The organism is Streptomyces sp. NPDC030838 (assembly GCF_055572035.1).
This window is the reverse complement of sequence record NZ_JBVIED010000015.1, coordinates 171,810-227,975: the sequence shown is the minus strand read 5'-3', so window position 1 is coordinate 227,975 and position 56,166 is coordinate 171,810. Positions and strand designations below refer to the sequence as shown.

Annotated in this window: 51 protein-coding genes (2 of these 51 running past the window's edge); 25 read left to right on the top strand and 26 right to left on the bottom strand. The window is 72.6% G+C overall.

Annotation, left to right across the window (positions count from 1 at the left end; translation table 11 throughout):
• A protein-coding gene (locus ACZ42A_RS31935; protein WP_468530783.1) for a mannosyltransferase family protein crosses the window boundary here: on the bottom strand, positions 1–83 show its 5' portion. Its footprint begins 1,219 nt before the window's first position; the window shows 83 of its 1,302 coding nt (coding positions 1–83); its start codon is at positions 81–83; its stop codon lies off the left edge, out of view.
• 261 nt (positions 84–344) lie between these two features.
• On the opposite strand from ACZ42A_RS31935, the gene ACZ42A_RS31930 reads away from it, so the two are divergent.
• Both ACZ42A_RS31930 and ACZ42A_RS31925 read left to right on the top strand, forming a co-directional pair.
• Entirely contained in the window at positions 345–1,952 is a 1,608-nt protein-coding gene (locus ACZ42A_RS31930; protein WP_468530782.1) for an MFS transporter, read from the top strand.
• A gap of 112 nt (positions 1,953–2,064) precedes the next feature.
• A complete protein-coding gene (locus ACZ42A_RS31925) occupies positions 2,065–3,255 on the top strand; it encodes an acyl-CoA dehydrogenase family protein (RefSeq protein ID WP_468530781.1) in 1,191 nt (396 codons plus the stop codon).
• A 43-nt stretch (positions 3,256–3,298) separates the two neighbouring features.
• On the opposite strand, the gene ACZ42A_RS31920 is transcribed toward ACZ42A_RS31925, so the two are convergent.
• Positions 3,299–3,736, bottom strand: coding sequence for a cell division protein SepF (locus tag ACZ42A_RS31920; RefSeq protein WP_468530780.1), 438 nt, complete (start codon positions 3,734–3,736; stop codon positions 3,299–3,301).
• A 294-nt stretch (positions 3,737–4,030) separates the two neighbouring features.
• Here ACZ42A_RS31920 and ACZ42A_RS31915 point away from each other — a divergent pair, with 294 nt between their 5' ends.
• The 7 genes from ACZ42A_RS31915 (at position 4,031) to ACZ42A_RS31885 (ending at position 12,451) form a co-directional block, all read left to right on the top strand.
• On the top strand, positions 4,031–5,239 hold the full coding sequence (locus tag ACZ42A_RS31915; RefSeq protein WP_468530779.1) for a DUF5685 family protein: 1,209 nt from the start codon (positions 4,031–4,033) through the stop codon (positions 5,237–5,239).
• 342 nt (positions 5,240–5,581) lie between these two features.
• The gene (locus ACZ42A_RS31910) at positions 5,582–6,430 is read left to right on the top strand and encodes an amino acid ABC transporter permease (RefSeq protein ID WP_468530778.1); all 849 of its coding nucleotides are present in this window, start codon (positions 5,582–5,584) and stop codon (positions 6,428–6,430) included.
• Positions 6,427–8,184 (top strand): FAD/NAD(P)-binding protein, encoded by a 1,758-nt coding sequence (locus ACZ42A_RS31905; RefSeq protein WP_468530777.1) that lies wholly within the window; start codon positions 6,427–6,429, stop codon positions 8,182–8,184. Before ACZ42A_RS31910 ends, ACZ42A_RS31905 begins: the two co-directional genes overlap by 4 nt.
• A gap of 196 nt (positions 8,185–8,380) precedes the next feature.
• The gene (locus tag ACZ42A_RS31900) at positions 8,381–9,163 is read left to right on the top strand and encodes a DUF1684 domain-containing protein (protein ID WP_468530776.1); all 783 of its coding nucleotides are present in this window, start codon (positions 8,381–8,383) and stop codon (positions 9,161–9,163) included.
• Between the two features lie 220 nt (positions 9,164–9,383).
• On the top strand, positions 9,384–10,286 hold the full coding sequence (locus tag ACZ42A_RS31895; protein ID WP_468530775.1) for a S1 family peptidase: 903 nt from the start codon (positions 9,384–9,386) through the stop codon (positions 10,284–10,286).
• A 381-nt stretch (positions 10,287–10,667) separates the two neighbouring features.
• Positions 10,668–11,750 carry a S1 family peptidase gene (locus ACZ42A_RS31890; RefSeq protein ID WP_468530774.1) on the top strand — a complete coding sequence of 361 codons (1,083 nt, stop codon included), beginning with the start codon at positions 10,668–10,670 and terminating at the stop codon, positions 11,748–11,750.
• Positions 11,751–11,836: 86 nt separating this feature from the next.
• Positions 11,837–12,451, top strand: coding sequence for a 2'-5' RNA ligase family protein (locus ACZ42A_RS31885; RefSeq protein WP_468530773.1), 615 nt, complete (start codon positions 11,837–11,839; stop codon positions 12,449–12,451).
• Positions 12,452–12,464: 13 nt separating this feature from the next.
• Here ACZ42A_RS31885 and ACZ42A_RS31880 read toward each other — a convergent pair whose 3' ends face one another.
• The gene (locus ACZ42A_RS31880) at positions 12,465–12,890 is read right to left on the bottom strand and encodes an ATP-binding protein (RefSeq protein WP_468530772.1); all 426 of its coding nucleotides are present in this window, start codon (positions 12,888–12,890) and stop codon (positions 12,465–12,467) included.
• A 250-nt stretch (positions 12,891–13,140) separates the two neighbouring features.
• On the opposite strand from ACZ42A_RS31880, the gene ACZ42A_RS31875 reads away from it, so the two are divergent.
• From ACZ42A_RS31875 to ACZ42A_RS31855, 5 genes are all read left to right on the top strand, one after another.
• Positions 13,141–13,908, top strand: coding sequence for an IclR family transcriptional regulator (locus ACZ42A_RS31875; RefSeq protein WP_468530771.1), 768 nt, complete (start codon positions 13,141–13,143; stop codon positions 13,906–13,908).
• Positions 13,909–13,952: 44 nt separating this feature from the next.
• On the top strand, positions 13,953–15,467 hold the full coding sequence (gene glpK, locus ACZ42A_RS31870; RefSeq protein ID WP_468530770.1) for a glycerol kinase GlpK: 1,515 nt from the start codon (positions 13,953–13,955) through the stop codon (positions 15,465–15,467).
• Positions 15,468–15,661: 194 nt separating this feature from the next.
• Positions 15,662–19,120 carry a DNA polymerase III subunit alpha gene (locus ACZ42A_RS31865; RefSeq protein WP_468530769.1) on the top strand — a complete coding sequence of 1,153 codons (3,459 nt, stop codon included), beginning with the start codon at positions 15,662–15,664 and terminating at the stop codon, positions 19,118–19,120.
• Entirely contained in the window at positions 19,117–20,085 is a 969-nt protein-coding gene (locus tag ACZ42A_RS31860; protein ID WP_468530768.1) for a DNA polymerase Y family protein, read from the top strand. The genes ACZ42A_RS31865 and ACZ42A_RS31860 overlap by 4 nt, the downstream gene beginning before the upstream one ends.
• A gap of 174 nt (positions 20,086–20,259) precedes the next feature.
• Positions 20,260–21,120, top strand: a complete 861-nt coding sequence (locus ACZ42A_RS31855) for an esterase/lipase family protein (RefSeq protein ID WP_468530767.1) — start codon at positions 20,260–20,262, stop codon at positions 21,118–21,120.
• Positions 21,121–21,178: 58 nt separating this feature from the next.
• Here the strand turns inward: ACZ42A_RS31855 and ACZ42A_RS31850 are convergent, their stop codons facing one another.
• The gene (locus ACZ42A_RS31850) at positions 21,179–22,177 is read right to left on the bottom strand and encodes a lytic polysaccharide monooxygenase auxiliary activity family 9 protein (RefSeq protein ID WP_468530766.1); all 999 of its coding nucleotides are present in this window, start codon (positions 22,175–22,177) and stop codon (positions 21,179–21,181) included.
• A gap of 151 nt (positions 22,178–22,328) precedes the next feature.
• On the opposite strand from ACZ42A_RS31850, the gene ACZ42A_RS31845 reads away from it, so the two are divergent.
• The gene (locus ACZ42A_RS31845) at positions 22,329–22,778 is read left to right on the top strand and encodes a GNAT family N-acetyltransferase (protein WP_468530765.1); all 450 of its coding nucleotides are present in this window, start codon (positions 22,329–22,331) and stop codon (positions 22,776–22,778) included.
• Here the strand turns inward: ACZ42A_RS31845 and ACZ42A_RS31840 are convergent.
• On the bottom strand, positions 22,775–22,909 hold the full coding sequence (locus ACZ42A_RS31840; RefSeq protein WP_468530764.1) for a hypothetical protein: 135 nt from the start codon (positions 22,907–22,909) through the stop codon (positions 22,775–22,777). The genes ACZ42A_RS31845 and ACZ42A_RS31840 overlap by 4 nt on opposite strands.
• A gap of 160 nt (positions 22,910–23,069) precedes the next feature.
• Here ACZ42A_RS31840 and ACZ42A_RS31835 point away from each other — a divergent pair, with 160 nt between their 5' ends.
• On the top strand, positions 23,070–23,663 hold the full coding sequence (locus ACZ42A_RS31835) for a class I SAM-dependent methyltransferase (RefSeq protein WP_468530763.1): 594 nt from the start codon (positions 23,070–23,072) through the stop codon (positions 23,661–23,663).
• Positions 23,664–23,674: 11 nt separating this feature from the next.
• Here ACZ42A_RS31835 and ACZ42A_RS31830 read toward each other — a convergent pair whose 3' ends face one another.
• Positions 23,675–24,178 (bottom strand): ribonuclease FAU-1 family protein, encoded by a 504-nt coding sequence (locus tag ACZ42A_RS31830; protein ID WP_468530762.1) that lies wholly within the window; start codon positions 24,176–24,178, stop codon positions 23,675–23,677.
• On the bottom strand, positions 24,159–25,088 hold the full coding sequence (locus ACZ42A_RS31825; RefSeq protein ID WP_468530761.1) for a GNAT family N-acetyltransferase: 930 nt from the start codon (positions 25,086–25,088) through the stop codon (positions 24,159–24,161). Before ACZ42A_RS31825 ends, ACZ42A_RS31830 begins: the two co-directional genes overlap by 20 nt.
• Positions 25,089–25,159: 71 nt before the next feature.
• On the opposite strand from ACZ42A_RS31825, the gene ACZ42A_RS31820 reads away from it, so the two are divergent.
• Positions 25,160–25,543, top strand: coding sequence for a GntR family transcriptional regulator (locus ACZ42A_RS31820; RefSeq protein WP_468530760.1), 384 nt, complete (start codon positions 25,160–25,162; stop codon positions 25,541–25,543).
• A 24-nt stretch (positions 25,544–25,567) separates the two neighbouring features.
• Here ACZ42A_RS31820 and ACZ42A_RS31815 read toward each other — a convergent pair whose 3' ends face one another.
• Positions 25,568–26,347, bottom strand: a complete 780-nt coding sequence (locus ACZ42A_RS31815; RefSeq protein ID WP_468530759.1) for a DUF72 domain-containing protein — start codon at positions 26,345–26,347, stop codon at positions 25,568–25,570.
• A 26-nt stretch (positions 26,348–26,373) separates the two neighbouring features.
• A complete protein-coding gene (locus ACZ42A_RS31810) occupies positions 26,374–27,468 on the bottom strand; it encodes a DUF5925 domain-containing protein (RefSeq protein ID WP_468530758.1) in 1,095 nt (364 codons plus the stop codon).
• A gap of 184 nt (positions 27,469–27,652) precedes the next feature.
• On the opposite strand from ACZ42A_RS31810, the gene ACZ42A_RS31805 reads away from it, so the two are divergent.
• The gene (locus tag ACZ42A_RS31805) at positions 27,653–29,062 is read left to right on the top strand and encodes a GH39 family glycosyl hydrolase (RefSeq protein ID WP_468530757.1); all 1,410 of its coding nucleotides are present in this window, start codon (positions 27,653–27,655) and stop codon (positions 29,060–29,062) included.
• Positions 29,063–29,298: 236 nt separating this feature from the next.
• Here ACZ42A_RS31805 and ACZ42A_RS31800 read toward each other — a convergent pair whose 3' ends face one another.
• The 7 genes from ACZ42A_RS31800 to ACZ42A_RS31770 all read right to left on the bottom strand — a co-directional run bounded on the left by ACZ42A_RS31800 (position 29,299) and on the right by ACZ42A_RS31770 (position 38,883).
• Positions 29,299–32,985, bottom strand: a complete 3,687-nt coding sequence (locus tag ACZ42A_RS31800; RefSeq protein WP_468530756.1) for a lipopolysaccharide biosynthesis protein — start codon at positions 32,983–32,985, stop codon at positions 29,299–29,301.
• Positions 32,978–33,781, bottom strand: a complete 804-nt coding sequence (locus ACZ42A_RS31795) for a polysaccharide deacetylase family protein (protein ID WP_468530755.1) — start codon at positions 33,779–33,781, stop codon at positions 32,978–32,980. Before ACZ42A_RS31795 ends, ACZ42A_RS31800 begins: the two co-directional genes overlap by 8 nt.
• The gene (locus ACZ42A_RS31790; protein ID WP_468530754.1) at positions 33,778–34,824 is read right to left on the bottom strand and encodes a glycosyltransferase family 2 protein; all 1,047 of its coding nucleotides are present in this window, start codon (positions 34,822–34,824) and stop codon (positions 33,778–33,780) included. Before ACZ42A_RS31790 ends, ACZ42A_RS31795 begins: the two co-directional genes overlap by 4 nt.
• On the bottom strand, positions 34,821–35,642 hold the full coding sequence (locus ACZ42A_RS31785) for a glycosyltransferase family 2 protein (RefSeq protein ID WP_468530753.1): 822 nt from the start codon (positions 35,640–35,642) through the stop codon (positions 34,821–34,823). The genes ACZ42A_RS31790 and ACZ42A_RS31785 overlap by 4 nt, the downstream gene beginning before the upstream one ends.
• Before the next feature lie 345 nt (positions 35,643–35,987).
• The gene (locus tag ACZ42A_RS31780; protein ID WP_468530752.1) at positions 35,988–37,085 is read right to left on the bottom strand and encodes a GNAT family N-acetyltransferase; all 1,098 of its coding nucleotides are present in this window, start codon (positions 37,083–37,085) and stop codon (positions 35,988–35,990) included.
• A gap of 4 nt (positions 37,086–37,089) precedes the next feature.
• Positions 37,090–37,536: a hypothetical protein gene (locus ACZ42A_RS31775; RefSeq protein ID WP_468530751.1), complete on the bottom strand. Its 447-nt coding sequence runs from the start codon at positions 37,534–37,536 to the stop codon at positions 37,090–37,092.
• Positions 37,537–37,677: 141 nt separating this feature from the next.
• The gene (locus ACZ42A_RS31770; RefSeq protein ID WP_468530750.1) at positions 37,678–38,883 is read right to left on the bottom strand and encodes a S8 family peptidase; all 1,206 of its coding nucleotides are present in this window, start codon (positions 38,881–38,883) and stop codon (positions 37,678–37,680) included.
• Positions 38,884–39,257: 374 nt separating this feature from the next.
• Here ACZ42A_RS31770 and ACZ42A_RS31765 point away from each other — a divergent pair, with 374 nt between their 5' ends.
• Positions 39,258–40,061, top strand: coding sequence for an SGNH/GDSL hydrolase family protein (locus tag ACZ42A_RS31765; protein ID WP_468530749.1), 804 nt, complete (start codon positions 39,258–39,260; stop codon positions 40,059–40,061).
• A gap of 3 nt (positions 40,062–40,064) precedes the next feature.
• Here ACZ42A_RS31765 and ACZ42A_RS31760 read toward each other — a convergent pair whose 3' ends face one another.
• The 4 genes from ACZ42A_RS31760 to ACZ42A_RS31745 all read right to left on the bottom strand — a co-directional run bounded on the left by ACZ42A_RS31760 (position 40,065) and on the right by ACZ42A_RS31745 (position 46,167).
• A complete protein-coding gene (locus ACZ42A_RS31760) occupies positions 40,065–41,666 on the bottom strand; it encodes a serine/threonine-protein kinase (RefSeq protein ID WP_468530748.1) in 1,602 nt (533 codons plus the stop codon).
• A gap of 54 nt (positions 41,667–41,720) precedes the next feature.
• Entirely contained in the window at positions 41,721–43,178 is a 1,458-nt protein-coding gene (locus ACZ42A_RS31755) for a nickel transporter (RefSeq protein ID WP_468530747.1), read from the bottom strand.
• Positions 43,175–44,539 (bottom strand): tetratricopeptide repeat protein, encoded by a 1,365-nt coding sequence (locus tag ACZ42A_RS31750; RefSeq protein ID WP_468530746.1) that lies wholly within the window; start codon positions 44,537–44,539, stop codon positions 43,175–43,177. The genes ACZ42A_RS31755 and ACZ42A_RS31750 overlap by 4 nt, the downstream gene beginning before the upstream one ends.
• A 101-nt stretch (positions 44,540–44,640) precedes the next feature.
• On the bottom strand, positions 44,641–46,167 hold the full coding sequence (locus ACZ42A_RS31745) for a DUF4331 domain-containing protein (protein ID WP_468530745.1): 1,527 nt from the start codon (positions 46,165–46,167) through the stop codon (positions 44,641–44,643).
• Between the two features lie 153 nt (positions 46,168–46,320).
• On the opposite strand from ACZ42A_RS31745, the gene ACZ42A_RS31740 reads away from it, so the two are divergent.
• From ACZ42A_RS31740 to ACZ42A_RS31730, 3 genes are all read left to right on the top strand, one after another.
• A complete protein-coding gene (locus ACZ42A_RS31740; protein ID WP_468530744.1) occupies positions 46,321–46,884 on the top strand; it encodes a sigma-70 family RNA polymerase sigma factor in 564 nt (187 codons plus the stop codon).
• A complete protein-coding gene (locus ACZ42A_RS31735; RefSeq protein WP_468530743.1) occupies positions 46,881–47,693 on the top strand; it encodes an anti-sigma factor in 813 nt (270 codons plus the stop codon). The genes ACZ42A_RS31740 and ACZ42A_RS31735 overlap by 4 nt, the downstream gene beginning before the upstream one ends.
• 126 nt (positions 47,694–47,819) lie before the next feature.
• Positions 47,820–48,089, top strand: a complete 270-nt coding sequence (locus ACZ42A_RS31730) for a hypothetical protein (protein WP_468530742.1) — start codon at positions 47,820–47,822, stop codon at positions 48,087–48,089.
• 42 nt (positions 48,090–48,131) lie between these two features.
• Here ACZ42A_RS31730 and ACZ42A_RS31725 read toward each other — a convergent pair whose 3' ends face one another.
• Genes ACZ42A_RS31725 through ACZ42A_RS31715 form a run of 3 tightly spaced genes read right to left on the bottom strand, consistent with a single transcriptional unit; the run spans position 48,132 to position 51,092 of the window.
• Complete coding sequence (locus tag ACZ42A_RS31725; RefSeq protein WP_468530741.1) at positions 48,132–49,328, bottom strand: CaiB/BaiF CoA transferase family protein; 1,197 nt, start codon at positions 49,326–49,328, stop codon at positions 48,132–48,134.
• 43 nt (positions 49,329–49,371) lie between these two features.
• Positions 49,372–50,154: an ABC transporter permease gene (locus ACZ42A_RS31720; RefSeq protein ID WP_468530740.1), complete on the bottom strand. Its 783-nt coding sequence runs from the start codon at positions 50,152–50,154 to the stop codon at positions 49,372–49,374.
• Positions 50,151–51,092 (bottom strand): ATP-binding cassette domain-containing protein, encoded by a 942-nt coding sequence (locus ACZ42A_RS31715; protein ID WP_468530739.1) that lies wholly within the window; start codon positions 51,090–51,092, stop codon positions 50,151–50,153. The genes ACZ42A_RS31720 and ACZ42A_RS31715 overlap by 4 nt, the downstream gene beginning before the upstream one ends.
• Positions 51,093–51,155: 63 nt before the next feature.
• Here ACZ42A_RS31715 and ACZ42A_RS31710 point away from each other — a divergent pair, with 63 nt between their 5' ends.
• Positions 51,156–51,869, top strand: coding sequence for a TetR/AcrR family transcriptional regulator (locus ACZ42A_RS31710; RefSeq protein WP_468530738.1), 714 nt, complete (start codon positions 51,156–51,158; stop codon positions 51,867–51,869).
• On the opposite strand, the gene ACZ42A_RS31705 is transcribed toward ACZ42A_RS31710, so the two are convergent.
• From ACZ42A_RS31705 to hmgA, 3 genes are read right to left on the bottom strand one after another with little or no spacing between them, the layout of a single operon-like run.
• Positions 51,866–53,023 carry a type ISP restriction/modification enzyme gene (locus ACZ42A_RS31705; RefSeq protein ID WP_468530737.1) on the bottom strand — a complete coding sequence of 386 codons (1,158 nt, stop codon included), beginning with the start codon at positions 53,021–53,023 and terminating at the stop codon, positions 51,866–51,868. The two genes, ACZ42A_RS31710 and ACZ42A_RS31705, sit on opposite strands and share 4 nt — an antisense overlap.
• 11 nt (positions 53,024–53,034) lie before the next feature.
• Entirely contained in the window at positions 53,035–53,784 is a 750-nt protein-coding gene (locus ACZ42A_RS31700; protein WP_468530736.1) for a GntR family transcriptional regulator, read from the bottom strand.
• A gap of 29 nt (positions 53,785–53,813) precedes the next feature.
• Complete coding sequence (gene hmgA, locus ACZ42A_RS31695) at positions 53,814–55,175, bottom strand: homogentisate 1,2-dioxygenase (protein ID WP_468530735.1); 1,362 nt, start codon at positions 55,173–55,175, stop codon at positions 53,814–53,816.
• Positions 55,176–55,370: 195 nt separating this feature from the next.
• Here hmgA and ACZ42A_RS31690 point away from each other — a divergent pair, with 195 nt between their 5' ends.
• Together ACZ42A_RS31690 and ACZ42A_RS31685 are read left to right on the top strand one after the other, a co-directional pair.
• Complete coding sequence (locus ACZ42A_RS31690) at positions 55,371–55,925, top strand: hypothetical protein (RefSeq protein ID WP_468530734.1); 555 nt, start codon at positions 55,371–55,373, stop codon at positions 55,923–55,925.
• A 108-nt stretch (positions 55,926–56,033) separates the two neighbouring features.
• Positions 56,034–56,166 carry the beginning of a TetR/AcrR family transcriptional regulator gene (locus ACZ42A_RS31685; RefSeq protein WP_468530733.1) on the top strand. Its footprint extends 485 nt past the window's final position, so 133 of the gene's 618 nt are visible here — the first part of the coding sequence; the start codon lies at positions 56,034–56,036; the stop codon falls past the right edge of the window.

Below are 56,166 nucleotides of genomic sequence, written 5' to 3'. Positions count from 1 at the left end.
CCGAGCAGGGCGGGGGCCGCTCTGGGCAGCGTCGGGCGCAGGGTGCCCTCGGTGCTTCCGGGGCGCGCGTCAAGATCGGTCACGGGCTCGATTATCGGCGGGCGGGTGAACCCGGAGGTCGGTGCGGGCGTGCTCACCATGGGCCGGAGTGGTGTACGCCACACCGGATCCGCCGGAAGTGTGAGAGCTGGGCCACGCGACCGCGCCACGAACTCGCGTACGCTGACGTGTCACTCGCCATTCGTTGCGCGGGCCGGAGACCACCGCTCCTCCGGCCGAGTCACGGGGGAGTCCCCACCTCCGTGAGCCCGCCGAACGCGAGGGAACATCTGGGAGGTACGTACATGTCCGGGACGACCACGGCTGCCGTCGGGCTGCGCCGTCGGGCGGCCGGGGCCGGTGCCAACCGCTGGGTCGTGCTCGTCGTCCTCTGTGTCAGCCTGCTGCTGGTCGCCGTCGACGCGACCGTGCTGCACGTGGCGGTGCCCGCCGTCACCGAGGACATCAAGCCCGGCGCGATAGAGCTGCTCTGGATCGTCGACACCTACCCGCTGGTCTGTGCCTCGCTGCTGATCCTCTTCGGCACGCTCGGCGACCGGGTGGGCCGCAGACGGGTCCTGCTCCTCGGATACGCCCTCTTCGGTGTGGCCTCCGCCATGGCCGCCTTCGCCCCGGACGCCCAGGTGCTGATCGTCGCCCGGGCGCTGCTCGGCGTCGGCGGCGCGATGATCATGCCCGCGACGCTGTCCATCCTGCGCCAGGTCTTCCCGGACCGGCGCGAGCGGGCGCTCGCCATCGGCATCTGGAGCGCGGTCGCCGCGGTCGGCGCGGCCGTCGGCCCGCTGCTCGGCGGCTTCCTCCTCGAGCACTTCTGGTGGGGCTCGGTCTTCCTCGTCAACATCCCGCTGATGCTGGTCAGCCTGCCGGTGGGACGGCTGCTGCTGCCCGAGTCCAAGGGCGACGGCAAGGGTCCCTGGGACGTGGTCGGCGCGCTGATGGCGGCGGCCGGTCTGTTCGGCGTCGTCCTCGGCGTGAAGCGGCTCGGCAGTGGCGAGGACGTGACCGGCCCGTTCACCCTGCTCCCGCTCCTGGTCGGCGCCGCCCTGCTGGTGCTGTTCGTGCGGCGGCAGCGGCGGCGGGCGTATCCGCTGGTGGACCTGAAGATGTTCGCCCGGGCGGCGTTCAGCACCTCCGTCGGCTGCATCGTGCTGGCCATGCTCGCCCTGGTCGGGCTCGAGCTGATCGCGGCGCAGTACCTCCAGCTGGTGCTGGGGCTGTCGCCCCTGGAGACCGGGCTGCGGCTGCTGCCGCTGACCATAGCGGCGATGGCGGCGGGCCTGTTCGGGGCGCGGATGCTGCGCCGGTTCGGGCCGCGCCGGATGGTGGTGTTCGGGTTCTGTCTGACGGCGGGCGCGGTGGTGCTGCTGACCGCGATGGGCCGGGAGGACAACGCCGCGCTGATGCTGTCCGGGTTCGTGCTGCTCGGCTTCGGTCTGGAGACCACGCTCTTCGGGGCGTACGAGTCGATGCTGAGCGAGGCCCCGCAGGAGCAGGCCGGCGGGGCGGCGGCGATCGGCGAGACCTCGTACCAGCTGGGCGCGGGCATCGGTATCGCGCTGCTCGGCAGCGTGATGAACGCGGCCTACGCGCCCGGCCTCAGCTCGGTGCCCGGCGTCCCCGCCTCCGCCTCGGCCGCCGCGGGTCACTCGCTGGGCGAGGCCTACGACGTGGCGGGCCGGCTCGGCGGTGACGCGGGCGAGGCCCTGCGCAGCGCCGCCCGCGACTGCTTTGTGCACGGCCTCCATGTCACCCTGCTGGTCAGCGCGGGCCTGCTGCTGCTCGGCGCGGTGATGGCGCTCCGGCTGCCGCGGGTGATGCACTGTGAGCCGGAGGGCGCCACGGTGGAGGTGCCCGCGCCGCGCGAGGTGGCCGAGTCCCGGGTGTCCGCCTGAGCGCCTGACGCTGGACGTACGGGAGACCGCGTCGTAGCGTCGCCCTGAATCTGCGACTAGCGGTGCTAGTTAACAGCTGGTGCCGCCGCTCCCGAGCCGCCGGAGGGTGCCCGTGTCCACGTCCGCGAAGTTGCCGCCGTTCGATCCCGCCGACCCGCTGGGCCTCGACGACCTCCTCGAACCGGAGGATCGGGCCGTCCGTGACACCGTGCGCGGCTGGGCGGCGGACCGGGTGCTGCCGTACGTCGCCGAGTGGTACGAGAAGGGCGAGCTGCCGCAGATCCGCGAGCTGGCCCGGGAGCTGGGCGCCATCGGGGCGCTCGGGATGTCCCTCGACGGATACGGCTGCGCGGGCGCGAGCGCGGTGCAGTACGGGCTCGCCTGTCTGGAGCTGGAGGCCGCCGACTCCGGCATCCGCTCCCTGGTCTCGGTGCAGGGCTCCCTCGCCATGTACGCGATCCACCGGTTCGGCAGCGAGGAGCAGAAGCAGACCTGGCTGCCGCGGATGGCGGCCGGCGAGGTCATCGGCTGCTTCGGCCTCACCGAGCCCGACCACGGCTCCGACCCCGCCTCGATGCGGACGTACGCCAAGAAGGACGGCTCCGACTGGGTCCTCAACGGTCGCAAGATGTGGATCACCAACGGCTCCGTCGCCGGGGTCGCCGTGGTCTGGGCGCAGACCGACGAGGGCATCCGCGGGTTCGCCGTTCCCACCGACGCACCGGGCTTCTCGGCCCCCGAGATCAAGCACAAGTGGTCCCTGCGGGCCAGCGTCACCAGCGAACTCGTCCTGGACGACGTACGGCTGCCCGCCGACGCGGTGCTGCCCGGGGTCACCGGTCTGCGCGGCCCGCTCAGCTGCCTCTCGCACGCCCGCTACGGCATCGTGTGGGGCGCGATGGGCGCGGCCCGGACCTGTTTCGAGACCGCCGTCGACTACGCGAAGTCCAGGGAGCAGTTCGGGCGGCCCCTCGGCGGCTTCCAGCTCACCCAGGCCAAGCTCGCCGACATGGCGGTCGAACTGCACAAGGGGATCCTGCTCGCCCACCATCTGGGGCGGCGGATGGACGCCGGCCGCCTGCGTCCGGAGCAGGTCAGCTTCGGCAAGCTCAACAACGTCCGCGAGGCCATCGACATCTGCCGTACGGCCCGGACGATCCTCGGTGCCAACGGGATCTCCCTCGAATATCCCGTGATGCGGCACGCGACCAACCTCGAGTCGGTGCTCACCTACGAGGGCACCGTCGAGATGCACCAGCTCGTGCTGGGCAAGGCGCTCACCGGACTGGACGCCTTCCGGTAGAGCGGGGGAGGCGGAGCAGGCAGGGCCGGTGGTCGGCCCTGCCTCAGCTCTGGTTGAAGAAGCCGTCCGTGCGGTGTGCCGCCGGGTCGCCGTTCACGATCTCCGTGTGGGCGGGGGTCAGCAGGAACACCCGGGTGGACACCCGCTCGATCGAACCGCGCAGCCCGAAGATGAGCCCCGCGGCGAAGTCGACGACGCGCTTGGCGTCGGCCGGATCCATGGCCGTCAGGTTCATGATCACCGGGACTCCGTCCCGGAACAGCTCGCCGATGGCCCGTGCGTCCCGGAAGCTGTCCGGGGTCACCGTGCCGATCCGGCGGCCCTTCTCCTCGGCGGTGTCCGAGGCCACCTTCACCCGCGGGTCCGTGACCCAGGCGTCCCCGGACTCGTTCCCCTCGGAGTACTCGTCGTCGTAATAGCGCTCGTCATCGTTGTCGTCGACGAGGCCGAGCCACGCACTCGCCTTGCGCACCGATCCCATGGACGCCTCCTCTCACAGCGGTCTTTCGTGCTTTCCGCATCCCCATGGTCGTCCATGATGCGGATGTCGCGCCAAGTGGATAGACGCCGCGCGGGGGGTTTGTGACGGTACTGGTGCACAGCCCGATCCGTCGAGAGCCCGGATACCCCAAGGGTCTTGCACTATGCGGCTGCTGACTGTGAGTGAAATATGATTCTTCCCGGCGTACGGGTGACGGGCAGTGCGTACGGGTGAACGAAGTGGCCGATACGATGCGGCCGAAATTCGCGTCGTACGAACCACGGGGGACGTGCTGTGTTCGGAATAGTCAGGCCCTGCGCCCATCGTCTCGGCGAACGGCTCAAGACCGAGTGGATGGCCCATTTGTGCGGCCTGTGCCTGGCGCTGCGCTCGGATCACGGCCAGTTCGCCCGGGTCGTCACCAACTACGACGGGCTGCTCATCTCCGTGTTGACGGAGGCTCAGGGAGAGCGCGAGGGCGGCCGGTGGCGGCGTACGGCCGGACCGTGTCCGCTGCGCGGGATGCGCACCGCGTCGGTGGCGCAGGGCGAGGGCGCCCGGCTCGCCGCCGCCGTGTCCCTGGTGCTCGCCTCCGCCAAGGTGCGCGACCACGTCGCCGACGGCGACGGACTGCTGGCCCGCCGGCCGGTGGCGCTCGCCGCCCGTCGGGTCGCCGAGAGCTGGGGACGCGCCGGCGCCCGCACCGGCTCGGCCGTCGGGTTCGACACCGCCGTGCTGGTCGACGCCGTGGACCGGCAGCTCGGCGTCGAGGCGCTGGCCGGGCCCGGCACCTCGATCCTGACCGTCACCGAACCCACCGAGACCGCGACCGCCGCCGCCTTCGCGCACACCGCGGTGCTCGCCGGACGCCCGGGCAACGCCGAGCCGCTCGCCGAGGCCGGACGGCTCTTCGGACGGCTCGCGCACCTCCTGGACGCCGTGGAGGACCAGAAGACTGACGCCGCGTCGGGCGCCTGGAACCCGCTCACCGCCACGGGTACGTCTCGTGCGGAGGCCCGGCGGCTCGCCGACGACGCCGTGCACGGGATCCGGCTCGCGCTGCGCGAGGTCGCCTGGGGGTCTGGGGTCTCCCCAGAAAAGCGCAGCAGCGAGGGCAAGCTCGCGCACCGGCTGCTGGTGCACGAACTGCCCGCCTCCGTCGACCGGGCCTTCGGCACGACGTCGTGCGCGCACCGGCCGGAACCGGCCGGGCCCTACGCCCCGCCCGGTATGCCCGGCGGCCCCGGCGCGCCGCTGCCCCCGGAGCCGCCGCACCGGAACCGGCGGGGACTGCTCGCGGGGTGCGCGGTGTGGCTCGGGCTGGCCTGTACGTGCCAGTTGTGCTGCGGCGAGTACGAGGACCCGTGGAGCCGGGAACACAAGCAGGGGCCCTGCGCCAACTGCGACTGCAGCGGGTGCGGGGACTGCGCGAGTTGCTGCGACTGCTGCAGCTGCTGCGGTGAGGACGGCTGCTGCGACTGCGACTGCGGGTGTGACTGCTGACGCACTGAGGGGAGGGGAGCGCGTGTGAAGGCGAGGAAAAGGAAGGGAGAAAAGGAAAAGCGCGCAGGGAGTCGGCTCAACAGGAAGAGGACCACACTCGACCGAAGTCGATGTGGGAGCGCGTGACCAGCCACTGCTGCGGATGCATGGGCCAAGTGGAACAGGCGTCCGGACGGTCCGTCAACCAGCCGCGGGTGAAGACGAGACGCGTGGCTCACCATCCGGACAGCCTTGACAGCCCGGCCGACCGGGCCCGTACTCTCGACCGACGGCCGTGCTGAGGGGCTTGGCCGCTTCGTGTGAAGGCATCACCGTGTTCGACTGACGTCACGGAGCCTTCGTATGTCCTCCGACACCCTTGCCAAAGCCCCCGCGATCTCGGCACCGCCCGATTCCGCCCGCATCGTCCCGCAGCGCCGCTACGGCCAGTGGGCCGCCGCCGCGGTCGTCCTCGTCCTGCTCGGGTTCGCCGTCGACTCCGTGCTGCGCAACGACGCGTTCCAGTGGGGCGTCGTCGCCGACTACTTCACCTCGACCGCGGTGCTGCGCGGACTGTGGCTCACCCTCTGGCTGACCGCGGTGGTGATGGTGCTCGGCTTCGCGCTGGGCACCCTGCTCGCCGCGGCCCGGCTCTCCGCCAACCCCGTGCTCAGAGCCGTCAGCTGGGGATACGTCTGGCTGTTCCGGTCGATCCCGATCCTGGTGCAGCTGCTGCTGTGGTTCAACATCGGGGCGCTCTACCCGCAGATCCTCGGGGTGAGGACGGTCGATCTGCTCGGTCCGGTCGCCGTCGCCGTCATCGGGCTGACCCTGCACGAGGCCGCGTACGCCGCCGAGGTGGTGCGCGGCGGGATCCTGTCCGTCGGCGGCGGGCAGATCGAGGCCGCGCAGGCGCTCGGGCTGAGCCGGCTGCGGCGCTGGTGGCGGATCGTGCTGCCGCAGGCGATGCGCTCCATCGTGCCGCCCGCCGGGAACATGCTGATCGGCACCCTCAAGGGCACCTCCATCGTCAGCGTCATCGCCGTCCAGGACCTGCTGTACTCGACCCAGCTCGTCTACCACCAGACGTACCAGGTCATCCCGCTGCTGATGGTGGCCACCGTCTGGTACACCGTCGTCACCTCGGTGCTCGGCGTCGGCCAGTACTACGTCGAGAAGCGCTACGCGCGCGGTACGGAGTCCGCCCGATGAGAGCCTCCCTGGTCATCGTCGGGGCCGGGCCGCGCGGGACCGGCGTCCTGGAGCGGATCGCCGCCAACGCCGCCGAGCCGGCGCCCGGCACGGGCCTCGACATCCACCTCGTCGACCCCTATCCGCCGGGCCCCGGGCGGATCTGGCGCACCGAGCAGTCGCCGCTGCTGTGGATGAACTCCCGGGCCGAGGACGTCACCGTGTTCACCGACCCCACCGTGGAGATGGCCGGACCCGTCCGGGAGGGGCCCACCCTGCACGAGTGGGCCGGCCTCGACGGGGACGCATTCGTCGGCCGCCGGCTCCAGGGCTCCTATCTGCGCTGGGCCTACGACCGGGCGGTGGCCGCGCTGCCGCCGGGCGTCACCGTGCACCACCACCCGTGCCGCGCCCTGCGCGTCTCCGGCCCGCGCGAGGGCCGGCAGCGGGTGTGGCTGGCGGACCGGCCGCGCCCGCTCCTCGCCGACCTGGTGATCCTCACCCTCGGCCACCTGGACGCCGAACCCGACGACGAGCAGGCCGCGTTGAGCGCGTACGCCCGCGCCCACGGCCTCGTCCATCTGCCGCCCGACTTCACCGCCGACAGCGATCTGAGCCCGCTGCGGCCCGGCGAACCCGTCCTGGTGCGCGGCTTCGGGCTCGCCTTCGTCGACCTGATGGTGCTGCTCACCGAGGGCCGGGGCGGGCGGTACGAGGGGGACACCTATGTACCGTCCGGCCGCGAGCCGGTGCTGTACGTCGGGTCGCGGCGCGGAGTGCCGTACCACTCCAAGATCGGCTACCGCCTGGACGGCGCACCGCCGCCGCTGCCCCGGTTCTTCGGCCCGGCGGAGACGGACGCGCTGCTCGCCCGGTCGGGGAACCTCGACTTCCGGCGGGACGTGTGGCCGCTGGTGGAGAAGGAGCTGGGCTTCGCCCACTACCACCGGCTGTTCACCGCCCATCCCGAGCGGACGGGCCTCGACTGGAACGCCTTCGAGGACAAGTACGCCGCCGTCGACAACCCGGCCGAGCGTGCGGCCCTGGTCGCCGCCGCTGTGCCCGATCCCGCCGACCGGCTCGACCTGGCCGCGCTCGACCGGCCGCTCGCCGGGGTGCGGTACGGGTCGCACGAGGCGTTCCAGGCGGGACTGCGCCGCTATGTCGAGGCCGACCTGAGGCGGCGTCACGATCCCGCGCACAGCCCGGACCAGGCGGTCTTCCTAGCCCTGCTCTCCGTCTACGGGCAGCTGATGCGGCTCGGCGACATCGGCACCTGGTGGCACGGCTTCTTCAGCCACCTGGCCTCCGGGCCGCCCGGACCCCGGCTGCGGCAGCTGCTCGCGCTGTCCCGGGCGGGCGTACTGCGGTTCGTCGGCGCCGACATGAGCGTGCGCGCCGAGGACGGGGTGTTCCGGGCGACGAGCCCGACCGTGCCGGGGTTCGCCGCCGAGGCGCGGGCCCTGGTCGAGGCGCGGCTGCCGCAGCCCACGGTGGCCCGGTCCCGGGATCCGCTGCTGCGGGAGCTGTACGCCGAGGGTGCCGCCGCCACCCCCGACGGGCTGCTGCGGGTGGACCCCGCCGACGGGCGGGTGCTGGACCGGTCCGGCCGGCCGCATCCGCGCCGGTTCGCGCTCGGCCCGCACACCGACGTCCGGGGCGCCGGCGCGTTCACCCGGCCGCGCTCCGGCGGGCCGGCGTTCCGGCAGAACGACGCGGTGGCCCGGGCCGTGCTGACGTTCCTTCGGACGCCGGCCGGCCGGGCCGCCGCCTGACCGCCGTACGTGCGGCCTGGGTGGCGGTGCGCCTGACCGTCGTACGTGCGGCCGAGGCGGCGCACCTGACGCCGTACGTGCGAAGCGCCGGACGCTGTCCGGCCCGGCGAGCCGGACCGGGTACGCACGGAATACCGGTGCCCCACGGGGCGCTCACACCTCGGGTCCCTTGGCCCGTGAGGGAAGGGTTGATCACATGACGACGGACGCATCCGACGCGTGGAAGCAGTGGCACGAGCGGCGCCTGGAGACCGTCTCCGCCCCCTACGGGCCGCTCGCGCTGACCGCGACCCACTGGCTGGAGGACTATCCGGACGGGCGACTTCCGGACATCCCGGGGACCTGGACCGCCGACGGCGACGCGGTCCTCCTGACGGCCGCGAGCGTGGACGGTCTGACCGTCGACGACGAGCCCTTCGAGGGCCGGGTACGGCTCGCGGCCGATCCCGGCCCGGCCTCCGCCGCGCGGGTCGGCTACGGCGAACGACGGCTCGTCGTGCTGGTCCGCGAAGGGGTGTGGGGAGTACGCGACTTCGACCCGGCGGCCGGGACCCGCCGCCGGTTCCGCGGCATCGAGGCCACGCCCTACGATCCGCGCTGGTCGGTGCCGGGGCGCTTCACGCCGTACGACGACGGTCGCACCGTGCGGGTGGAGAACGCGGACGGGAAGCGGCGTGGCCTCGGGCTCGGCGGCGAGCTGGCGTTCCGTCTCGACGGACGGGAGCACACTCTCCAGGTGACGGTGGAGGGCGACGGCTCGCTCTGGGCCGTCTTCGCCGACGCCACCAGCGGCGACGGCAGTTACCGCTTCCGGTTCCTGCGGCCCGCCGCACCCGACGCCGACGGCCGTACGACGGTGGACTTCAACCGGGCCCTGCTGCCGCCGTGCGCCTTCGCCGACCACTTCATCTGCCCCTTCCCGCCGCCGGGGAACACCCTGGACGTGCCGGTCCCGGCGGGGGAGCGGCACCTGGTCTGACGAGCCATCAGCGCTGGGTACGGGGCCGATCCGGACAGTTCGTTCAAAACTTGACGGCCGAAAGGCGCCCTTGCGGCTACCCGCCGTTCGGCCGAATACTCCCTCCCAGCGCTTGTCAGGGGCACGGCGTGTTCGGAATCCGGACATCCGTGCCCCCGGCTGCGCCTCACGGGCCCCGACCCCACGCGGGCCCCCAACTTCCTTTGTGGAGGAACGAAAAGTGAGGATCAAGCGCACCACCCCCCGCAGCGGCATATCGAGACGGACCCGGCTGACCGCCATCTCCGCCGGACTCGTGGCCGCAGCCGCGATCGCGGTCCCCAGCGCGAACGCGTCCGACTCCACCACGTTCAGCGCCACCGAGCTGAAGAGCGCCGGTGCCTCGGTGCTCAAGGCCGACGTCCCGGGCACCGCCTGGGCCGTCGACAGCAAGAACAACCGCGTTCTCGTGACCGTCGACAGCACGGTCTCCCAGGCCGAGATCGCGAAGATCAAGAAGCAGGCGGGCGCCAACGCCGACGCGCTCACCATCAAGCGCACGCCCGGCAAGTTCACCAAGCTGATCCAGGGCGGCGACGCGATCTACGCGAGCAGCTGGCGCTGCTCCCTCGGCTTCAACGTCCAGAACAGCAGCGGCACCCAGTACTTCCTGACCGCCGGTCACTGCACCGACGGCGCGGGCACCTGGTACTCCAACTCCGGGCGCACCACGGTCATCGGCTCGACCGCCGGCTCCAGCTTCCCGGGCAACGACTACGGCATCGTGCGGTACACGGGGTCCGTCAGCCGGCCCGGCACCGCGAACGGCGTGGACATCACCCGTGCGGCCACCCCGGCCGTGGGGACCACCGTCATCCGCGACGGCTCCACCACCGGTACACACAGCGGCCGGGTCACCGCCCTGAACGCGACCGTCAACTACGGCGGCGGCGACATCGTATCCGGTCTGATCCAGACCAACGTCTGCGCCGAGCCCGGCGACTCCGGCGGCCCGCTGTACGGCAGCAACGGCACCGCGTACGGTCTGACCTCCGGCGGCAGCGGCAACTGCTCCTCCGGCGGCACGACCTTCTTCCAGCCGGTCACCGAGGCCCTGAGCGCGTACGGCGTCAGCGTCTACTGAGCCTCTTCGCGTTCGCAGCCGGCACCACTTTCGCGAGCCCCCGCACGCAACCGCGTGCGGGGGTTTCCCCTTTGAGGCCTCCGGTGACGGAGGGACGGGGGTGAGAATCAGTCAGGACTAGACCTCACCGCACTGTGCACGGTTACTCACGCGTAGCGTTTGCAGTGCGAATTCCCTTGTCCGTTCTCCCATGAATTCCCCTTGGGCTGTGGGGTGGTGAAGGCGCGGAGGGCGCGCGGTGGTCACCGTGTGCGCGTCCTGAAGTCGACCTTGTGCGCTCCCTGTGCGGTTCGGAAGAGTGGGCGCCCGTCAACCAAGCCTTCCGGCCCGGGGCGGTCCCCACAACCGCCGCCGGGCCGACCCCCCACAGGAGGACGTGAGTTGAAGCACCGACGCATACCCAAGCGGCGGGCCGCCGCGGCAGGTGCGGGTATCGCCGCACTGGTCGCCGCGGGAGTCACCTTCCAGACTGCGAACGCCAGCGAGCCGTCGGACACCCCGGCGGTCAAGACCCTGTCCGCCGTCGCGGCCGGAAAGCTCGCCTCGACGCTGGGTCAGGACCTCGGCGCCGACGCGGCCGGAACGTACTACGACGCCCAGGCCAAGAGTCTGGTCGTGAACGTGCTCGACGAGACCGCCGCCGAGGTGGTCGAGGAGGCCGGCGCCAAGGCCAGAATCGTCGAGCACTCCCTCGCCGAGCTGAAGAGCGCCCGGACGGCGCTCAAGCAGGACGCGACCATCCCCGGCACCTCCTGGGTGACCGACCCGACCACCAACAAGGTCGTCGTCACCGCCGACCGCACGGTCTCCGCGGCCGAGTGGAAGAAGCTGACCGAGGTCGTCGACGGCCTCGGCACGGTCGCCGAACTCCAGCGCACCAAGGGAGAGTTCAAGCCCTTCATCGCCGGCGGTGACGCCATCACCGACGGCAGCGGGCGCTGCTCGCTCGGCTTCAACGTGGTCAAGGGCGGGGAGCCGTACTTCCTGACCGCCGGCCACTGCACCGAGGGCATCACCACCTGGTCCGACTCGTCCGGCAACGTCATCGGCGAGAACGAGACCTCCAGCTTCCCGGGCGACGACTACGGCCTCGTCAAGTACACCGCCGACGTCGACCACCCGAGCGAGGTCAACCTCTACGACGGCTCCTCGCAGGCCATCAGCGGGGCCGCCGAGGCCACCGTCGGCATGGAGGTCACCCGCAGCGGCTCCACCACGCAGGTGCACTCCGGCAAGGTCACCGGCCTGGACGCCACCGTCAACTACGGCAACGGCGACATCGTCAACGGCCTCATCCAGACCGACGTCTGCGCCGAGCCCGGCGACAGCGGCGGCTCGCTCTTCTCCGGTGACAAGGCCATCGGCCTCACCTCCGGCGGCAGCGGCGACTGCACCTCCGGCGGGGAGACGTTCTTCCAGCCGGTGACGGAGGCGCTGTCGGCGACGGGCACGCAGATCGGCTGATCCGACTCCGCTCGAGCGAAGTCCCGCCCCGCGCGCGAGGGGCGGGACTTTCGCATACGGCCCGCCGGCGGTGCTTCCATGGTCGTGTGAACGGGAATCCGGCCTTCGACGGGGCCGAGCCGGTGGACGCACTCGAGGTGGCGCCGACGCCCAGGACGGCGGTGGCGTGGCTGCCGCCGAGGGAGCTCTGGCCGGTGATCCAGGACATCCGCTGGGAGCACGATCCGCAGGTACGGCGGTGGCCCCCGCATGTGAATCTGCTGTTCGGCTTCGTGCCGGAGGAGGAGTTCGCGCGGGCCGTGCCGCTGCTCTCCGCCGCGGCGGCGCAGAGCGCGGCGTTCCCGGCACGCCTGGCCGGAGTGCGGTGGTTCCGGCACCGGCACTACGCGACGGTGTGGCTCGACCCGGCCGCGGCGGACCGGGCACCGTGGTCCCGTCTCCACCGGGAACTGACACTGCGGTTCCCGCTCTGCCAGGGGCGCGGCGGCCGCTTCACCCCGCATCTGTCCCTCGGCCGCAGTCAGGACCCCAAGCACCTGGCCGCCGAGTGCGCCGCCCGGCTCGGCGCGCTGTCGGCCGTGGTCGAGGAGGTGGTCGTACTCTCCCGGCGCGGCGAGGAGCCCATGCGGCCCCGGGCGGCGATCGCGCTGGGCACGGGGGAGGTGCGTCGGCCGCGGGACGGTGCGGACTGGGCCCGGTAGTGCTTCGCCGGGTTCAGACCGCGGCGAGTTCCGCCCAGCGGGTGACCCCGCCGGAGTGGACCCGTATGCCGTGGCGCGTCGCCAGGGCGTGGACGATCGCCTCGCCCCGGTTGTGCTCGTCCGGGTCGACCCCGGCCAGCGGCTGACCGGCCGGACGCGCGGGGCCGGCGTCGGTGACCTCGACCCTCAGGACCCCGTCGCCGTCGCCACACACCCACGACAGCCGCAGCTCGGCCGGGGGCCGGGCGTGGATGATCGCGTTGGTGGCCAGCTCCGACACCAGGAGCAGCGAGTCCTCGACGATCCCCGGGCACACCCTCCAGTCCGCGAGGACCGCCGCCACGCGCCGGCGTACGACCGAGACCGCGCCGGCGACGGGCGGCACCGGACACACGTGTTCGCATGCCGCCTGAAGCAGCGTGTTGAGCTGTGCCGCCATGTTTCTCTCCCGATGGTCTGTCTGCCGGCCGGGCGATCTCGGCGCCTACCGGGCTCCAAAGAAAGTTATGGACACAAATCGGGCTGGTCAATGAACAGCGGTCGGCATTACCGAACGCCCCCGCCCGCGAAGGGCACCCGCCCGGCCCCCCGAAGATCATCCGGCCGGCCAACTCGAAGATCATCCGCCCGCCTCGCGAAGGTCATCCGCCCGTGGGGCGAAGCGTCCGTGGCGGTAATAGGCTCGCCTCATGGCCGGCCCAGTCCAGTCGATCGAACGGGCGGCGGCGATTCTGCGTCTGCTCGCCGGTGGGCCCCGCCGCCTCGGGCTCGGCGAGGTGGCCTCGTCGCTCGGCCTGGCCAAGGGCACCGCCCACGGCATTCTGCGCACGCTCCAGCACGTGGACTTCGTGGAACAGGACGCGGCGACCGGAAAGTACCAGCTCGGAGCCGCCCTGTTGCACCTGGGCACCAGCTATCTGGACGTCAACGAACTGCGCTCTCGCTCTCTGAACTGGGCCGACGCGCTGGCCGCGCGCAGCGGTGAGGCGGTGCGCCTGGGGACTCCGCTGGAGGGCCGGGTGCTCATCGTCCACCACGTGTTCCGGCCGGACGACACCTTCCAGACGCTGGACGTGGGCTCCCTGCTGCCGCTGCACGCCTCCTCGCTCGGCAAGGTGCTGCTGGCCTTCGGGACCGCGACCGTGGAACCGGACCGGGAGCCGGGGCTGGAGGCGTACACCCGGCACACCCTGATCGATCCCGAGCGGCTCGCCCGGGCGCTCAACGAGGTCAGGGAAGTCGGCTGGGCCGCGGAGATCCAGGAGATGAGCATGGGCGAGGCCGGGCTCGCCGCGCCGATCCGGGGGCACGGCGGCCTCGTCGTCGGCGCCATCGGGCTGTCCGGACCGGTCGAGCGGATCTGCGACAGCCAGGGCACGCCCCGCCCGCAGCTGATCAGTCTGATCAGGGAAGCGGCCCGGGCGATCTCCAGAGACCTGGGAGCCGCCCGCTGGTAGGCCAGGACAGCCGCCCCTCGACCCGTCGGAAGGCAGACCCGATCATGGCTGAACGGTACGTAATGTCCATCGATCAGGGCACCAACTCGACCCGCTGCATCCTTTTCGACCACCGTGGGCGGCTGGTCTCGGTCGCGCAGAAGGAGCACCAGCAGCACTTCCCCCGGCCGGGGTGGGTCGAGCACGACGCCGTCGAGATCTGGCAGAACCTGCGGCGTGTCGTGCCCGAGGCCCTGTCCGACGCCGGTGTGGATTGGGGACAGGTCGCCGCCGTCGGCCTGGCCAACCAGCGCGAGACGACGGTGCTGTGGGACCGGCGGACCGGCGCCCCGCTGGGCCGGGCGATCGTCTGGCAGGACACCCGCACGGCGCCGCTCGTCGAGGAGCTGAGAGAGCGCCCCGGAGACGAGTTCTTCCTGGACCGGTGCGCCCTGCCGCCGTCGACCTACTTCTCGGCACTGCGGATCCGGTGGCTGTTCGACCACGTCAAGGGCATCGAGCAGCGCGCCAAGGACGGCGAGGTGCTGTTCGGGACGATGGAGAGCTGGCTGATCTGGAATCTCACCGGGGGTGCCGACGGCGGCCTGCACATCACCGACGCCACCAACGCCAGCCGCACGATGCTCATGAATATCCACACCCTCACCTGGGACGAAGAGCTGCTGGCCTTCTTCGGGGTGCCCCGCTCGATGCTGCCCGAGATCAGATCGTCCGCAGAGCCGTACGGCGAGGCCCGCGGGCTGCTGCCGGGTGTCTCCATCACGGCCGCCCTCGGCGACCAGCAGGCCGCCCTCTTCGGCCAGACCTGCTTCTCCCAGGGCGAGGCCAAATGCACCTACGGAACGGGCAGCTTCCTCCTGCTCAACACCGGTCGCGACCTCGTACGGTCCCGGCACGGACTCCTGACGACCGTCGCGTACCAGATCGGGGACCAGCCGCCGGTGTACGCGCTGGAGGGGTCGATCGCCGTCACCGGCGCCCTCGTCCAGTGGTTCCGCGACCGCCTGGGCCTGATCAGCAGCGCCCCGGAGATCGAGACCCTGGCGCGGACGGTCGAGGACAACGGTGGCTGCTACATCGTGCCCGCCTTCTCAGGTCTGTTCGCGCCCCGCTGGCGCAGCGACGCGCGCGGGGTCATCGTCGGCCTCACCTCCTACATCACCAAGGGACATCTGGCGCGTGCCGTCCTGGAGGCCACCGGATGGCAGACCCGGGAGGTGGTCGACGCCATGAACGCCGACTCCTCCGTCCCCCTCCAGCAGCTCAAGGTGGACGGGGGCATGACCGCGGACAACCTGCTCATGCAGTTCGTGGCCGACGTGCTCGACGTGCCTGTGGTGCGGCCCATGGTCGCCGAGACGGTCTCCCTCGGGGCCGCCTACGCGGCTGGGCTCGCCGCCGGCTACTGGCCCGGCCTGGAAGTGCTGCGCCACAACTGGCACCGGGCCGGCCAGTGGCTGCCCGCGATGGATCCCGGACGGCGGGAGGCGGAGTACGAGAACTGGCTACGGGCCGTCGAACGGTCCCTGGGCTGGGTCAGACCACCACGAGCCCCCTGACAGGCACGGCAGCGCCGGTTCCGGCTTCCTGCGGCCGGCCGCCCGTACCGTCGGCTTCGCCGCCTCACGGTCCGGAGCTGCGGACGTTTCCCCAGGTGGGAGGCGCCTGAGTGGCTGTCGTACACATGTTCGGGATTTGGTCTATGGTGGTGCTGAGCAGGTTGGGAACGGATGTTCGATAGCGGGAGGTGCGGATGCCGGGCTTCACGCATCTGCACACCGTCTCCGGGTTCTCCCTGCGCTACGGCGCCTCGCACCCGGAGCGGCTGGCCGAGCGCGCCTCCGAGCGGGGCATGGACGCCCTGGCCCTCACCGACCGCGACACCCTCGCCGGCACGGTCCGCTTCGCCAAGGCCTGCGCCCGCGCGGGCGTGCGCCCGCTGTTCGGCGCGAACCTGGCGGTGACCGCCCCCGAGCCCGGCCCCGTACGCCAGGAGCGGCGCCGCCGCACCCCCGTGCGCGGTGGCGCCTTCATCGACGAGTCGACTCCACGGGTCACCTTCCTCGCCCGCGACGGCGCCCGCGGCTGGGCCGACCTGTGCCGCCTGGTCACCGCGGCGCACAAGAGCGAAGGCACCCCCGTCCTGCCCTGGGCCGACAACCACGCCGACGGTCTGATCGTGCTGCTCGGTCCCGACTCCGACGTCGGCCGCGCCCTCGCCGCGGGCCGCCCCGACCGGGCCGCCCGGCTGCTCGCCCCCTGGCGGGAGGTCTACGGCGACGCCCTGCGCCTGGAGGCCGTCTGGCACGGCCGTACCGGCACCGGCCCCGGCTCCCTGCGGTCGGCCGCCCGGACCGTCGGCTTCGCCGCCGAGCAGGGGGTGCGCCCGGTGCTGAGCAACGCCGTGCGGTACGCCGACGCCGGGCAGGGCCGGGTCGCCGACGTGCTGGACGCCGCCCGCCGTCTGGTGCCGATCGACTTCACCAAGGAGCTGGACTCCGGTGAGGCCTGGCTCAAGGGCGCGGGGGCCATGCGGGAGGCGGCCGAGCGGATCGTGGAGGCCGCCGGGTACCGGCGCGAGGCCGCCCACCGGCTGCTGGAGCAGACCCAGGCCACGGCCGCCGCGTGCCTGGTCGACCCCGAGGACGACCTCGGCATCGGCACCGTCCACTTCCCCGAGCCGCACCTGGTCGGCGCGGACCGCCGCACTGCCCAGCGGGTGCTCGCCTCCCGGGCGGCGGCCGGCATGGTGCTGCGCGGCTACGCGGGCCGCCGCGCCTACTGGGAGCGGATGCACGAGGAACTGGACATCATCGCCCACCACGGCTTCGCCTCCTACTTCCTGACGGTCGCTCAGGTCGTCGACGACGTCCGGAGGATGGGGATCCGAGTGGCCGCGCGCGGCTCCGGCGCGGGCTCTCTCGTCAACCATCTGCTCGGCATCGCGCACGCCGACCCGGTCGAGCACCGGCTGCTGATGGAGCGCTTCCTGTCCAAGGAACGGGTCGTCCTGCCCGACATCGACATCGACGTGGAGTCCGCGCGCCGCCTGGAGGTCTACCGGGCGATCATCGACCGGTTCGGCGCCGAGCGGGTCGCGACGGTCGCGATGCCGGAGACGTACCGGGTGCGGCACGCGATCCGCGACGTCGGCGCGGCCCTGTCCATGGACCCCGCCGACATCGACCGCATCGCCAAGTCCTTCCCGCACATCCGCGCCCGCGACGCCCGCGCGGCGCTGGCGGAGCTGCCCGAACTGAAGGAACTCGCGGCGGAGCAGGAGCGGTACGGCGAGCTGTGGGAGCTGGTCGAGGCGCTGGACGCGCTGCCGCGCGGGGTCGCCATGCACCCGTGCGGCGTGCTGCTCTCCGACGCCTCCCTGCTCTCCCGTACGCCGGTGATGCCGACCAGCGGCGAGGGCTTCCCCATGGCGCAGTTCGACAAGGACGACGTGGAGGACCTGGGGCTGCTCAAACTGGATGTGCTGGGTGTGCGGATGCAGTCGGCGATGGCGCACGCGGTCGCCGAGGTGAAGCGGGTGACGGGCACCGAGGTCGACCTGGATTCGCTGCCGCCGGGCGATCCGGCGACGTACAACCTGATCCGCACCGCGGAGACCCTGGGCTGCTTCCAGATCGAGTCGCCGGGCCAGCGGGACCTGGTCGGGAGGCTCCAGCCGGCGACCTTCCACGACCTGGTCGTCGACATCTCCCTGTTCCGGCCGGGCCCGGTCGCCGCCGACATGGTGCGGCCGTTCATCGCGGCGCGGCACGGGCGGGCGCCGGTGCGCTATCCGCACCCGGACCTGGAGGGGCCGCTGAAGGAGACGTACGGGGTCGTCGTCTTCCACGAGCAGATCATCCACATCGTCGACATCATGACCGGCTGCGGGCGCGGCGAGGCGGACCGGGTGCGCCGGGGGCTGTCCGATCCGGAGTCGCAGGGGCGGATCAAGGTGTGGTTCGCCCAGCACGCGGCGGCGCGCGGCTACGACGCGGAGACGATCCAGCGCACCTGGGAGATCATCGAGGCCTTCGGGTCGTACGGCTTCTGCAAGGCGCACGCGGTCGCCTTCGCCGTACCGACGTACCAGTCGGCCTGGCTGAAGGCCCATCACCCGGCCGCTTTCTACGCCGGGCTGCTCACCCACGACCCCGGCATGTACCCGAAGCGGCTGCTGCTGGCGGACGCGCGGCGACGTGGGGTGCCGATCCTGCCGTTGGACGTGAACAAGTCGGGTGTCGCACACAGGATCGAACTGGTGTCTGAATCGCCGTCGTCTCCGGAGGTCTGGGGACTCCGGCTGGCCCTCTCCGACGTCCACAACATCAGCGAGGCCGAGGCGAAACGGATCGCCGACGGACAGCCGTACGCCTCCCTGCTCGACTTCTGGGAACGGGCGCGGCCGAGTCGTCCGCTCGCCCAGCGGCTGGCCCAGGTCGGCGCGCTGGACGCGTTCGGCGCCAACCGCCGCGATCTGCAACTGCACCTGACCGAACTGCACCGGGGCACGCGCGGCATGGGTGGCGGCGGAGGACAACTCCCCCTCGCGGGCGGCCGGAAGACCGCCCCCGCCGGGCTGCCCGACCTCTCCGCCGAGGAGCGGCTCAGCGCCGAGCTGGGCGTGCTCTCCATGGACGCCTCGCGCAACCTGATGGACGATCACCGGCCGTTCCTGCGGGAGCTGGGCGTGGTCAGCGCCCGCCGGCTGCGCGACGCCCGGCACGGGGAGACGGTGCTGGTCGCGGGCGCCAAGGCGGCCACCCAGACGCCCCCGATCCGGTCCGGCAAGCGGGTCATCTTCACCACCCTGGACGACGGCACCGGCCTGGTCGACCTCGCCTTCTTCGACGACTCCCACGACGCCTGCGCCCACACCGTCTTCCACTCCTGGCTGCTGCTGGTGCGCGGCGTGGTCCAGCGGCGCGGCCCGCGCAGCCTCAGCGTGGTGGGCGCCGCCGCCTGGAACCTCGCCGAACTGGCCGAGGTGCGCGCCGAGGGCGGCCTCGACGAGGTGGCGGCCCGGCTGGCGGCACCCGTGCCGCGGGGCGGCGACGGCGACGGCGACCCCACGCACGGCCGGCGCATCCAGCTGCCGACCGGATACGAACTCCACCCGTGGGCCGACCTGCGCCCCGCGGGCCAGGAGCCGTCACAGACACGTTCACAGGCAAGGAAGTTGTGGCACCAGAGTCCGGGGAGTGCGGGATGACCATTCTGTGCGTACGTTTCCAGCTGCCGCCGATGTACGAGGCGGCCCTGCCGGGGCTGCTCGGACTGCTGGAGGAGTTCACGCCGGTCGTCGAGGCGCTGCCGCCGGACGGGGCGCTCGCCGATCTGCGCGGCGCCGAGCGCTACTTCGGGCGCGGCGCCGTCGAGCTGGCCTCGGTGATCCGGGTCCGCGCCCTCGCCCACCACGGGATCGACTGCGTGATCGGTGCCGGGCCGGGCCCGATGCTGGCCCGGATCGCGCTGCTGGACGCCCGGCCCGGGGTGACCTGCGCGGTCCCCGAGGACGCCGTGGCGGAGTACCTCGCCGACAAGCCCGTCACCGTCCTGCCCGGCGTGGGCGCCGCGACCGCCCGCACCCTGAGCGACTACGGCCTCGACACCCTCGGCCGGGTCGCCGCCGCGCCGCTGTCCACGCTCCAGCGCCTGGTCGGCGCGAAGGCGGGCCGCGAGCTGCACGAGAAGGCGAACGGCATCGACCGCGGCCGGGTGGTCCCGAACGCCGTCACCCGCTCCCTCGCCACGGAACGCCCCTTCGACCGCGACGAACTGGACCCGGAACGCCACCGCCGCGCCCTGCTGTCGGCCGCCGAGGAGATCGGCACCCGGCTGCGCGCCGTGGACAAGGCCTGCCGCACCCTCACCCTGACCGTGCGCTACGCCGACCGCTCCGCGACCACCCGCTCCCGCACCCTGGCCGAGCCGACCGCCCACTCGGCGGCGCTGACCAAGGCGGCGTACGCCATGTACGACGCCCTCGGCCTCCAGCGCGCCCGGGTCCGCGCGATCACCCTGCGCGCCGAGGGTCTGATCCCCGCCGAACAGGCCTCCCACCAGCTCACCTTCGACCCCGCGGACGAACGCGTCCGCCGCATCGAGGAGGTCGCCGACCGCGCGCGGGCGAAGTTCGGGCCGCGCGCGGTGATGCCGGGAAGACTGGCGGCGTAGGTTGAGCCGGGCTTGACCCACCGATCAACTAGCGCTGCAAGTTTTTACTGTCGCGTAACTTCCTTTTGAGGCTACTGGTCCGTAACTTGACGTGTGAACAGCATCCCGTGATCCGGATCACAGGGCGTAAGGCAGTCGTACCTCCTTCCCCACGAGCCGTCAGGAGATCACCCGATGCTGCCCTGGAACCGAATACGCAGATCCGTGGCCGCCTTACTGCTGGCCGCCACGGTCACCCTCGTCCCCGCCACCACCGCCCACGCGACCGACGCTCCCAGCAGCGGCTGGAACGACTACTCCTGCAAGCCGTCCGCCGCCCACCCCCGCCCCGTCGTCCTGGTCCACGGCACCTTCGGCAACTCCGTCGACAACTGGCTGGGCCTCGCCCCGTACCTCGTCAAGCGCGGTTACTGCGTCTTCTCCCTCGACTACGGTCAGCTCCCCGGAGTCCCGTTCTTCCACGGGCTCGGCCCCATCGACGAGTCGGCGGAGCAGCTGGACACGTTCGTCGACAAGGTGCTCGGCGCGACCGGCGCCGCCGAGGCCGATCTCGTCGGCCACTCGCAGGGCGGCATGATGCCCCGCTACTACCTCAAGTTCCTCGGCGGAGCCGCCGAAGTGAACGCGCTCGTCGGCATCGCGCCCAACAACCACGGGACCACCCTCGGCGGACTCACCAAGCTGCTGCCCTACTTCCCCGGCGCCGAGGACCTGCTCTCCAGCGCCACCCCCGCGCTCGCCGACCAGGTCGCCGGATCCGACTTCCTCACCAAGCTCAACGAGGGCGGCGACACCGTGCCCGGCGTCCGTTACACCGTGCTCGTGACCAAGTACGACCAGGTGGTCACCCCGTACACCAGCGGGTACCTGGACGGGCCGGCCGTCGACAACGTGCTGCTCCAGGACCTGTGCCCGGTCGACCTCTCCGAGCATCTGGCGATCGGGCTGTTCGACCGGATCGCCTTCCACGAAGTGGCCAACGCGCTGGACCCGGCGCACGCCACGCCCACCACCTGCGCGTCGGCCTTCCGCTGAGTGCCGCCGGGGTCCGACCGGCCTGAGCCGCCGGTCGGACCCCGGAGTCCGGGCCGCCTCAGCGGCCGGGCCGGCCGCCCGTCACCGCCTTGCGGCGCACCGAGGCGAACAGGGCCGCCGCGCCGAGAGCCAGCGCGGCCGCGCCGCCGACGGCGAGGTACGCGGTGCCGCTGTCGCCGCCGGTCTCCGCGAGGTTCTGGGACGCGCCCGCGGCCCTGGGCTGGTTGACCTGCCCGTCCGGCCCCTCCGGCGCCTCCGGCTCGGGGGCGGCGGGCTCCGCCGAGGTGCTGGGGTCGTCGTCCCCGTGGCCGTGGTTCTCCACGGTCGACTGGTCGGCGGCGGCCTCGATCTGCTCCTGGGAGGGAGCGGACGCGGACGGGGCCGGGGCGGCGCTCTCCGTCGCACCGCTGTCACCCGCGGCGCCGCCGAAGGTGACGTCGGAGCAGGAGTAGAACGCCTCCGGGCTGTCCGAGCGCTGCCAGATCGCGTACAGCACATGCGTGCCGGTGCGCTCGGGGAGCGTGCCGGAGAACGTGTAGAAGCCGCCCGACGCGGCCGGGTCGGTGGCCGTGGCCACCGGGTTCGCCAGATCCAGGTCGTTCCAGGCCAGCGGCTGGGCGGGGTCGTAACCCGGCTTGGTCAGATACACCTTGAAGGTGCCCTTGTGCGGGGCGGTCACGCGGTACTTGAAGGTGTACGAGCCGCTGCGCACCCCGGTTGCGGGCCAGTCGGCGCGGGCCAGGTCGAGGCCCTTGAACTCCTCGTTGTTCGCGCTGCACAGACTGCCGTCCGGGATCAGCTCCTGATGCCGGCCGTCGGCGTTGCCGATGCGGATGCCGTTCCAGTCGTAGAGCGCCTGGGTGCCGCCCGCCGCGACCGCCGCCTTGCACGCGTCCGAGGACGGGCTCTCCGGGCCTTCCGCGTGGCACTGCGAGACCCGGCTGACCGGATCGCCCATCGAGCCGTGCGCGGACGCGGGCGCCGCGGAGAGCGCGGTGAGGGCGAGCGGGCCGAGGCCGAGGGCGGCGACGGTGGCCTTGCGGCGGTGTGCGGGCATGGGGGGGAACTCCTAGGGGGCGGTCCTGATCGGTGATCAGAAGCTAGCCCCGGGAAACCCCGAAATCGCCTGCTGAGGGCGGTGGACGGCGATCCTTATGGTGCCGTTAAGGGAGTGCTCAGGCTGCCCTGAGGTAACTACCGTTCGCGGCATGACCGAAGAGCACATCCGGCCGGCCGTCGCCGCCGACATACCGGCCGTGAAGTCCGTGACCGACGCGGCGTACCGGCACTACATCGCCCGCATCGGGGTGGTGCCCCAGCCCATGGAGGCGGACCACGCGGCGAACGTGGCCGCGGGGCGGGTGTTCGTCACCGGGGAGCCGGTGACCGGCCTCGTCGTCCTGGAGCCGTACGAGGACCATCTGTTCCTGGACAGCATCGCCGTCCGTCCCGACGCCCATGGGCAGGGCGTGGGCCGGCGGCTGCTGCGGTTCGTGGACGCACGCGCGCGCGTGCTCGGCCTGTCCGAGATCAGGCTCTATACGAACGCGATGATGTGGGAGAACCAGAAGATCTACCCGAAGTGCGGATACGAGGTCGTGGAGCGGCGCGTCGACGGGCCGTACGACCGGATCCACTACCGCAAGCTCCTGAACTAGCCGTTCGGCCACCAGGTGCGGGCGATGTCCCCGCGCACCTCGGGCCGCCCGGCGGGACGCTCGTCGGCCTCCTCGCGGATCCGACGCACGTCGGACTTCTTCAGGGGCTTCTGCACGGTCACACGGCGCATGGCTGCCTCCTTGTGGGCTACCGAGTTCCGCGTTGTCACGGAGGTAGACCCGTCCGGTGAGACTTCCTCATCGCCGCCCGAATTGTCTGTGGCGGCTGTCACGATTCGACTGTCAGTGGCGGGTGTCACCCTTGGGGCGACGGCAAACCAACGTGATGGGGTGACTGCGGTGCGTGTGGACTGGGACGCGGCGGCGGCCGGCTTCGACGAGGAGCCGGACCACGGCCTGCGGGCCCCGGAGGTGCGCGCGGCCTGGGCGAAGCGGCTGCGCGCCTGGCTGCCGGAACCGCCGTGCGACATCCTCGACCTCGGCTGCGGCACCGGCACCCTGTCGCTCCTCGCGGCCGAGCAGGGACACCGGGTGACCGGCGTCGACCGCTCCCCGGCCATGCTGGAACGCGCCCGCGCCAAGCTCGCCGGGCGTGACGTGGCGCTCCTCGCCGGTGACGCAGCGGAGCCGCCGGTGCGCCAGGGCGCTTTCGACGTGGTGCTCGTCCGGCATGTGGTGTGGACGCTGGCCGACCCGGCCCGCGTCCTGCGGCACTGGCGGGGGCTGTTGCGGCCGGGAGGGCGGTTCGTGCTGGTCGAGGGCGTGTGGGGGAGCGTCAGCCCGGTGGGGATACCGGCGGACCGGCTCGTCGGCCTGCTCCAGCCGCTTGCCGCGCGGGTGCGGGTGGAGCGGCTGTCCGGTGAGGCGGCGTTGTGGGGCAGGGAGGTGGACGACGAGCGGTACGCGGTGGTGGCGATGGTCTGAGCCGCCCGGGCTCAGGTCAGCAGGGGCTCCAGGCCGTCCTCGGTCGTGGCCAGGGACTCCAGTTCGTCGAGGGCCGTCAGGGCGGCTTCGGCTGCACGGGGGTCGCTTTCCGCGAGGCCGCTCTCGGCGAACTCGTCCTCGTCCAGGCGGCGTACGTCCGAGCCGTCGGCCGAGCGCCACAGGTCCAGGTCGAGGTCCTCGACGACCAGTTCGCCGCCCGTGCGGACGGCGGGGCGGGTGATGTCGCAGTACCAGCCCTTCAGGGCGCCGCCGGCCGCGCGGACCTCCTTCACGGAGTACCAGCGGTCGCGCCAGTAGTACTCGGTGAAGACATCGCCCGGCTCGAAGCGCACGAAGCCGAAGTCCCGGACGCCGTCGCCCGCCCAGGCGGCGCGGACGGCGATCCGGGTGCCGTCGTCCGCGAGCAGCTCCGCCGGGTAGCGGATCTTCGTCCGGCCCCCCTTGACCAGGACGACGTCCACCACGTCTGTTCCCTCAGCCGAGTTCGCGGACATACCTGACCTCCGTCGCGCAGATCTCGTATCCCAGCCCCTTGTTGATCGCGAGCATGGGGCCGTTGCCGGTGTCGTTGCCCGTGAGGGCCTCGGTGCGGCCCGCCGCGCGGGCCCGGTGCAGGGCGGCGGTCTTGACGAGCTTGGCCAGGCCCCGGCCGCGGTGGGCCCGGGCGGTGCCGGTCATGGCGGTGGCGTACCGGCCGGTGCCGTCCGTGTACGCGACGCTGAAGGCGGCCGGGCGGCCGTCGACGACCGCGACCACCGTCAGCTCGCGGGCCAGCAAGGGGTGCTTCCAGGTCTCCTCCACCCAGGCCTCGTAGTCGGTGAACTCGTAGGCGACGTCGCTCGGTTCGTCGGACGTCGTCTCCGCGTCCAGCTCGAACAGCGGGCGCGGGTCGTCCGCGTAGTCGGCGGCCGTACGCAGCTCCACGCCCGGGGGCGGGGCCGGGAGCGGCGGGAGCGTGCCGTTCGCCAGGTCCAGGCGGAGGAAGTGGGCGGAGCGGCCGCTCTTGTAGCCGTGCCGCTCGGCGAAGGCGCGGTTGCCCGGCTCGTCCAGCACCCACGCGAACAGCTTCGTCGCCCCGTGCCCGGCCAGATACTCCTCGGCCGTACGGAGCAGCAGCCCGCCCGCGCCGTGCCGCGTCCGGTCCGGCCGCACATAGAGGTTGACGAAGGCCTGTCCCGGCTCGGGGCTGTCGTGCACCAGGCCGATCTGCGCCGTCCCGGTCATCTCGCCGTCCTCCTCCGCGACGAGGGAGCGGTAGCGCGCGGCCGGGTGTGTGTGGAGCAGCTGGTGCCGGATGGCGTCCGGCGTCCACAGGATGTACGGCAGCGCGAGATGGCGTACACGGGCGAAGTCCTCGACGTCGGTACGGTCGTCGGGGCGCAGATCGCGCACGATGACTGTCATGTGGCCGCACGCTACGGGGCGGGGTGGCAGGGCTGCCTCTCATTTTCCGGCGCGTGCGAGACAATCGCCACGTGACCCTGAAGATCCGGATCGATGAGAACGCGGCCGCGCCGCCGTACGAGCAGGTGCGGGCGCAGATCTCCGCGCAGGCGCGCTCGGGGGAGCTGCCGGTGGGGTACCGGCTGCCGACCGTGCGCGGGCTGGCGGAGTCGCTGGGGCTCGCCGCGAACACCGTGGCCAAGGCGTACCGGGCGCTGGAGACGGACGGGGTGATCGAGACCCGGGGCCGCAACGGCACGTTCGTCGCCGCCGCGGGCTCGGCGGCGGAGCGGGAGCTGGCCTCGGCGGCCCAGGCGTACGCCGAGCGCGCCCGGCGGCTGGGCTCCGGCCAGGAGGACGCGCTGGCGGCCGTACGGGATGCCCTCCGGGCGGCTTACGGGGAGGGCGGCCGGTAGAGGCCTTTCCCGGGACCGGAGTGATCACCGGCCTGGTGAGGACGCCAGCGCCGCCGGCGTCCGCGTCACCGTGCGGCCCCTGGCGAGCGCCGTCCGGCCGAACGCGGACGCGTCCTGCACCGCCGCTCCGCCCGGGTCGTTGTTGAAGTACGCGTACACGTCCCGGCCGTCGTCGAACGCCTCCGCGATGCGGCGCAGCCAGGTCTCCAGGGACTGCCGGCCGTAGCGCGGCCAGGGGTGGGCGCGGCCCTGGTGGAAGCGGACGTAGCCCCAGTCGGCGGTGCGCCACAGCGGGGTGACCGGGCGGGCGAGGACGTCGGCCCAGCACAGGGCGGCGCCCCGGGACTCCAGCACCCGGCGGATCTCCGGCGTCCACCACGACTCGTGCCGCGGCTCCACGGCGACCCGGGTCGACGCCGGGAAGCAGCGCAGGCACGCGTCCAGCAGCGCCGCGTCGGCGCGCAGCGTGGGCGGCAGCTGGAGCAGGACGGGGCCCAGCCGGTCGGCGAGACCGGCCGCGTGGGTCATCAGCCGCTCCACCGGCTCCTCGGGGTCCTTCAGCCGCTTGATGTGGGTCAGATACCGGCTGGCCTTGACCGCGACCACGAAGTCGTCCGGCACCCGCTCCCGCCACGCCGCGAAGTTCTCCCGCGTCGGCAGCCGGTAGAACGCGTTGTTGATCTCGACGGTGGCGAACCGCCGCGTGTACTCCTCCAGCCACAGCCGCGTGGGTACCTCCGGCGGGTACAGGACGCCTTTCCAGTCCTTGTACTGCCACCCCGACGTGCCGACGTACAGAGGCATACCCCCATCAAAGCATCAGAAGAGCATCAGAGGTACAGCCCCGCCTCCGCCCCGCCCCGCGGCTCCGGCAGCGCCGTCGGCGACGTGCCCCGGCGCAGCGCGTACAGCTCGGCCAGCGTCGCCCCGTCCCGGCCGACACCCTCGTCGGTGCCCAGCCAGTTCACCGCCTCCGTCCGGGTCAGCCGTCCCACCTCGATGCGGGCCAGACAGCGGCCGGGGCGGACAACGGCGGGGTGCAGACGCTCCAGGTCCTCGTTGGTCGTGACCCCGACCAGGACGTTGCGGCCCTGCCCGAGCAGGCCGTCGGTCAGGTTGAGCAGGCGCGACAGGGCCTGACCCGCCGTGTGCTTGGCCTCGCCGCGGATCAGCTCGTCGCAGTCCTCCAGCAACAGCAGCCGCCAGCGGCCCTTGCCCGCCGCGTCCTCCTCGCCGATCGCGATGTCCATCAGATAGCCGACGTCGGAGAACAGCCGCTCCGGGTCCAGCACACAGTCCACCTGGCACCAGTCCCGCCAGGAGCGGGCCAGGGTGCGCAGCGCCGATGTCTTGCCGGTGCCGGGCGGGCCGTGCAGCAGCAGCAGGCGGCCCGCGATGTCCTCCGGTGTCGTCTTCATCAGGCGGTCCATCGCCTCGGCGACCGGCGCCGTGTAGTTCCCCCGCACCTCGTCCCACGTACCCGCCGAGATCTGCCGGGTCGTGCGGTGCGGGCCGCGCCTCGGGGAGACGTACCAGAAGCCCATCGTGACGTTCTCCGGCTGCGGCTCGGGCTCGTCCGCCGCACCGTCCGTGGCCTGGTCGAGGACCTTCTTCGCCAGGTCGGCCGTGGTCGCCGTGACGGTGACGTCGGCGCCCCGGTTCCAGCGGGAGACCAGCAGCGTCCAGCCGTCGCCCTCGGCGAGCGTGGCGCTGCGGTCGTCGTCGCGGGCCACCCGCAGCACGCGCGCGTCCGGCGGCAGCAGGGTCGCCCCGGACCGGACGCGGTCGATGTTCGCGGCGTGCGAGTAGGGCTGCTCGCCCGTCGCGAAACGGCCGAGGAACAGCGCGTCGACGACGTCGGACGGCGAGTCGCTGTCGTCGACGTTGAGCCGGATCGGCAGTGCGTCGTGTGGGTTCGCGGACATGCCGCCATGATCGGGCACCGGGGCGCCGCGCGCACCCGGTTTCCGAGGTGCGCGCGGTTTCCCGAGGTGCGCGCGGAGTTTCACGTTCCGCGCCGCTCGTCCCGCGGTGCCCCTTACCCGCCCCTTCGTTGCTTCTTCACGACATCTGCCCCAACCCCCGTCCCCGCCGTTACTGTTGCCCTCGATGGGACGTCATGGGTGGGATTCGGGGGCACGGCGGTGGCGGCTGGCCGCGCTGCTCGGCGTGTCGGCGGCCGTCGTGGCCCTGGTGGTGACCCTGGTCGGCACGCTGCCCGGCGGCGGCGCGAGCACCGAGGGCACCTCGCCCGACGGCGACAAGGTGCACGGCACGCCCGCCACCCCGCCCGAGCGCCCGGCACCCGACGTCGGCTGGGGCTTCACGCACACCCAGTTCAGCGCCGACGAGGGCAGCGCGCGCGCCGTCGCCCGCGTCGAGGACCGCCTGAAGGACGCCGGGCTGCCGCAGAACCAGCACATCATGGGCTGGGGCGCCGACAACCCCGAGCCGGTGCAGGGGCGATACGACTTCGCAGCCCTCGACCTGCGCGTCGACTTCATGCGCGCCTCCGGCGGCACCCCGGTCATCACCCTGTGCTGCGCCCCGGACTGGATGAAGGGCGGCGAGGCCGGCGCCGGCGAGACCGACTGGAGCCAGGCCGCCCTGGAGACGGCGCCCGAGCCCGAGCACTACGACGACTTCGCCGCCCTCGCCGCGACCGTCGCCAAGCGCTATCCGGACGTACGCCACTTCATCGTCTGGAACGAGTTCAAGGGCTTCTGGAACGACGCCGAACACCGCTGGGACCACGAGGGCTACACCCGGATGTACAACCTCGTCTACAAGGCTTTGAAAGCCGTCGACGAGGACATCATGGTCGGCGGGCCGTATCTGGTCATGGACAGCCTCGACCCGCGCCAGGAGCACGCCTCGACCGACCTGAACGGCCCGTGGGGCGCGATGGACCAGCGGGTGCTGGACGCCTTCGCCTACTGGAACCGGCACAAGGCGGGCGCCGACTTCGTCGTCGTGGACGGCTCCAGCTACACCCGGGACGACGAGCTGCTGCCCGACGAGTTCGCCGCCACCGACAAGTTCACCGCGGTGGGGGAGTGGGTGCGCCGGCAGACCGGCGGCGAGCTGCCGCTGTGGTGGGCCGAGTACTACGTCGAGCCCGCCGACGGCGACGACAACCGCCATGGCTGGTCGGAGACCCGCCGGGTCGCCGTCCAGGCCGCCGGGATGATCGCCATGGTGAAGGGCGGTGCCTCCTCCGGCTTCTACTGGAACCCGGAGGCGGAGCGGGGCCCGGAGTGCCCCGGCTGTCTGTGGCGGCCGACCGACAGCGCGGACGGCGGCGGGGAGCTGCCGATGTACGACCTCGTCTCCCGGTTCGCCGCCGCGTTCCCGCCGGGGACGACATACGACGACCTCACCGTCGACCCCCGGCTCCGCGGCCTCGCCACCGACCGGACGGTCCTCGTCGTCAACACCCGCGACCGGGCGATCCGCACGAAGGTCGACGGCCGGACCGTCGACCTCCAGGCGTACGAGGTGAAGTGGCTGACCCGCTAGGCCCTCTCGTTTGGATCATGCCAGCGTCGCGGGCCCTGGCACGCACATCTGCCGCGTTGTCGTCACTCTCCCCCACGCTCGGCTTCGCTCGCGCGGGGGCACCCCCATCGCTCCGCGTCGACTCCCTCCTCCGCCTTGCAGCTGCACGCACCAGACCCCGCTCGGGTCGGCCAGGACGCACCGACTCTCACAGCCGGCCTGATCCAAACGACAGGGCCTAGCCCGGCCCGCCACCGTCACTTGATGGTCAGGAACCGCTGCACCAGCGAGGCCAGCAGCACCGCCAGCAGCGGGAGCGAGAACCAGAAGCCGCTCTGCAGTCGGCGCAGCTGCCGCACTCCCGGCCGCGCCGCGACCCGGAGCACCTCACGGGCCGTCAGCAGCACGATCAGCGCCGCCGCGGCGAGCGCGCCGACCACCGACCACGGCGTCCAGGTCACACGGGGCCCGGCAGGCCCGGGATCCGGCTCGGGGACGGGACCCGCGGGCTGCTTGCGCAGCGCGTACATCGTCACGTCCTCGTTGGCGAAGACCTTCCGCAGCTCCGGCCGCCGGTCCAGGTTCCGGATCAGCCGCGGCTCCCAGGTGGTGGCGTAGCCGACGTCCATCGTCAGATAGGTGACCTGACTGCGGTTGACCATCAGATACGAGTTCGGGCCCGCGTCCTTGAGCGCCTTGACCAGCCCCGACACCAGCACCGGGTCGGTCGGCGCCTGCGTCGGCAGATACTCCACCTTCTCCATGTCCCGCGCGCCCCAAGGCATCGCGGGTGTCACGTTCTCGAAGGTGTCGTTGCTGAGCCACAGCAGCCGCACGCTCGGATCGTCATGGGCGTACACGTACTCCATGGCGGCGACCTCGCCGGGCCGGATCCGCTCGAACGGCTCGTTGCCCCAGCGGGCCACCAGGAAGCCGCCCATGAGGATCAGACCGGCCATCAGCGCGGCCAGCGGGGCGAGGCTGACCCGGTCCTTGTCGCGCTCCTTCGCGGTGACGCCGGTGCGCGGGAACAGCGCCAGGGCCGCCAGCAGGGCCGCGCCGGGCAGGGCGAACATGAAGACGCGCAGCGCCATCTCGCCGCCGTACGACTGCATGCCGAAGCCGAGGAACGGCACGAAGGCGAGCACCAGCAGCGAACGCTCGCGGTACCGGTGCTCGCGCCGCCGCCACCAGCCCCAGCAGGCGAACGCCAGCACCCCGCCGGCCAGCGCCACGCGCGCGTACAGCACCAGCTGGTGGGTGGAGCTGCCGCCCTCGATCCGGCCGGACACCGAGGAGGAGACATTGCCGCCGACCCCGCCGATCCCGCCGAACATCTCGTCGAAGTGCCCGGACCAGTACGGCTCCGCCATGAAGCCGATCCAGGACACCACCGCCACCCCGAACAGCACGGGCAGCCCGCGCAGTTCGGAGCGGCCGACCAGGACCAGCAGCGTGACCACGCCCAGCATCACGAACGGGGTGAGCTGATGGGCCGGCACGCTCGCCATGAACAGGCCGATCACCACCAGCAGCAGCACCGCCCGCTGCCGCCGGTTCGCCGGCTCGACCTCCGCCTCGCCGGGCCGCAGCTTCGTCCAGATCACGCGCGGGGCGCGGAACCAGACCAGCAGGATCGCCACGAAGACGAGGTAGAGGAGATACGTGAAGCCCTGCGGGGAGAAGTAGTCCTGGCCCACCCAGCCGCTGAGCACGAAGATCCACACGCCGGTCCACTTGGCCCGCCAGCTCGCCCGCAGCGAGCGGGTGAGCAGGAACATCGGCGCGAGGTAGAGCAGCTGAATGGCCGTCGGCCACCAGCGGATGACCTCGGTGAAGTCGTTGACCCCGCACGCCTGGGCGACGAACGCGGCCGCCGCGAAGAACCCCGGCCAGCTCCAGCGCGCGTCCAGGTCCGGTACGGCCGTCCCGGTCCGCTCGATGTGGTCGAGGAAGCCGAGGTGCTGCCAGGCGGTCGCGAACCGCGGCTCCGTCTCGATCACGGCGGGCAGCGCGTGCAGCGAGACCACCGTCGCCAGCAGCGTCACCAGCAGCAGCGCCCGGTGCTCCCGGCCGAGCCAAAGCAGCGAGGCGAACACCACCACCAGCAGCCCGGCGCCGACCAGCGTCGGGGTGGGCAGCACCGAGATCAGCCCGAGCCCGCCCATCCGGTCCAGGTCGGCCTCGCCGAGGCGGGCGGCGGGCACCCAGTACAGCAGCAGCGCCGCGACCAGCAGACAGCCGAGAATCACGCCGAGGCGGGTGGGCATCAGACGTTCACGCCAGGTCAGCGGAGCCGGCGGGGGCGGCGGAACCTCCGTTTCGGCGAGCCGCACGGGCTCGGGTACGTCTTTCTTCTCCATCTCCGTCCCGGCGTCCGGCTCGAACGGCGCGTCCACGTCCGCCTCGGCCACGACCGGGATGCCCGCCGGCGGCGTACCCGGCCCCGGGCGGACGTCCGGCCGGCGTTCCAGGTGGTCGAAGTCGACGTGGACGCCGAGGGCGAGGGTGTCGGAGTCGAGCGCCCAGCCCGGGCCGCGGCGGTGGGTCACGGGCGGGGCGGGCACCTCGCGCGCCCCCGGGCCGGGGACGTCCCCGTCCGGTGCCGGCCCCTCGGGGCGGCTGTCGCCGGGCGGTACGGCCCGGACGGTCCGGTACAGCTTCGGCGCGGCGATCGCCACGATCACCGCGAGGCTGGCGATCTCCGCGACACCCGCGCCGGTCAGCCCCATCCGCGGGAGCAGCAGCAGCGTCAGCCCGAGCACCAGCGCGCAGAGCAGGCCCTGGAGCCAGGCGAGTCCTGCCGTACGGCTCTGGGCGCGCAGCACCGCGAAGTAGGTCTCCATCACCACGCGCAGCACCGCCCCGACCGCGAACCAGCGCAGCAGCGGGGTGGCCGCGTCCGCGTAGCCCGCGCCGAACACGCCGAGGATCCACGGGGCGCCGAAGAACAGCACGGCGCACACCGGCAGCATGATCTTCGCCATCCGGCGCAGGGCCGCGCGGGTGTTGGCGGCGAGCCGGCCGGGGTCGTGCGAGCCCTCGACGGTCAGCGAGGCGCCCATGTTGATGGCGAGCAGGTTGACCGTACCGCCGATGGTCGTGGTGATGTAGAAGTACGCGTTGTCCTCGGAGCCGACCTGCGCGGCCACGATCACCGGGACGAGATAGACCACGGCGAGCGAGAACAGCGAGCCGGTGTAGTCGCCCGCGAGGAACCGGCCGACCTCGCGCAGGGACGGCGGCCCCGCGTGCTCCTCGGTCGCCCGCTCATGCCGGGGCACCAGCCGCCGGAACACCAGCCAGCCCAGCGGCAGCACGGAGACGGCGATCGCCGCCACCCAGGAGACGAACACACCGGTGGTGGGGATGGCCGCCGCGAACGCGACCAGCAGCCCCAGCTTCACCGCGGAGAACGCGGTGTTGCCCACCGGCACCCACAGCGCGCTGCGCAGCCCGGTCAGCACCCCGTCCTGCAGGGTGAGCAGGTTCCAGGCGACCACCGCGACGACGAAGCCGAGACCGTTCACCGTGCCGGCCAGGAAGCCGTACGACGGCCCCCACAGGTCCAGGGTCAGCAGGAACACCCCGGCCGCCAGCGCCACCACCAGCGAACTCGCCGCGTATGTACGGAAGATGAGTCTCCCGGTGGAGCGCCCGGCGACCGGGATGAACCGGGCCAGCGCGCCGGTCAGGGTCACCGCGGTCAGGCCCGCGAGCAGCTTCATCGCGGCGATCGCGGCGGAGCCCTGGCCGACCGCCGACTCCGAGTAGTAGCGGGCCGCCGCGAGCCAGAAGCCGAGGCCCAGCACCGCGGAGATCCCGGTGTTGAGCATCAGCGCGTAGGCGTTGCGGAACAGCTGGCTGCGGCCGGACCGCTCGGGCGTCGCCTTCTCCGGCCGGCCGTCGATGTCGGCCTGCGCTGTGGTGGTCGTGTCAGACACGGGAACGGATGGCCTTCCGGCGGACCTGTCGGGCTCTGCGGACGACGGCGTACCCCTTGGTCAGGGCACGGTCGGTGGCGAACGTACGGGCGATCGCGCGGCCCTCGACCAGCCGCCCGAACTCCTCGATACCGGTGCCGCGGCGTACGGTGACCCGGCGCAGCGCGTACGGCCCCTGACGGCGCCGGGCCAGCTCGTTGCCGACGGCGAGCGCCTGCGCGAACCCCGTCGCCCGCACCTCCTGGCGCACCCGGCGGTCCGAGTAGCCGTACGGATAGGCGAACGACACCGGCAGCGCGCCGAGCTCGTCGGCGACCAGGTCCCGGCAGCGCGTCAGTTCGAAGCGCAGGGCGTCGTCGCCGAGCTGGTCGAGCTGCGGGTGGCTGTGGCTGTGGCCGCCGATCTCCACGCCCGTGGCGGCCAGTTCGCGCACCTGGTCCCAGTCGAGCATGGTGTCCAGGGCGCCGCCGGTGTCGTGGGCGCCCCGGAGCCAGCCGGTGGAGACGAACAGGGTGGCCGGGAAGCCGTGCTTGGCGAGCACGGGCAGGGCGTGCCGGTGCACACCCGCGTAGCCGTCGTCGAAGGTGACCAGGACCGGGCGGGGCGGCAGCGGGCGGCCGTCGCGCCAGTGGCCGGCCAGGTCGGCGGTGGTGACCGGGGTGCGCCCCAGGTCGCCGACCAGCTCCATCTGCGCGGCGAACGCCTCGGGCGTGACCGAGAGGGCGCGGGTGGCGTCGTTCGGGTCGGTGGCGATCGCGTGGTACATGAGGATCGGCACGCGGGTGTCCGCGGTCATCTTCTCTCCCCCTCGATCGGCGCGCCCTCGAGCGACGGCCCCTCGATCGGCGCCCCGTCGATCGCCGCCCCCTCGATCGGCGCCACGGAGAACGTGGCCCCGCCCCGGCGCGCCCGCACACTCCCGACGACGTACCCGCCGGCCGCCGTCAGCACGCCGGCGACGATCGCCCCGGCCCGTCCCGCGCCGCCCGGCCGGGCGAGCACCGCGTCCCGCAGTCCGCGCGCCACCCCGGCGGGCAGTACCCGGGTGGCGTACCGCCGCTCCGACTCCAGTCCCTTGTCCGCGCCGACACTCCGGGCGACGAGCGCCTTCGACAGGCCCTCGGCGTAGGTCCGGGTGCGGAAGTAGCCGAACCGTTCCCGCCCGGCCGGCACCCGGTGGTGGATGACCGCGCGGTCGTCGATCAGCAGCACCGCGTCGGGCACCGCCCGGGTGAGCCGGATGCACAGCTCCGTCTCCTCGCAGCCCAGCGGGCGCTTGTCGCCGTCGCGGCCGATGCCGGTGGCGAAGCCGCCCGCCGCGTCGAAGGCGGTCCGGCGGAAGGAGGCGTTGCCGCCGAGCACGTTGCGCACCCGCACCCGGCCGGGCGGCAGCCCCCGGTAGGTGCAGCCGACCACCCAGTCGAACTCCTCCGGGAACCAGACGGGACGGCGCCCCGACGCCCAGATGGGCACCGTCCGGCCGCCGACCGCCATCACCCGCGGATCGGCGTAGCCCTCCGCGAAGTGGCGCAGCCAGTCCCGCTCGGCGACGGCGTCGTCGTCGAGGAAGGCGACGACCTCGCCGTGCGAGGCGGCGATGCCGGTGTTGCGGCCGGCGGACAGCCCGCGGGGGCCCGCGTTGGCGAGCACCCGCACGTCCGCGGCCTCCTTGTACTCCCCGGCCAGCCGGTCCAGGAGCGCCTGGTTGTGGTCGACGACCAGCAGGGTCTCCAGAGCCGGCCGGGACTGCGCCCGCACCGAGGCGACCGCCGCGAGGATGTCCTCCCAGCGGTCCTCGGTGTAGACGCAGATCACGACGGAGATGCCGGGACCGCTCAAGACACCTCTCCCCGCACCGCGTCGAGCATCGGGGAGGTGTGCGTCCGGCGGCGCAGCGCCCGCCGGTTGGAGCGCTCCCGCAGGATCACCCGCAGCACCCGCAGTCCGTCGCGCACGGCGCTGAGATTGCTGGTGCCGTGGATGCGCAGGTACTCGTGGCTGGGTATCTCCTGCACCTTCAGGCCCGCCTTGACGACCCGGATGTTCATCAGGGTCTCGACCTCGAAGCCGGTGCAGTCCAGCTCTATCTTGTCCAGGCAGTGCCGCCAGAACGCGTTGTAGCCGTAGCAGAGGTCGGTGTAGCGGGCGCCGAACTTGCGGTTGACGACCGCGCACAGCGCGCGGTTGCCGAGCTTGCGGATGAACGTCATGTCGTCGGTGCCGCCGCCGTTGGCGAAGCGGGAGCCCTTGGCGAAGTCCGCGCCGGAGACCAGCGCGGAGACGTACGACACGATCTCGCCGCCGTCGGCCGAGCCGTCGGCGTCGACCATCACGATGATGTCCCCGGTGCAGGCGGCGAACCCGGTGGTCAGGGCGTCCCCCTTGCCCTTGCCGCGCTGCCGGACGACCTTCACGCCGGGCCACAGCTCACGGGCGACCTCGACGGTGTTGTCGGTGGAGTTGCCGTCGACCAGGACCACTTCGTGGATCCAGGCCGGCAGGGTCTTGAAGACGTAGGGAAGGTTCTCCGCCTCGTTCATGGCGGGGATCACCACGCTCACCGGTGGCGCGATGGCCAGGTGAGAGGAGATCGGCCGGTACGCGGTGGTCCTGGCCGGCTCCTGGCCCGTGGTCACCGGGCGCAGTACTGAGCTCATGAGTCTGGTCCCTCTCGTCCGGTGGACCGCCCGCCCCTGGGCGGCCCGGTTGTGTGTCCGGTTCGAAAGGGGGGTTGTCACTGGCATAACTCACCGGCCGCGAAAAGGCAGCCGGTTGCGCGGCACGTCTCGGCCCCACGCACGTACGTACACGTGTACGTACGCACGCCGACCGAGTACGGCACCCCCCTACCGCGCCCCGCGCCGGCACCACCGCGGCCCTGAGCCCTCCCCTGGATCCGCTGAGTGATGGTCCGATGCGGGTGAGATGTACGACGGTATTGATGAATGAGTCCATATGGCAAGACCTGAAACCAGGTCTCACGTTTTTGTGGTTATTTTCCTTTACTGCCGTCCTGAGCGGATCTTTCCCACTCGTTTGAGCAGTCGGTCGGCGGGTTCGAACAGTTCCGGCCGGGACACCACGACATTGCGCAGGGCCCGCACCGGGGCACGGCGTGCCCGGTGTCCGAACGCCACCGGGTGACGACGGGTCACCCACCCCTCCGACACCTGGATTTCCCGGGTCTTCAGGGAGTCCTTGTATTCCTTCTGGCCCCGGCCCAGATCGAGATAGGCGATACCGTCGGCGGCAGCGGCCTCGGCCATCCGCAGATGCAGGATCAGGCCCGGGGAGTACTTGGCGAACGCCGGGTCGTACGCCGGGAACCAGCAGGCGAGAATCCGCTCGCTGCGCAGCCCGAAGTGCGCGGCGACCGGCTTGTCGTCCGCGTACAGCACCGACAGGGTCCCGGCGAACCGGTCGGTGCGGGTGTGGAAGAGATGGCGGACCAGCTCGGTGATCCAGTCCTGCGCGAAGCGGTCGCTGCGCCCGGTGCGGCGGTACTGCGCCGACTTCCACTCCATCAGGGTGTGCAGCGCGGCCGGATCCCGCTCGTCGTGCACATAGCGCAGCCCGCCGGCGTCCCGGCCCAGCTTCCGCTCCTTGGCGAGCGTCGTCCGGGTGAACTTCGGCGAGCGCTCGCGCAGTCCGGCGAGATAGGCGTCGTAGCCCTGGTCGACGTCCATGACCGGGGACGGGAAGGTGCCGGAGACCCCGGCCGCGAACGGCCGCTGCCCCTCGACCAGATGGTCGAACTCCAGGACGGCGAGCCCGCAGGCGCGCAGCAGCTCCCGGGCGTCCCAGGTGAACCCGGGCCGGTGCACCACGCCCTGCGCGTCCGAGACGCCGAGCCCGATCGCCCGGCCGACGCCGGTGGCGGACCGCTGGAACGGGAAGTAAGCGGCCGGCTCGCCGTCCTCCCGGACCACCGCGATGCGCACCCCGCGCCGGTGCCGGCCCACCGCGAGCGCGAACTCGGGGGACAGAAAGGGGTTCGCCAGCTCCGGCGCCCCGTGCAGATGTGCCTTGGCCTGCAGGGCGGTCCACGCCGCCCGGTCGGCGGCGGTCAGCTCGCCGGGGCGGTACACGCTGATGTCCACGTCACTAGCCCTGTCTTCTCGGTGTACGGCCGCGCAGCCGTCGCAGTAGAACCAGCAGGAGAACGAGGGCGCTGAACGCGGTCACGGCCACCAGCCCGCCGCGCACCGACCAGCGGTGCGTGGCCAGCAGGGTCTGGGCCACCAGCATGTCGACGACGACCGCGCCGGCCAGCGAGGCGACGGTGCGGCCGAAGGGTTCCAGCCCGGTGAGCGCGGCGGCGATCGCCGCGGCCGGTGCCGCGAGCAGGAAGAACAGTGTGAACGGGCCGCGCAGCGGCGAGCCCGAGTCGGTGAGCGCGAGGAACGCGCCCAGCCCCCCGACGGCGGTGGCGGCGCCCGCGAGCAGTGCCGTCAGGTCCCTCCCCGGCCCTGACCGCGCCCGCTCGGAGTCGTCCGCCTCGTCCGCCGTATCTGTTCCGCCTGGATCGGTTGTGCTGCGGATGGTCTGCATTGGCGACTTTGCCCCCCGAAGCGCCGGATGCCGGGCTTCAATGTGACGCAGCGCCGAGGTGGCCGTCAAGACGGCGAAAGAGGTTCCCCGGAGGCGGCGCGCGCCCCCGGGGAACGGTCGGTCAGATCGCGCTCAGCGGTGTCACGGGACGAGCTTCAGCAGCCGGTTGGGCGAGCCGGTGCCCGGGCTGGTGACCTTGCCGGTGGTCGCGCCGCTGGTCAGCGCCGAGGCGACCTGCGCCGGGGTGGCCGAGGTGTGGCCCGCCAGGTAGACCGCGGCCGCGCCCGCGACGTGCGGGGTCGCCATCGAGGTGCCGGAGATGGTGTTGGTCGCGGTGTCGCTGGTGTGCCAGCCCGCCGTGATGGAGGAGCCGGGCGCGAAGATGTCCAGCACCGAGCCGTAGTTGGAGTAGCTCGCGCGGGCGTCCGTGCTGGTGGTGGCGCCGACCGTGATGGCCTCGGAGACCCGGGCCGGGGAGAACGAGGAGGCGTTGGCGTTGCTGTTGCCCGCCGCGACCGCGTAGGTCACCCCGCTGGCGATGGACCTGCGCACCGCGTTGTCCAGCGTGGTGGAGACCCCGCCGCCGAGGGACATGTTGGCGACCGAGGGACCGGAGTGATTGGCCGTCACCCAGTCGATACCCGCGATCACGCCCGCCGTGGTGCCCGAGCCGCTGTTGTTCAGCACCCGCACCGCGACGATCTTCGCCTGCTTGGCGACGCCGTAGGTGGAGCCCGCGATCGTGGTGGCCACATGGGTGCCGTGGCCGTTGCCGTCCTGGGCGGTGGTGTCGCCGTCGACGGCGTCGTAGCCGTTGAAGGCACGGCCGCTGAGCTGCGCGTGGGTGATGCGGACGCCGGTGTCGATGACGTAGGCGGTCACGCCGCTGCCCGCGCTGTCCGGGTAGGTGTAGGTGCCGGAGAGCGGGAGCGAGGTCTGATCGATGCGGTCCAGGCCCCAGGGGGCGTTGGACTGGGTGGCGTCGATGGAGACGCGCTGGTTCTGCTCGACGGAGGCCACCGCCGGGTCGGCGGCGAGTCTCTTCGCCTCGGCCTCGGAGAGGGTGGCGGTGTAGCCGTTCAGCGCGGCGCCGAACGTCTTCTTGACGGAACCGCCGTACTCCTTGATGAGCTCCTTGCCCTCGCTGGACGCGGCCTTGAAGCCGGCGCCCTTCTTGAGGGTGACGATGTAGCTGTCCTTGATCGCGGTGGGGGAGTCGGCCGCGAGCACGGTGCCCTCGGCCGGGGCGGCCTGGGCGGGGAGGGCGGTGAGCCCGCCCACGAGGGCGGCGGTGGCCAGGCTGGTTATCGCGGCGAGCCGCACCTTCTTGCTCCGCAGGTGTGCCATTACGAGGGGGTCCTCCTCTAGGCGGCGCGCACGCCCGGGTGGGGCGCCGCGCGTGTGGGGGATGTGCGCGTCTTCGCGCACACGGCCCGGAGCGGCGCGTACCGCTCCGGGCTGAGGTAAAGCGTGGGTGTTCTACGGGCGTGGAACAAGGGAGTTGAGCACCCGTCAACAAATCTGTCATGTACGCGAAATCAAGCGCACGGGCGCCTCGGGGGATCGGTCCGGAAAGTGCCAGGTAACGGTCTGAAAATCGACCAGGAACCGTGCGGGAACCGGCCGGTAACGGGCCCAAGAAGGGTTGGCATGGACACTTCCCGTCAACACGCGTAGTTGGTACGACGGTTGAGGCAGAGATCCTGCTAAAGGGAGGTTGCATGAGACGTTCCCGACTTGTCGCATACGTGACCTCGGTCCTCCTCGGCGTCGTAGCGACGCTCACCGGAGCCACCGCGGCCCACGCGTCAGAAGCCGCCGCCACCGGATACGTGGCGCTCGGCGACTCCTACTCCTCCGGCGTCGGCGCGGGCAGCTACATCAGCTCGAGCGGCGACTGCAAGCGCAGCACGAAGGCGTACCCGTACCTGTGGGCCGCCGCCAACTCGCCCTCGTCCTTCCACTTCACCGCCTGCTCGGGCGCCCGCACGGACGACGTCCTCGCAGGCCAGCTGAGCCCGCTCGGCGCGGGCACGGGCCTCGTGTCCATCAGCGTCGGCGGCAACGACGCCGGCTTCGCGGACGTCATGACCACCTGCGTGACGCAGTCCGACAGCGCCTGCATCAGCCGCATCAACACCGCCAAGGCGTACGTCGACTCGACGCTGCCCGGCAAGCTCGACGCCGTCTACAACGCCATCCGCTCCAAGGCGCCGTCGGCACACGTCGTCGTGCTCGGCTACCCCCGCTTCTACAAGCTCGGCACCTCGTGCCTCGGCCTGTCCGAGACCAAGCGCACCGCCATCAACCAGGCCTCCGACCATCTGAACACCGCGATCGAGAAGCGCGCCCTGAACCACGGCTTCACCTTCGGCGACGTGCGACCCACGTTCACCGGCCACGAGATCTGCTCCGGCAGCTCCTGGCTGCACAGCGTCAACTGGCTCAACATCGGCGAGTCGTACCACCCGACCGCGAACGGCCAGTCCGGCGGCTATCTGCCGGTGCTGCGCAACGCGGCCTGAACCTCACGCACTCGGTGAAGCGGAGGCCCCGCCCGTCGGGGTCTCCGTCACACAGGTCACCGAGAAGGCCACCGTGTCGGACGCGGCGCGCACCGGCTCACGCACCTCCACCCCGATCGCGCTCTCGTGCGTCCCGCTGTCGTCGTACGTCGTCAGGACCACCCGGTCCTGCTTGCTCTTCCCGCCGCCCTCCGGGAACGACAGCGTCTTCCAGCCGCCGTCGAACGGCTCCCCGTCCTCGTCCACCCACTGGTATACGACTTCCGTCGGCACCCGGCCCACCGTGAACGTCGCCGTGAACTCCGGCGCCTCCTCGGCCGGCGGCGGACAGGGACCGGAGTACTCCGTGCGCGCCCCGGCGACGGTGACGGTCACCGACTGGGGCGGAGGAGTGCTGGAAGGGCTGCCGCTCGGGCTCGGACTCGGGCTCGGAGTCGGCGTGGGGGAGGGGGACTCCTCGGCGGTCTCCTCGTCCGTCGGGGTCGGTGAACCGTGCTGCACGGTCGGCGTATCGGAGACACCGCCCGCCTTCCCGTCCTTTCCGTCGTCGCGGTTCAGCAGCGCGTACGTCAGCCCCGCGAGCGCCAGGGCGAGCGCGGCCACGCCCGCGACCAGGACGACGGCGGCCCACCGGTTGCGGGGCGGCGGCTCGGGGACCGGGGCGGTGGGAGCGGTCGGGGCGGTCGCCTGGCGCGGCGGCGGGGTGGGTTCGGCTGCCACGACGGTCGGGGCGTACGGCGCGTAGGGCGTCGTCGGAGCCGTGTCCGCGCGCGGAGCGCCTCCCGCACCGATCAGCCGCAGATCCTGCTCGGCCCGGTCGGCGGACAGCCGCTCGGCCGGATCCTTGCGCAGCAGGCCCTCGATGACCGGGGCGAGCGGACCCGCCCGGCGGGGCGGCGGCAACTCCTCGTCGACGATGGCCCGCAGGGTGCTGAGCGGGGTGTTCTGGCGGAACGGCGAGCTGCCCTCCACGGCCGCGTACAGCAGCACGCCGAGCGACCACAGGTCGGACTCCGGGCCGGGCGTACGGCCCAGCGCCCGCTCCGGCGCCAGGAACTCCGGCGAGCCGACGACCTCGCCGGTCATGGTCAGCGCGGAGCTGCCCTCGACCATGGCGATGCCGAAGTCGGTGAGCACCACCCGGCCGTCGTTCGACAGCAGCACGTTCGCCGGCTTCACATCCCGGTGCAGCACCCCCGCCGCGTGCGCGGCCCGCAGCGCGGCCAGCACCTCCGCGCCGATGTGCGCTGCCCGCCGCGGGGTGAGCGGACCCTCGGCCTCCAGCAGCTCGGCCAGCGAGATGCCCCGCACCAGCTCCATCACGATCCAGGGGCGGCCCTCCTCGGTCGCCACGTCGTAGACCGTCACCACATTGCGGTTCGCGACCCGCGCCGCGGCCCACGCCTCGCGCTCCAGCCGGGCGTACATCCGCTCCACGTCGGACCCGGGCAACCCGGCCGGGGCACGCACCTCCTTGACGGCGACCTCGCGGTGCAGCACCTCGTCACGGGCCCGCCACACGGTGCCCATGCCGCCCTCGCCGAGCGGGGACAGCAACCGGTAGCGCCCCGCGATCAGCCGTTCACGACCCGGTACGTCGGACACGGGCGGCCCCCCATTCGCATCCGGGCGAAATCCCTGTTTCTCCACGAAAGTAGCTCACCCGAGTGCCGTTGCCGCCCCCTTGAGCACCAATCCGGCCCCGAGGGCCACGACGACGGACGCCGACCCCAGCGGCGCGGTACGCCGCAGGGCGGCCGTCAGACGGCCGGAGGGTCGGCGGACCCGCGCCGCCAGGCCCGCACCCAGCCGGAACACGGCGAACCCGGCCGCGGTGAGCGTCACCGCGAGCCCCGCCCCGTACGCGAGGACGAGCAGCAGCCCGAACCACGCCTTCCCCAGCGCCGCCGCGCCGACGAGCACGACGACCGCGGAGGGGCTGGGGACGAGCCCTCCGGCGAAGCCGAGGAAGAGGGTGCCGCGGAGGGAGGGGCGGGTGTGGGTGTGGGTGTGGGTGTGGTGATGGTGGTGCCCGTGCCCGTGCCCGTGCCCGTGTCCATGCCCGTGTCCGTGTCCATGCCCGTGCCCGTGTTTCCGGTTCCGCCACGCCCGTCGTACGAGGCCCACTCCCGCCGCCGTCACCAGGGCGCCGCTCGCGATGCCCAGCCAGGCGACCACCGAGGGCGCCGCCGCCGAACCGGCCGTGACCAGAAGGCCCAGGGCGATGACGCCGAGGGTGTGGGTGACGGTCACCGAGGCCGCCAGGGGCAGGACGTCCCGCAACCGGGCCCGGCCGCCCCGCGCCGCCGCCGTCGCGGCCATGAGCGTCTTGCCGTGGCCCGGCGCGAGCGCGTGCAGCGCGCCCAGGCCGAGCGCGACGGCGAGGGCGAGGGCGGCGAAGCCGGGGGTGAGGTCGTGACGGGCGACCAGGGAGTCGAGGGCGCGGGTGAAGCGGTCGGCGCCGCGCGGCAGCACGGACGCGGCGGGCGCGTCGGAGTCCCGCTCCTCGGCCAGGGCGGGCCCGCCGGGGCGCAACCGCAGGGAGGCGGAGGTGGTGTCGGCCGGGGAGGACAGCAACTCCTCCGGGTACCGGGTCAGTTCGTCCGACGCCGACTTCTCGGGCACGTTCGACGCGGTGAGTGTCGTACGGTCGCCGCGTGCCGTGATCTCCCGCCAGCCGGGGCCGAGGGCGCCACCCGCGCTGCGGAACCCGACCGTCACCGGCCCGTCCTGCGGGAGCGGGGCCGTCAGCCGGCACTCCACGCGGAGGGTGTCGAGCCCCGCCTGCCCCGGCCGCACCTGCCCGGTACCGGAGACGACGGTGAGCGGGACCCGCCGTCCGTCGACGGTGACCCGGCTGTCCCGCGCCGCCCGGGCGCACCGCTCGCGCGCCCAGGTGTCCAGGCCCAGCCGCTCGATGTCCGGCCCGGCCTGGGTCGCCGGGATCTCGGCGAAGTCCTCGACGTGCGCGACGCGCAGCTCGCCGGGGGTGGCGACCAGTCCGTCGTACTGGTTGACGGTGAAGTTGCCCAGCGGATGGGCGGCGGCGGTCCCGGCGGGCAGCAGGACGAGCGCGCAGACGGCCACGGCGCACGCGGCCAAGTGACGGAGTTTCACTTGGCGGCCTCCAGGCTCTTCAGCGCCGCCCGGGCCTCCCGGGCGCCCCGCGGGGCGAAGCCGGGGTTCAGCTCCAGGGCCGTGGTGAGGGAGGCGCGGGCGTCAGCGGTGCGGCCGAGGGCGCGTTCGATCATGCCGCGGTGGTAGTGGAACGCGGCGTCGCGGTAGCCGGTCGCGGTGGCCCGGCGGGCGTACGCCAGGGCCTGCGCGTCCCGTCCGTTCACGTGCAGCGCCCAGGCGAGCGCGTCGGCGGTGTGCACGGTGCGGCGGCGTTCCCACTCGGCGCGGGCCGCGCGCAGCGCCGTCTTCGGATCGCCGTGGTCGGCCGCCGCGAGCGCGGTGTCGAGGTCGGGGTTGACGCCGCCCGCGCGGGCGAGGTCCGTCCAGGCGTCGATGAGCGCGTACTGTTCGCGCGCCTTGGCCCGGTCGCCCTTCTCCTCGTACAGCTCGCCGAGCAGCACCAGCGGGCCGGGCAGCGGGGCGCGGGCGACCACCTGCTCCGCCGTCCGGATCGCCGCCGTCCGGTCGCCCCGCGCGGCCTGGGCGCGCGCCCGGCCCTCCAGCGCGGGCAGGTAGGTGTCGTCGGCGGCCAGGGCGCGGGAGTAGTGGAGCAGGGCGGCCCCGTACTCCCCCTGGCCGAAGGCGAGCTGTCCGAGCGCGGTGGCCACGTACGCCACGTCGCCGGGCGCGCGGGCCGAGCCGAGCGCCTGCTTCAGGACCCGGCGCGCGGTGCGGACATCGCCGCGCAGCTCCCGGACGTACGCGTACCGCGTGAAGACCGGCACCCCCGGCCGCCGGGAGTCGGCGAGGTCGGCGGCCTTCGAGGCCTCCGCGTAACGGCCGAGTTCGACGAGGGCGTCGACGCGGGTGCACAGGGCGCGTTCGTTGTACGGGTTGCTCCTCAGCGCCCGGTCGGCGTGGCGGAGGGCGCCGGTGAAGTCGTGTCGGGCGGCGGCCAGGGCGGCACGGCCCGCGAGGGCCTGGTCGTTGCCGGGGCGCAGGGCGAGCGAGCGGTCCAGGGCGCGGTCGGCCTGCGGATAGCGGGACGGGTCGCCGGTGGTCCTGGCCTGCTCGACGTACGCCAGACCGAGCGTCGCCCAGCCGGTGTGGTCCCGTGGCTGGGCGCGCAGACGGGCCTGGAGCGCGGTGACGGTCGCGGTCAGGTCGCCCTGTGAGAGCAGGGCGGGGGAGACGGGCACCGCTGAGACCGGCCGCCTGCCGTCGTCGCGGACGTCGCCGACCGCGATCGCCGTCCCCGTCAGGGCCACCGCCAGCAGGGCGGCGCATCCGGCGAGTCGGGCGGTGCGGCGGCGGCGCCGGGGCGGCTGCTCGGTGTCGTCGTGCGTCGTGCGGGGGACCATGCCTCTCCTCGTGCGGCGGCTGGAACGTGGGAAGGGGGAGGCGCGGCCCGCGCCGTGGGGGTTGGGGAGGGACGGGCCGCGCCGGTCTGCGGGAGGGGCCGTCAGTAGGCGCGGCCCCGGGTGCGGCGCCACCAGGCCAGTCCGGCGCCGATCAGCAGCACGCCCACCGCGCCGGCGCCCGCGGAGAGGGCGATGAGGGTGGTGTCCTGGCCGGCGGAGCCGGCCGGGCGCAGCGCGTCACCGAGCTGACTGCGGACGTCGGTGTCGCCCGAGGTGCCCTTGGCGAGCGGGCCGCGCGAACCCTCCGTCGGCAGTGCGACGTACGGGAACGCCTTCTCGAACTCCTTGTCGTTGGCGTCCACCGCGTCGCCCAGGTCGTTCTTGGCGCCGACCAGTTCGCCCTCGACGACCTGCAAGGACGCGTCGATCACGTCGTCGGTGAGCCGCCGGCCGTTGGGGAAGCCCGCGGTGTCGCCGTCGAGGACGCCGAGCCGCTTGGGTTGCTTCGCCGGCTTGACCGAGGTGTTCAGGCGCAGCTGCTCCGCCGGTGTCACGTGCGGCGGCTGGTTGAGGTCCTCGACGCCCTTGAGGAAGACGTCGACGAGGTCGTCGCGGGGCTCGGCCGGGGCCTTGATCTTGTAGATCGCCTCGATCAGCTTGGGCAGTTCGGGGTTGGTGACGTTCTTCAGGAACTTCCCGTCGTCCCGCGGCGTGGACGCGTTGAACGTGTCCTTGTCCTTCTGCGGATTGACGACCTCGTTCACCAGCGGGTTGCCCAGGCGGGACACCTGCCTGAAGTGCCCCTGGGCGTTCTTGCGCTGCGTGGTGGACCAGACGCCGACCACCGGCTGGTGTGCCGACTCGGTGATCATGTCGGTGGGCACCTGGAGGGCGATGGAGTTGACGTTGTAGCCCTTGAGGGTGTCGTTGCCGACCTCGGAGAGGTTCCCGCCGTACAGCAGGTCGAAGACGCGCAGGTCCAGGAAGAACGGGTCGTCCGCCTGCCCGGCGAACGTCGTGGCGCCGCCCGGCAGCTGGTGCACGGCCTGGTCGCGGAGCTTGCCGTAGTCCGGCATCGACGCCTTGCCGACGTTCGACGGCGCCACCGGCACCTGGTCGGCGATCTTCGTCCGGGACTCCGGGTGCAGGTTCTTCAGCCGGATCAGTTCGATGTCGTACGTCTGGGTCACGTTGAGGTCGGGATCGTCCAGGCTCTCCACCGGACCGGTGTTGTAGAGGAAGGTGTTCTCGTTCTTGACGTGCGTGGTGAAGGTGTAGCGGAAGACCAGGTCCTCCTGGGCGTCGCCGTCGTTGTCGACGCGGAGGTCGTACTGCGCGTCCTCGGCGAACGGGAAGAAGTTCGGTCCGCCGGCCGGCTCCTCGAAGGGGATCCAGTTGGCGATGAGCGTCGTCGTGTCCGGCTTGTCCGGGCTGACGAACGCGTAGAGGTCCGTGTTGTCGTACTGCGGGGTCCCCGAGATCAGCGGGGCCTCCCGGTGGCTGGAGGCGTGGGCCGCCTCCGGCGTCAGCGCGGTCACACCGGCGGCTGCGAGCCCCCCGGCGGCCAGCGCGCCACACACGAGGGCGGCGACGCCGCGTCCCGACCCGCTCCTGGAGATAGCTGTCATGCCGTCCGTTCCTCCGTGCCGACTTGCCTGACACCGGGGGATTCGCAGCGGACCGCCGGCCGGATTGGTCGGTGGGGAAAATTGATCGGGAAAAGATTTCCTCACGCCCCGACCCGCGTTTTCGGCATGCTGATCCGTACTCCCGTCCGACAGGTGACAGGGGAGGGGGAGCGGGTGGAGGCGGACGAGCTTCTGCTGCGCGTGGCGGACGGCGACCAGCAGGCCTTCGAGGACCTGTACACCCTGGTGTCCGGCCCGGTGTTCGGTCTGGTCAAGCGAGTGGTGCGGGATCCGGCCCAGTCCGAGGAGGTGGCCCAGGAGGTGCTGCTCGAACTCTGGCGGTCCGCCGGGCGGTTCGACCCGGGGCGCGGCAGCGCGCTCGCCTGGGTGCTCACCCTCGCGCACCGCCGGGCGGTCGACCGGGTGCGCAGCGCCCGCGCGGCCGTCGACCGCGAACAGCGGGAGGCGCTGCGTGCCCAGGCGCCGGCCTTCGACCAGGTCGCCGAGGAGGTGGAGGCGGGCCTCGAACGCGAGTGGGTGCGCCGCTGCCTGGACCGGCTCACCGCCCTCCAGCGCCAGTCCGTCACCCTCGCCTACTACGACGGCTACACCTACCGCGAGGTCGCCGAGCGTCTGTCGCTGCCGCTGGGCACGGTGAAGACCCGGATGCGGGACGGGCTGACCCGGCTGCGGGACTGCCTCGGAGGTGCCGCATGAGCCTCCTCGGCCGTCTCCTCCGCCGCGAGAACCCCCACTCGCTCGCCGCGCCCTACGCCCTGGACGCCCTCGGCCCCGGGGAACGGCGCCGGTTCGAACGGCATCTGGCCCGGTGCGGGCGGTGCGACGCCGAGGTGCGGGCGCTGTCCGAGGACGCGGTGCGGCTGGCCTGGTCGGCGGCCGAACCCGCCCCGCCCGCCCTGCGCGACCGGGTCATGGCCGCCGTACGGGCCACTCCGCAGGACCCGGCCGTGGCCCCTGGCCCCACTGTGCGGCTGCCGCCGCATGTCTGGGGCACGCAGCCGCCGCCGGCCCGCACCCGTACGCCCCGCACGCGGCCCCTGCTGATGCCGTTCGCGACCGTGACCGCCGCCGCGGCCCTCGTCGTCGCCGCGCTCTTCGCCGTCCAGGCGGACCGGACCCGGGACGAACTCGCCGCGGAACGGGACCGGGCACGTGAGATCGCCCACGTCCTGGCCGCCGAGGACGCCCGGTCGGCGACCGGGCGGGACGCGCGGGGCCGCACGATCGGAGTGATCGCTTCCGCATCCGAGGGGCGTGCGGTGGTGACCCTGGGCGGGTACGGAGAGCCGCCCGGCGAACACGTGCACCAGCTGTGGCTCATGCGCCCCCACGCGCAACCGCGCTCCCTCGGCCTCTTCGACGGCGACACGCCGTTGGTCGCATCCGGCCTGGACAGCGCGGCGACATCACTCGCTGTGACCGTCGAACCCGACGGAGGGTCAGCTCAGCCGACGACCCAGCCCATTGTCCAACTCGCCCTGGAATCGGTCGGATTCGGAGAGTAATCGAAGACGGGTCGTCAACACCCTTACGGGGAAGGTGTTTCCTGTGACCGCGATACACGAGTGCCCCGAGGGGGCGATAGGGTTACCCTGCCCGGGCCGGGTGGACTCGTACGGGTGGGGAGTGACATGGAACAGATAACTGTGCGCAGCAGGGCGAGGGTCCCTGCGATCACCTGCGGAAGCAGCGCGACCAGTACGCGCCTCGACCGCCATCTCGCGGTGCTGGCGGGTCCCGCCGTGCCGCAGCAGAAGACGGCCGAGGCGACCTCGCTGATGCGTGAGCTGACCGCGCGCGAGCCCGCGCACCGCCCCAGCGCCACGGGCGCCCGAGTGAGCCGCGTCTCGCTCTTCGCCCCGCTGCGCCGGCTCCGCCGCACCCTGTTCGGCGGGCGCTGACCGGCACGCGCGCTCCCCGAGGGCCGCTTCCCGGACCCGCGCTCAGGCCACCACACCGTCCCGGCGCAAGGCTGCGATCTCGTCGTCCGTCATCCCCACGGCACGCAGCAGCGCCCCGGTGTGCTGGCCGAGCGCGGGGACATCACCCATCCGTGCGGTGTCCCCACCCGGCAGCGTGATCGGCGGCAGCAGCGCCCGCAGCGGCCCGACCGGCGACCCCACCTCCCGCCACCGCCCCCGCGCCGCCAGCTGCGGATGCTCCGCCACTTCCCGTACGTCCCGCAGCCGCGCGCACGCGATCCCCGCGCCCTCCAGCCGCGCCAGCGCCTCGTCGGCGTCGAGCGCCCCCAGCGCCTTCCCCACCAGCTCGTCCGTACGTTCCCGGTTCGCCACCCGCGCCGCGTTCGTCGCGAAGCCCGGGTCCGTGCCCAACTCCGGCTCGCCTATGACCTGTTCGGCCAGCCGACGCCACTCCCGGTCGTTCTGCACCGACAGCAGCACCCGCCCTCCGTCCGCCGTGGCGTAGGCGTCGTACGGCGCGATCACCGCGTGCGCCAGGCCGGTGCGCGCCGGGGGAGTGCCGTCGTGCATCGCGTGGTGCAGCGGATGGCCCATCCACTCCGCCAGCGCCTCCAGCATCGAGATCTCCACCGGCCCGCCGCGCCCGGTCGCGCCGCGCCGCACCAGCGCGGCCAGCACGCCGGAGAAGGCGTACATGGCCGCCGCGATGTCCGCCGCCGGGATGCCCGCCTTCACCGGCTGCTCCGGCGTCCCGGTCACCGACACCAGGCCCGCCTCGCACTGCACGAGCATGTCGTAGGCCCGCTTGTCCGCGTACGGCCCCGACGCCCCGTAGCCCGAGATGTCCACCGCGATCAGCCGCGGGTGCGCCGCGCACAGCGTCGCCGCGTCCAGGCCGAGCCGGGCCGCCGCCCCGTGCGCGAGGTTCTGCACGAACACGTCCGCGTCCGCGACCAGCCGCCGGACGACCTCGAGACCGCGCGGGTCCTTCAGATCCAGCGCGATCGACTCCTTGCCGCGGTTGCACCACACGAAGTGCGAGGCCAGACCGCGGGCGGCGGTGTCGTAGCCGCGCGCGAAGTCCCCGCCGTCGACCCGCTCCACCTTGATCACCCGGGCGCCGAGATCGGCGAGCTGACGGGTGGCGAACGGGGCGGAGACGGCCTGCTCGACGGCGACGACGGTGATGCCCTCCAGGGGCAGGGGGAGCTGATCCATGGGGTGGATCATGGCCCCTGCCCAGGTGCTTTGTCAGTAGCCGCTACCGGTCCCCGTGCGCGTAGCGGCGTACGGCGGCCGGGGCGAAGGCGGCGATCAGTACCGCGCACCAGGCCAGCGACCCGGCGACCGGATGCGCCACCGGCCAGGCGGCGCCGTCGGGCACGGGAGCGTTGCCGCACAGATCCCGTACGGCCGTGGTGACCGCGCTGATCGGGTTCCACTCGGCGAGGGTGCGCAGCCAGCCGGGCAGGCCGTCGGTGGGGATGTAGGCGTTGGACAGCAGCGGCAGCACGAAGGTCGCCCCGCCGAGCTGGCCGGCGGCCTCCTCGTTGCGGGTGAGCAGGCCCAGGAAGATCCCCGCCCAGGTGCAGGCGAAGCGAAACAGCAGGAGGAGTCCGACGGCTGCGGCGGCCTCCGCCGCCGATCCCTCGATCCGCCAGCCCATCGCCAGCCCGACCAGCAGGAACGGCACGGTGCCCGCCGCGTTGAGCACCAGGTCCGCGGCGGCCTGGCCGAGCGGCACCGCCGCTCTGCTCATCGGCAGGGTGCGCAGCCGGTCGGTCACACCCCGGTGGGTGTCCTGAGCGGCCTGGAACATCCCGGTCATCACCCCGCCCGCGGCCGTCGCCACCAGCAGCCCCGGCACCAGGAAGGAGCGGTACTCGGCGCCGGGCATGGCCAGGGCGCTGCCGAAGACGTAGCCGAAGAACAGCAGCATGGTGATCGGCATGGTCTGGGTCAGGATCAGCAGGCCCGGGTTGTTGCGGGCCCGCTGGAGCTGACGGCCCAGCATGGCGGTGCCGTCGTAGATCAGTGTGCTCATGTCGCGGGCTCCTTCTCGGTGAGGCGCAGGAAGACGTCGTCGAGGGTCGGCGGCCTGAGGCTCGCGTCGATCAACGGCACGCCCGCCGCGTCGAGTTCGCGTACCAGGCGGGGCAGGGTGAGGGTGGTGTCCCGGGTGACCGCGCCGACCGCGCCCCGGGCGTGGTCGAACGCCGGCCGCGCGCCGGTGAGGTGGTCCAGCACACCCGCCGCCTTCACCATCACGTCGGCGTCGGCGACCACCACCTCGACGTACGCCCCGACGATCGCCTTCAGTTCGGCCGGGGAGCCGGTGTGCGCGACCCGGCCGCGGTCCACCAGCGCGATGTCGTCGGCGAGCCGGTCGGCCTCCTCCAGGTACTGCGTGGTCAGCAGCACCGTCGTGCCCTCGGCCTTCAGCGCGCGCACCGCGTCCCAGATCCCGTTGCGGGACGCCGGGTCGAGGCCGGTCGTCGGCTCGTCCAGGAACAGCACGTCCGGGCGGCGGACCAGGCTCGCCGCCAGGTCGAGGCGGCGGCGCATCCCGCCCGAGTAGGTCGAGGCGGGGCGGTCGGCGGCCTCGGTGAGGCCGAAGCGCTCCAGCAGTTCGTCGGCGGCGTCCGCCGGGCCGCGCACCCGGTGCAGCCGGGCGAACAGGCGCAGGTTCTGACGGCCGGTGAGATCGCCGTCGACCGACGCGTACTGCCCGGTGACACCGATCCGGCGGCGGACCGCCGCAGCCTCGCGGACCAGGTCGTGCCCGGCGATCCGGGCGGAGCCGGCGTCCGGGCGCAGCAGCGTGGTCAGCAGCCGGACGGCGGTGGTCTTGCCCGCCCCGTTCGGGCCGAGCAGCCCGCAGATCGTCCCCTCCGCGACCGCGAGATCCAGTCCGCGCAGGGCGCGCACCTCGCCGAAGCGCTTCTCCAGACCCTCACTAAGTACAGCGTACGTAGTAGTCATGGCTCGACCATAGCGCACTACGTACGGCGTACGTAACTAGGATGGTGGGCGAGGTGATGACCGATGGCGGGCCGAGCGGCCGAACCCGAAGTGATCTGGGCGCGCCCCGCGCGGACGGGCCGTGGGCCGAGGCCGGCGTACACCCGTGCCGACATCGCGGCGGCGGCGGTGCGGATCGCCGACGCCGAGGGGCTGGACGCGGTGTCGATGCGGCGCGTCGCGGGCGAGCTGGGGTGCGGGACGATGTCCCTGTACAACTACGTCCCCCGCAAGGAGGACCTGTACGAGCTGATGGTGGACGCGGTCAGCGGGGAGCACGAGCTGTGGGAGCCGACCGGGGACTGGCGGGCGGACATGCGCCGGGTCGCCCAGCAGACGCGGGCGTTGATGCACCGGCACCCGTGGCTGACGCGGCTGATGTCACCGGTCTACGGCTTCAGCCCGAACGCCCTGCGGTATCTGGAGCACTGTCTGACCTGCCTGGATCCGCTTCAGGCGCCCTACGGCATGAAGATGCAGCTCGTCGGAATGCTGAACGGCTGTGTGACGTCGTACGTCGCGACCGAGCTGGCCGCCGCCGAGCGGACGCGGTCGTTGCCGTGGTCGGCGGAGGAGGAGAACGCGGTGCGGATCGCTTACCTCGGGAGTCAGGTGGCTACGGGGGCCTATCCGAGGCTGGCGGCGGCGTTCGCCGAGGATCAGGGGCCGATTGATCTCGACGGGGCGTTCGAGCTGATGCTGAACCGGATGCTGGACGCCTTCGAGCCCAGGAGCTAGATCAGCGCGAACTGGCCGTCCGGGCCCTCCTCGTGGTGATCCAGGACCGACGCCGGTCGACGTGCCGCTTCGTGCACGGGAAGGACGCCGGCCTCCCTCAATTCCGTCGCCGTGATCGGAGTCGTCACCGTCAGCTCCTTCTGCCGCGGCCGCAGTTCCGCGATCAGTGCCAGCACCGCGATCAGCTCCAGCAGCTCCGACGTCCACGCCTGCGGCCAGGCCGGCGGACGGATCGCCGTGAGGGTGCCCGGGTCGGGGGTGGTGGTGCGGACGGTGAACCAGTGCTCCAGGACCCGTACCCCGTTCGTCGCGAAGTCCCAGGCCTCCGGCGGTACCGGCGAGATGCGGCCCTCGTCGAGGTGGAGGGCTTCCTCCTCGCGGTCGTAGTGGAGGGTCACGGGGCGGGCGGGCAGCGGGGCGCGGACGTACGGGCGGCGGCCGCCGGGGAGTTTGGGGCGGTCGCCGTCGCGGCGCATCAGCCAGAGCAGGCGGCGGCCCAGGGCGACACCGGAGGACCAGAGTTCGGGGTCCTCGGTCAGGGGGACGGTGAGACCGGAGCCGGCCGTCGCCAGGGTCCAGGCGAGAACGTCCACCGGCTCGACCGTCTGCCCGAGGCGCGCTGCCAGGTGTTCCAGGAGGCCCGGCGTCAGGTTGGGATCCGTGCCGCCGGGGCGGCGGTAGAGGGGGCGGACGGGGCCGGGGCGGAGCACGGGCAGCAGGGAGGTCGCCAGCAGCGGGAGCGCCGGGTCCTCCGGGTTCTCCACGGCGAAGACCTGGTGGGCGTCGGCCACCCGCCACAGCTCCGGGCGGGCGGCGTCGATGAGGCGGTGGTCGGGAATGAGCCACTGTTCGTCGAAGGGGGCGTGCAGAATGCGGACCGGCTGCGGGCAGGGGCCCGTGGCGCGCAGGAGGCGTTCCGTGCCGGTGGACTGGCCGGGGAGCTGGCCGACCGCGGTGCGCAGGGTGCGGGCGCGGGTCGGCTCGAACAGCGCCTCCCGGTCGGCGCCCTCGGCCGTCACGAAGGTGTTCCAGCGGGCCTTCAGCGAGGCGGGGTCGGGAGCCGCCGGCCAGCCCCGGCCGAGCCGGGGCGGTGCGACGGACCACGGCATGAGGTCCGCCAGCAGCGGAGCGTCGTCGTACGTCACGCCCGGCATCGTACGACGGCTCAGGTGGCCTCCAGGGTGACCGTGAACGAGAAGCGGTCGCCCCGGTAGTGGATGACGGCGACGTCCAGGACGCGGCCGTCCCCGTCGTAGGTGACGCCCGTGTAGTGCAGGATCGGGCTGAGCAGCGGGACTTCGAGGAGCCGGGCCGTCTCCGGGTCGGCGAGGCGGGCCTCCACGGTGTCGGTGATGCGGCTGATGTCCGCGCCGACGACGTCGCGCAGCACCTTGGTCATCGGCCAGCGGACCAGGTCGTCGAGGTCGATGCGGTCGGCGAGTTCGGGGCGGACCCAGTTGCGGGCGTGGTTGGTCGGCTCGCCGGTCTCGGCGTCGCTGCGCAGCCGGTGGTACGTGGCCGCCTCGGCGAGGTCCGGGAAGTACTCGGCGACCTCGGCGGGCACGGGGGCGCGGCCGTGTTCCAGCAGTGCGGTCGTCATGCCGGACTGCTGGGCCACGATCGCGTCCACCGAGCCGAGCAGCCGCACCGGTGAGCCCCGGCGGGCGTTCGGCTCGATGAACGTGCCGCGCCGGCGATGGCGGGTGATGAGCCCTTCGTCCTCCAGCTCCTTCAGCGCCTGCCGCATGGTCAGCACGCTCACGCCGTAGTGCCCGGCGAGCTGTTCTTCCGTGGGCAGCCGGAGCGGGTCCCGGGGCGAGCGGCCGAGTATCGAGGCGCGCAGCGACTGCGACACCTGGTACCAGAGCGGCAGCTTGCGGTTCAGGACGATGGAGTCGGGGGCGAAGGAGGTCACGGGGCCATCCTCTACCTGGTGCGGAATCCTCAGTGCAAGGGGCGGAAGTGCCGCTCCAGGCCGTGCCAGACGTCGTCGTAGCCCTGCTGCAGGTGTTCCGATCGGGCCGCGTGCGGGGTGAGGGTCACCGGCCAGCGGGTCTCGAACATGAACGCCAGACCGTCGTCGATCTTCTGCGGCTTCAACTCGGCGGCGCTCGCCTTGTCGAACGTCTCCCGGTCCGGGCCGTGCGCCGACATCATGTTGTGCAGCGAGCCGCCGCCCGGCACGAAACCGCCCTCTCCGGCCGCCTTCGCGTCGTAGGCGCCCTCGATCAGGCCCATGTACTCGCTCATCACGTTCCGGTGGAAGTACGGCGGCCGGAAGGTGTCCTCGCCGACCAGCCAGCGCGGCGCGAAGACGACGAAGTCGACGCCCGCGAGACCGGGCGTGTCGCTCGGCGACGTCAGCACCGTGAAGATCGACGGGTCGGGGTGGTCGTACGAGATGGTGCCGATGACGTTGAAACGGCGCAGGTCGTATACGTACGGCACGTAGTTGCCGTGCCAGGCGACCACGTCCAGCGGGGAGTGGCCGTAGGTGGCGGTCCAGAGGTTGCCGCAGAACTTGTTCACCACCTCGACCGGGCCCTCGACGTCCTCGTACGCGGCGACCGGCGCCTGGAAGTCGCGGGCGTTGGCGAGGCCGTTGGCGCCGATCGGGCCCAGGTCGGGGAGGCGGAAGGGGGCGCCGTAGTTCTCGCAGACGTAGCCGCGGGCCGTCTCGTCCAGCAACTCCACCCGGAACCGCACCCCGCGCGGGATCAGCGCCACATGGCCGGGCTCCGCGTGGAGCAGGCCGAACTCCGTCCGCAGGAGGAGCCCGCCGCGCTCGGGGACGATCAACAGCTCGCCGTCCGCGTCGCTGAAGACCCGGTCCATGGAGGCGTTGGCGTGGTAGAGGTGCACGGCCATGCCGGTGCGCTGGGTCACGTCGCCGTTGCCGCCCAGGGTCCACAGGCCCTTCAGGAAGTCCGTGCCGGGCTCGGGCTCCGGGAGGGGGTTCCAGCGCAGGCGGTTCGGGTCGGGCACCGTCTGGGTGAAGGGCGCGGTGCGCAGGGCGCCGTTGCCCGCGCGGGTGAACGCCGGGTGGGCGGCCGACGGGCGGATCCGGTACAGCCAGGAGCGGCGGTTGTGCGCCCGCGGTTCGGTGAACGCCGTGCCGCTCAGCTGTTCCGCGTAGAGCCCCAGCGGAGCGCGCTGCGGTGAGTTGCGGCCCTCGGGCAGGGCGCCCGGGACCGCCTCGGAGCTGTGCTCGTTGCCGAATCCCGAGAGATACGCCAGCCCTTCGGCGGTCTTGCGCGCTCCCCCACGCTCGAACACGCTCGCGCGGGAGGTGCCCCCATCGCTCATGATCACTGCTCCCCTGTGCCGGTGATGATGTTTCCGACCGCTGATTCCTATGTATCACCGTAGGATTGCGGTTGCTCGAGCGCAAGAGGTCCGCGACCGCCGGTGGCGCGTCGTCTGGGCGGACTACCTGAGGACTACGAGAACCAGACTCCAGGGGGATTCGAGGTGTCATACCCGTCTTCTACGCTCGCCGGCATGTCGTGGACGCGCGGATTTCCCGCCGCGCTCGCGGTCTGTGTCCTCGTGCTGGCCGGATCCGCGGGCTGCGGCACCAGTGACGCAGGTGAGCGGAGAGGCGGAGGCACGCCCGCGCCGGTGGGCCGGGTGCTGGAGGACAGGGACGAGGAGGGGCGGTCCTACCGGCAGGTGGACGAGGAGGACGCCCCCGACGTCGGCATCGAGGTGCAGCCCGCCCCGGCCGGCGACAGCTGGCACGTCCGGCTGACCCTGCGGGACTTCCGCTTCTCGCCCGCCGGGGCGGCCGACGAGGCGGTGGCCGGGCGCGGCACCGCGCGGCTCTTCGTCGACGGCCGGTTCGTCACCGAACTGCGCACCCCCGAGTACCGCCTGCCCGCCCGGCTCGTCCCGCGCGGCACCCACCACGTCACCGCCCGTCTCTACGCCGACGACGGCACCGTGTGGGCGGTCGACGGCCGACCGGTCGAGAGCACGGCCGACATCACCGCCTCGGAGTCCGAACCGGCACCCGAGGCGAGTGCCGTCGGCTCCGCCGGGGGCGCCGGCGAGTGAGGCTCGCTCCGGCCCCGCCGCCGAGCCGAGCGGCGCCGAGGTGAGTGCGGTGGCCACCGATACGCGTACTGGGGGGTGAGGTTCACCGGACCGCCACGGAAAGGCATCATGAAGCCCGTGCCCCATGCGACCACGCTCCGCCGCGCGCCCGTGCAGCGCCGCAGTGCCGAACGGCTGACCAGGATCCTCGACGCCTGCGCCGACCTGCTCGACGAGGTCGGCTACGACGCGCTGAGCACCC

Coding starts and splice junctions, on each gene's coding strand:
- ACZ42A_RS31930 (WP_468530782.1), top strand. CDS start 345: ATGTCCGGGACGACCACGGCTGCCGTCGGGCTGCGCCGTCGGGCGGCC.
- ACZ42A_RS31920 (WP_468530780.1), bottom strand. CDS start 3,736: ATGGGATCGGTGCGCAAGGCGAGTGCGTGGCTCGGCCTCGTCGACGAC.
- ACZ42A_RS31910 (WP_468530778.1), top strand. CDS start 5,582: ATGTCCTCCGACACCCTTGCCAAAGCCCCCGCGATCTCGGCACCGCCC.
- ACZ42A_RS31905 (WP_468530777.1), top strand. CDS start 6,427: ATGAGAGCCTCCCTGGTCATCGTCGGGGCCGGGCCGCGCGGGACCGGC.
- ACZ42A_RS31900 (WP_468530776.1), top strand. CDS start 8,381: ATGACGACGGACGCATCCGACGCGTGGAAGCAGTGGCACGAGCGGCGC.
- ACZ42A_RS31880 (WP_468530772.1), bottom strand. CDS start 12,890: ATGGCGGCACAGCTCAACACGCTGCTTCAGGCGGCATGCGAACACGTG.
- ACZ42A_RS31875 (WP_468530771.1), top strand. CDS start 13,141: ATGGCCGGCCCAGTCCAGTCGATCGAACGGGCGGCGGCGATTCTGCGT.
- glpK (WP_468530770.1), top strand. CDS start 13,953: ATGGCTGAACGGTACGTAATGTCCATCGATCAGGGCACCAACTCGACC.
- ACZ42A_RS31865 (WP_468530769.1), top strand. CDS start 15,662: ATGCCGGGCTTCACGCATCTGCACACCGTCTCCGGGTTCTCCCTGCGC.
- ACZ42A_RS31860 (WP_468530768.1), top strand. CDS start 19,117: ATGACCATTCTGTGCGTACGTTTCCAGCTGCCGCCGATGTACGAGGCG.
- ACZ42A_RS31855 (WP_468530767.1), top strand. CDS start 20,260: ATGCTGCCCTGGAACCGAATACGCAGATCCGTGGCCGCCTTACTGCTG.
- ACZ42A_RS31850 (WP_468530766.1), bottom strand. CDS start 22,177: ATGCCCGCACACCGCCGCAAGGCCACCGTCGCCGCCCTCGGCCTCGGC.
- ACZ42A_RS31845 (WP_468530765.1), top strand. CDS start 22,329: ATGACCGAAGAGCACATCCGGCCGGCCGTCGCCGCCGACATACCGGCC.
- ACZ42A_RS31840 (WP_468530764.1), bottom strand. CDS start 22,909: ATGCGCCGTGTGACCGTGCAGAAGCCCCTGAAGAAGTCCGACGTGCGT.
- ACZ42A_RS31830 (WP_468530762.1), bottom strand. CDS start 24,178: ATGTCCGCGAACTCGGCTGAGGGAACAGACGTGGTGGACGTCGTCCTG.
- ACZ42A_RS31825 (WP_468530761.1), bottom strand. CDS start 25,088: ATGACAGTCATCGTGCGCGATCTGCGCCCCGACGACCGTACCGACGTC.
- ACZ42A_RS31815 (WP_468530759.1), bottom strand. CDS start 26,347: ATGCCTCTGTACGTCGGCACGTCGGGGTGGCAGTACAAGGACTGGAAA.
- ACZ42A_RS31810 (WP_468530758.1), bottom strand. CDS start 27,468: ATGTCCGCGAACCCACACGACGCACTGCCGATCCGGCTCAACGTCGAC.
- ACZ42A_RS31805 (WP_468530757.1), top strand. CDS start 27,653: ATGGGACGTCATGGGTGGGATTCGGGGGCACGGCGGTGGCGGCTGGCC.
- ACZ42A_RS31795 (WP_468530755.1), bottom strand. CDS start 33,781: ATGACCGCGGACACCCGCGTGCCGATCCTCATGTACCACGCGATCGCC.
- ACZ42A_RS31785 (WP_468530753.1), bottom strand. CDS start 35,642: ATGAGCTCAGTACTGCGCCCGGTGACCACGGGCCAGGAGCCGGCCAGG.
- ACZ42A_RS31775 (WP_468530751.1), bottom strand. CDS start 37,536: ATGCAGACCATCCGCAGCACAACCGATCCAGGCGGAACAGATACGGCG.
- ACZ42A_RS31770 (WP_468530750.1), bottom strand. CDS start 38,883: ATGGCACACCTGCGGAGCAAGAAGGTGCGGCTCGCCGCGATAACCAGC.
- ACZ42A_RS31765 (WP_468530749.1), top strand. CDS start 39,258: ATGAGACGTTCCCGACTTGTCGCATACGTGACCTCGGTCCTCCTCGGC.
- ACZ42A_RS31750 (WP_468530746.1), bottom strand. CDS start 44,539: ATGGTCCCCCGCACGACGCACGACGACACCGAGCAGCCGCCCCGGCGC.
- ACZ42A_RS31745 (WP_468530745.1), bottom strand. CDS start 46,167: ATGACAGCTATCTCCAGGAGCGGGTCGGGACGCGGCGTCGCCGCCCTC.
- ACZ42A_RS31735 (WP_468530743.1), top strand. CDS start 46,881: ATGAGCCTCCTCGGCCGTCTCCTCCGCCGCGAGAACCCCCACTCGCTC.
- ACZ42A_RS31730 (WP_468530742.1), top strand. CDS start 47,820: ATGGAACAGATAACTGTGCGCAGCAGGGCGAGGGTCCCTGCGATCACC.
- ACZ42A_RS31725 (WP_468530741.1), bottom strand. CDS start 49,328: ATGGATCAGCTCCCCCTGCCCCTGGAGGGCATCACCGTCGTCGCCGTC.
- ACZ42A_RS31720 (WP_468530740.1), bottom strand. CDS start 50,154: ATGAGCACACTGATCTACGACGGCACCGCCATGCTGGGCCGTCAGCTC.
- ACZ42A_RS31715 (WP_468530739.1), bottom strand. CDS start 51,092: ATGACTACTACGTACGCTGTACTTAGTGAGGGTCTGGAGAAGCGCTTC.
- ACZ42A_RS31710 (WP_468530738.1), top strand. CDS start 51,156: ATGGCGGGCCGAGCGGCCGAACCCGAAGTGATCTGGGCGCGCCCCGCG.
- ACZ42A_RS31705 (WP_468530737.1), bottom strand. CDS start 53,023: ATGCCGGGCGTGACGTACGACGACGCTCCGCTGCTGGCGGACCTCATG.
- hmgA (WP_468530735.1), bottom strand. CDS start 55,175: ATGAGCGATGGGGGCACCTCCCGCGCGAGCGTGTTCGAGCGTGGGGGA.
- ACZ42A_RS31690 (WP_468530734.1), top strand. CDS start 55,371: ATGTCGTGGACGCGCGGATTTCCCGCCGCGCTCGCGGTCTGTGTCCTC.